Consider the following 56,748-nt stretch of genomic DNA (forward strand, 5'->3'; position numbering starts at 1 on the left):
CCGGTTGAGATCGGTGTTGTGCCAGAAACAACACAGCCCCACACACGAATCCTTTACGCTTCTTCCCGATTGGCTGTGGCGCCCGGTTGACCCCAACCTGAGAGCGACGCAGCAACCCGTCATGCCTGATGACCATAGCGAGTCGGTCCCACCCCTTCCCATCCCGAACAGGACCGTGAAACGACTCCACGCCGATGATAGTGCGGATTGCCCGTGTGAAAGTAGGTAATCGTCAGGCTCCCCCAAAGCCAGAAACCCCACCCCCAGCGGTGGGGTTTTTGCGTTTACGCGGCGAAATCACAAGCAAGGTCCTCGACCGAGGGCAAACAATCAGCGTGGCCGGACGCCGTTACCGGCCACTGACAAAAGTAGCCTGTTTATCGACGGCTCTATAACGTCGCCTATATAGACACGCCTGCGGCGCCAACGGCGCTCTTGTGTCTGACTGTCGAGTTTGAACACTTCCATGAGCGCCACTCGCAAATCCGCTGAACCGCTCCCCACATAAGTTCAGGCTGCCTTGCCGCGAGTTCATGGACGTACCGGTGTCGGCACGTCCTGAGTGACAGGGACAACTCCACCCATCTGCACGGGGTCGTCTACGGATCCCTTTTGCCCGACGTCGGCAAGCAATGCTTCGTCGCGCGCAATCACCTTCGGCAGATGCGAGCGCAAGAATTCGACCCACGTGCGCGTCTTTGCATCGATGAATTTGCGCGACGGATAGAGCGCGTAAACCGTTGTCTTTTGCAGCGTATATTCCGGCAACACGCGTACCAGCGTGCCATCGCGCAACCCTGAAATGGCCGCGTAGAGCGGCACCATACCGATGCCCATGCCTTCGCGGATCGCCACGATCAGTGATTCGGCGATGTTCACATGCACGGGTCCGTCGACTTCCATCAATTCACTACCGTTCGGGCCGTCGAGCGTCCATTCATGTGGCGGGAACGCTGGCGTATGAAGGATCAGACATTCGTGATGCGCAAGGTCACCCGGTTCTTGCGGCGCGCCGTGCGCGCGCACGTAAGCCGGCGATGCGCACAGGATGCTAAACGTCGTCCCCAGCGGAAATGATACGAGGTCCGAATTCGGCAGCATCGATGCGCCGATCACGGCCACGTCGGCGCTGCCCTCGAACAGATCGGGCATGCGCTGCGACAGCGTCAACTCGACGGTCACGTCAGGATAAAGCTCGCGATAACGCGAAATAGCCGGCAGGACGTAGTGCTGGCCGATGCTCGCAAAGCTATGCATGCGCAGCGCGCCGGTTGGTCGCTCGTGTGCGCAACTGGCTTCTTCTTCCGCAATATCGACATCTGCGAGAATCTGCTGCGACCGCTTCAGATAGCGCTCGCCGGCGGTGGTCAGCGCAAGCCGACGCGTTGATCGATTCAGCAGGCGCGTGCGCAGATGTGCTTCAAGTTCGGAGACGGCACGAGACATCGCGCCGGTCGTTGAGTTGAGCGACTGCGCGGCCGCGGTGAAGCTACCGGCTTCAACCACGCGCACGAACACTCGCATATTTTGTAGCGTGTCCATCAAACCTTCTGTTTCATGACCAGGATCATATTTTCCGTCAGTCCCAGAACACTATTGTTGTCCGTTCTGGAACAGATGTTCTGCACCCGTCGTCTTAATGCGTGCAACAGGGACTCCTACAATCGGCGCCTCGCCTATCGGTGTCAGCGATTCTGCCCGGAGGCTCTCTCAGCGACCACGTGGGGTGCACTGTTTTCAGATGAAACCCGATCATGCGATCGAAGCGTCGGCCGATTTCTTCGGTCCGCGCGGCGTGATGCGGCAACGACTCCGCCGAGCCAAACTCAATCGGGCCGTGCGCGACTGGGCCAGCAGCGACGGTCTGACCTGGCTTCATCTGCTGAAGACGGTCGCCGCCGGTCTGCTGGCGCTGGGCATCGCGATGCTGCTCGATCTGCCGCAGCCGCGCATTGCGATGACCACTGTCTTTGTGTTGATGCAACCGTTCAGCGGCATGGTGCTCGCGAAGAGCTTCTACCGGATTCTCGGAACGGCAGTAGGGACCGTGGCCGCGCTCGTGCTCGGCGGCCTGTTCGCTCAGCAGCCCGAACTGTACATGCTCGGCATGATCGCGTGGGTGAGCGCCTGTATTGCTGCGGCGGTCCGGTATCGGCATTTCAGATGGTACGGTTTTGTGCTCGCGGGTTACACCGCGGCGCTGATCGGTATTCCGAACGTGACGACTCCCGAGGGACTGTTCCTCGCCGCCCTCGCGCGTGCGGCGGAAGTGGCGGTTGGCATCGTGTGTTCGAGCGCGGTCAGCGCATTGCTTTTGCCACAGCGCTCGAGCCTTGCGCTGCGACGTAACCTTCAGGTCAGGTACGCGAATTTTACTGCCTTTGCTGTCGATGTGCTCGCACGCGGGCTCGAGCGCAATCAGTTCGAACGGCGTTTCGCGGATTTCGTCGATGAAATCGCTGGCTTCGAAGCAACCCGTACGTTCGTCGCCTTCGAAGATCCGGCGATGCGCTCGCGCAGTGCGCATCTGGCGCGTCTGAATAGCGAATTCATGGATGCATGCGCGCGTCTGCACGCGCTGAATCAGTTGCTCAAACGGTTGCGTGCGAGTGGCGCTGTGTCGATACTCGCGGCCGTCGGTCCGTACTTCGACCAACTGGGAGCCTTGTTGGAAGCTCGAGCTGAAGCGGGCGCCGAAGCCTCGCACGCAGCAGCCGACCTGCGCCTGTTTCGACAGAACCTGCCACGCCGGGTACGCGAATCGAGGCGGCCACTCGAAGCGGCGTCCGCGGAATCGCTCGCGGACTTCGACATGGCAGCCGAATTGCTGTATCGATTCGTCGGCGAATGGATGAATTATTCGCAAACGTATGCAAGCTTGTGGCGCAAATCGGAAAGCCGGCAGCAAAGGCTGCGACGCAGCTCAAGTCCACAAAAGAGCCTCTGCACGAGCAGACCTGTCAGCCGCACGAACCACTTCGCCGTATTGTTCACGTTTCTGCGCTCGGCTGTCGTCATCGGGATCGCCGGTGCGTTCTGGATCGCGACCAACTGGCCGAGCGGCGGCCTTGCCGTGATCGGCGCAACGCTGGTCTGTGCGTTGACGTCCACCGCGCCAAGCGCGACCAGAATGGCCATCCAGATGGCGATCGGGGCAGTGCTCGCGACGTTGGCCGGCTACGTGTTCATGTGCTACGTGTATCCGAACATCGATGGTTTTCCGCTGCTTTGCGCGGCACTCTCGCCGGTGCTCGCGCTCGGTGCATTCATCGCGACGCGTCGCGGCGCGGCGGGGTTCGGCATCGGTTTTTCGGTGTTCTTCTGTCTGCTGGCCGGGCCTGACAACGTCGTCAGCTACGCGCCCGATCTGCTGGTCAACAACGGCATCGCGCTGACCGCGTCGATGTTGCTCGCGGCTGTTGCATTCGCGGTGGTTTTTCCCGCCGATATGCGCTGGCTGATCGACCGGATCATGGGCGACCTGCGAGCGCAAACGGTGTCGGCATGCAAGGACGGCCTGCCGGGTCTGAACCGACGTTTCCAGGCGGGCACTCACGATCTGACTTCACAACTACGCGTGCTGTTGACGCACCGATCACGGCGACGGCGCGACGCACTTCGCTGGATGCTCGCGACGATAGAAATAGGTCACGCTGTCGTCGATCTGCGCAACGAAGCCGCACGCGCCGATTATGCCGACATCCTTCAGCCGCGCTGGCGAAGCGTGATCGAACACACCTGCGACGATCTCGCCCGGCTCTTCGAACGCCCCGGTCCGGGTTCGCTCGAACGCGCACTCGCCGCCGTGCGCTCGGCCACCTGGCTCGCACAAGACATGCTGCGGACAGTGCATGCCGAGCGCGACCGGCGTCACGATCTGCAGCGCATCTTGAGCTGCCTGCACTTCATTCGGAGCGCGTTGCTGGACAAGGACGCGCCGTTCAATCGTCGCTGAGCAAGGCTTCGTGGATCTTTCTGCCAAATGGAAAGATCTCTTCCGGCCGACCCCATTAATCCGCATTGATGACGGTCATATAGTGCCGTCACTGCCTCGCAGTAGTCGTAGTCCTGGAGAAAGAGATGAAAGTCTTGAAGTTGGTCCTGATCGCCTGTTCTTTGTCCACCGCTGCCGCCGCCTATGCACAGACGGCGCCGGCCGCGCCGGACCAGCAGGTTGCGCAGGCGGATAGCCAGCGCGCCGATAAGGGTGCCGCGCGCAAGCATGCGGAAGCGCCGAAAGCGAAAGCCGACGAATGCGTTGGCCCGATGAGCTTCTGCAACATCTTTTTCGGCAGCTGATTCCGGCTGCTTCACGCGCAACACCTGTCGCGGACCCTGTCACGCGACCCAACACCTGCTCGCGACGCCGTCCGACCGAGACGCCGCGGCGGGTGCGGCTACCGGCTATTGAGCGAAGCACACCGCAGACGTGCGCACCAGTAGACGGAGCTGGCGACTATGGAGAGACTCCCTTTCATGTACGAAGACCGAATTCGCTGCGCCGCGCTGCGCGGAAAAATCACCACGGCCGCCGACGCGGCACTCCTGATTCACGACGGCATGCGCGTTGGCGCAAGCGGTTTCACGCGCGCGGGCGACGCGAAGGCCGTGCCGGTCGCGCTTGCCGAGCGTGCACGCCAGCTGGGCGAGCCGCTGCGCATCACGCTGATGACGGGCGCCTCGCTCGGTCATGACGTCGACCGCATGCTGACCGAAGCGCACGTGCTCGCGCGCCGTCTGCCGTTTCAGGTAGACAAGACGCTGCGCGACGCAATCAATCGTGGCGAAGTGATGTTCGTCGATCAGCATCTGTCCGAGACCGTCGAGATGCTGCGGGCGAACCAGCTCGGCAAGCTCGATGTCGCGATCATCGAAGCCGCCGCGATCACGGAGAGCGGAGGTATCGTGCCGACAACTTCAGTCGGCAATTCGGCGAGCTTCGCGATTCTCGCGGACAAGGTCATCGTCGAGATCAATCTTGCGCAGCCGCTCGAACTCGAAGGCTTGCACGATATCTGGATTCCGGGGCGCCGGCCGCATCGCGAGCCGCTGCCGATCGTGCGCGCGCAGGATCGCGTCGGCACACCCGCGATCGAAATTCCGCCCGAGAAAATCGCGGCGATCGTGATCACGGACATGGCCGACAGCCCCTCCACGGTGCTGCCCGCGGATCGGGAAACCGCGTTGATCGCCGGCCACTTGATCGAATTTTTCCAGCACGAAGTCACGCGTGGCCGCATGCCGAAGCAGTTGCCGCCGCTGCAGGCGGGCATCGGTACGATCGCTAACGCGGTGCTGGCGGGCTTCGTCGATTCCCCTTTCGATGTGTTCGAAATCTATTCAGAAGTCTTGCAGGATTCGACGTTCGATTTGATGGACGCCGGCAAGGTTGCGTTCGCGTCCGGCGCGTCGATCACCTTGTCGGCCGCGCGGCAGACGCAGGTATTCGGCGATATCGAGCGTTATCGCGACCGGCTCGTGCTGCGTCCGCAGGAAGTCAGCAATCATCCCGAGGTGATTCGGCGGCTCGGTCTGATCGCGCTCAATACCGCGCTCGAATTCGATATCTACGGTAACGTCAATTCGACGCATGTCGGCGGCACGCACATGATGAACGGCATCGGCGGCTCGGGCGACTTTGCGCGCAATGCGTCGTGCGCGGTGTTCGCGACCAAGTCGACTGCGAAAGGCGACCGCATTTCGAGCATCGTGCCGATGGTGCCGCATTGCGATCACAACGAACACGACGTCGACGTCGTCGTCACCGAGCAAGGCCTCGCCGACCTGCGCGGGCTCGCACCGCGCGAACGTGCGACGCTGATCATCGAGCATTGCGTACACCCGCGGTATCGCGAACTGTTGCGCGACTACTATCGCGATGCGTTGCGTTGGGGAGGGCAGACGCCGCATTGCCTCGATCAGGCGTTTGCATGGCATACGCGGCTGCGCGATACGGGCTCGATGCTGCCGGCCTGATCCGCAACGGCCGCGGTGCACACCATCGCCGCGGTAAAAGCAGCAGAAACAGGCAACAAAAAAGCGCCAGCGGCACGAACCCGCTGGCGCTTGATGAAATTCGATGCTGTGCTCAGGAGCCTCGTCGCACGAGCCGGATAATAAACAGCAGAATGACCGCGCCGATCACCGCGGTGATGATGGAAGCGATCCAGCCGCTGCCGAGCGAGATATGCAGAACGCCGGCAAGCCAGCCGCCGATGAACGCCCCGATGATCCCGACGATGATGTCGACGATCAGGCCGAAGCCGCCACCCTTGACCAATACGCCCGCGAGCCAGCCAGCAATCGCGCCGATGATGAGCCATGCAATGATGCCGTGTTCCATATTCGAGACTCCCTGGTTGAGTGTGAATAAATCACGGTGACAGAGCTTAGTCGAAGGTTATGGGACGGTCCGCGTTCCGGACGCGGAATCAACACTATCTGAATCTGCTGCAAGCTAAGTGTAGACGATGCGCGGGAACAAAGGAGACTTGTGCGTAGCGCTTCATTCGGGTGTCGGCTCTGCTTCTCGCGCGGTCCAACTGACGCTGGACACGCTCTTTTCCATGCTCAGGCGGCTCGCCATCTGTTCGAGCTTCGATTGATCCTTCGGATGCATCTTCAGCGTCGCGGTCACGCGAATGCGCGCCGGCTCGTTCTCGACATCCTCGCTCGTCAGGCTCTGGAACGATAGCGGCGCCGAGTACATCGAGTTGGAAATCGCGGTGCGAATGTGGATCTCGTCGGCTTCGCGGCAGACGATCGTCAGCACGTACTCGCGCACGAGGTCGGCGTTTGAAACCGGCGTCGAGTTGATCATCCGGCTCACTTCACGCAATACGGTGTTGGCCAGCAGCACGACCGCGGTGCCGGCGAGCGCCGGTCCGTAATGTCCCGCGCCGCTCAATACGCCGACGGCCGCCGAGCACCACAGCGTCGCCGCGGTGTTGATCCCCTGGATCGAACCTTTATCGCGCATGATGACGCCGCCGCCGAGAAAGCCGACGCCGGACACCACATAGGCCGCAATCTGCGTAATGCCGCTGACGCCGTTGCCGGTCAGCACGCCGAGCGTGACGAACAGGCACGCGCCGCTCGCCACGAGCGTGATCGTGCGCAGGCCGGCTGTGCGCTGGCGCATCTGTCGTTCGAGGCCGATCGCGACGCCGCAAGCAAAAGCGGTCAGAAGCCGCAGGAAGAATTCGAGTGTCATCGTTCAGAAAGGTTGGCGTGCGCGCTGCAGCAGAGTGAAGCCTACGCGTGAGAACACGGCGCCGTCTACCTCGTGCACGGCTAGTGCATGCGGGCCGGACGAACTACGCGCGCGCACACGTGCAGCGGCCGGAGCGTGCGGTATCGGCATGGCACCGAGCCACGCGGTGTTTCACCGACAGTACGCGAATGACAATGAAATGAGAGCGACGTGCGCCATCGAGCCCGAAGGCAGGACGGCGACAGAAAAGACTGAAGTGGAAATCCTGCGGCTCAGGCGAGCGGGCGAATCGATACTCGGCTGGTACAACTGCTACTGTCCAAGATCGTGATTCCGGTTAGAAGAATTGCGCGAATTTTAGGGGGCTGCGCAAAGATCAGTCAAGCCGAGAGCGGCACGGAGTGTGCATTTAGGTTTGCTATAGCCGTAGTGCAGAAAGGCCGTAATTGATTCATCCGGACTGCCAATGTTGAGTTCAATCGGGTGCGCCCGGTACGAGTCTCAAGCGCGTGATCTCCGAAGGTGCGCCCAGTCGTTTCGGCGGTCCCCAATAGCCCGTGCCCCGACTCGTATAAACCCATAGTCCGTCCAGACGCGCGAGGCCCGCCGTGAACGGCTGTTGCAGCCGCACAAAGAAATTCCACGGGAAGAACTGACCGCCGTGCGTATGACCCGACAACTGCAGCGTGAAGCCAGCCGCCGCGGCCGCTTCGGCCGAGCGAGGCTGATGTGCGAGCAGCACCCGGATCAGCACGTCGCCCGGCGCGCCGGCGAGCGCCGCGACCGGGTCGCTACGGTGGGCGGGGTCGTGATGACCCGCCGAGTAATCGGTGACGCCGGCGATCACGGCGCGCGCGCCGTCATGATCGACGATCACGTGCTCGTTCAGCAGCACCCGCAAGCCGAGCCGGCGGAATTCGGCGATCCACGAGTTCGCGCCGGAGTAGTACTCGTGATTGCCGGTCACGAGAAACGCACCGTGCCGCGCTGCGAGCCGCGACAGCGGCTGCGTATGCCGGCTCAACTGCGGCACGCTGCCGTCGACGACGTCGCCCGTCACCGCGATCAGATCCGGCTCGAGCCGGTTCACCGCGTCGACGATCGCGTCGACATAGCGGCCCTTGATCGTCGGGCCGACGTGGATGTCGCTGATCTGCACGATCGTGAAGCCGTCGAGCTCGGCAGGCAGATCGTCGATCGGCACTTCGATCGTGACGACGCGCGCGCGACGGCGCGCGTTGACCAGGCCGATCAGCGTCGACAGCAGCGCGAGCAGCGGCACTGCCGCCGCGGAGCCGGTGCGCCAATGGGCGATCGTGAGCGTGTTCGGCCAGAGCGCGTCGATCGTCAGCAGCGACGCCAGCATCAGGTCACGCGCGAACGTCAGTACCAGCAGCGACGAGAAGAAGCCCATCGCGAGCAGGCCGACCCACGCGAGCCGGTCGCCGAGCGGCTGGCGCTTGAAGCCGCGCGCCATCATGCCGACCGGGATCAGGTAAATCGACAGCACGAGCCACAGCACGCACAGCCCGCGGCCGGCCGAGTCGATCGGCATGTCCGGAATCAGGCGCAAACCAACGTAGATATGCAGCAGGATGCCAATCAGGATGATGCGGACAAGAAACGATGAACGTCGCATAAAGAGGATCAGGACGGGAAGGGGGCCAACGGGCCGGCATCACAGCGACAGCGCGGCGGCGACCCGTTGGCGGGCAGTGCTTGTGTTCGCGAAGGTTAGCGAACGCGGCGAATCATTCTACCGGCATGTTAAGTCCCTTGCCGTGGCTGCAAAATTCATGCTCCCGCACCGCACGACACGCCCGCCGGAAGGCGCCGGAACGAGCCATGACAGGGCTTCGCCGGGGCAGGCGCGTTCCGTGCTCAGCACATACTTACAAGGCCGAGCGCCACGCATTTCAATGCCTATGCAAACGAATTAAATGGGCTTTGAATTGTATTCATGCGTGGAGTATGCTTGAAACCAAACAGCTTGTTGCCGGGGCAGCGTAGGGCGCTTCGGCCATGACTGGTTCTGTCGCCGGAAAAGAGATCGGCGGGGGGAGGCACACCATGAAGCTGCTCAAACCGGGCCACCTGTGGCATCACGCGGACGACGTGCATCATGTTCATCATCCGCATCATGTCGGATACGAGGGCAGCCATGTGATGCTGCCGCTCGTCGGCATCTCGCTGATGGCGATTGCGCTTTACATCGGCGTGCGCGGCTTCGATTTTTCCGAGCTTGGCAAAAGCGCGTTGTTCGACGTCGTGATGGTGTGTGTCGCGCTCGGCATCGCGGGCCTGTTCGGCGCGGTCGGCGCGTGGTTACGCTCGAATGGCGACGAAGCGGAAGAGGGCTTCTGCTTCATCGGCGCGTTGATCGGCACGGTGGTGTTTTATATCGCGCTGCTAACCTGACGCGATTCGATTCAATGCGTGGCGCGACACCCGCCGCGCCATCCATCATCAACGCGCTGTCACACTATCCGCGCCGCTTCGTCGAACGAAAAGCGCGGGCTGCGAGGAAACAGCTTCGACGGATCGCCATAGCCAAGATTGATCAGGAAGTTCGACTTCACCGTCGTACCCGCAAAGAACGCTTCGTCGACCTTGGCCTGATCGAAGCCCGACATCGGCCCGGTGTCGAGGCCGAGCGCACGTGCCGCGAGTATCAGATAGCCGCCTTGCAGCGTCGAATTGCGAAACGCCGTGTCCGCGATCAACCGCTCGTTGCCGACGAACCAGCTGCGCGCATCCGCATGCGGAAACAGCTTCGGCAGATGCTCGTAGAAGGCCATGTCCATGGCGACGATCACCGTGACCGGCGCGGCCATCGTTTTCTCGAGATTGCCAGCCGACAACGCCGGGCGCAGTTTCTCCTTGCCCTCCGGCGTCCTGACGAACACGAAGCGGCCCGGACTCGAATTGGCCGAGGTCGGGCCGAGCAGGACGAGCTCCATCAACTCGCGCAGCACGGCGTCGTCGATCGGTTCGTTCTGCCAGCCGTTGTGCGTACGCGCGTCGCGAAAGAGCTGCGCGAGCGCCTGATCGGAAAGTGTCATGGAAGTGATCCGTGCGAAAGAACAGAGGGAGCGCGCAGAGCCGCGTCGAATGAAAGAGCAAGGCGCGTGAATCAGCGCGTGAGCCGTCGTCGCCATAATAGCCAAGGTCTTTACTCGTCCGCTTGCATCCAGGCATTCCGATGAACACCGATCTTTTCAACGATCTGCCGACCCCCGACGTCGACTGGTATCCCGACTGGCTCGCAGCGGACGACGCCGAGCGTCTGCTCGTCCGCCTGATCGACGAAGTGCAATGGCGCCAGGACATGATGGGCACGCCTGGCGGCCGTGTTGCACTGCCGCGTCTGACCGCCTGGCAGGGCGAGCCGGATGCGGTGTATGTCTACTCGGGAATCCGCAACGTGCCGCAAGCGTGGACGCCCGCCGTCGCTGAACTGAAGGCCGCCGCCGAGGCGACCAGCGGCGCGCGTTTTAACAGCGTGCTGCTGAATCGCTACCGCAGTGGCGCCGATAGCATGGGCTGGCATGCGGACCGCGAGCCCGAACTCGGCAAGCAACCGGTGATCGCGTCGGTGAGTCTCGGCGTCGCGCGCAGGTTCGATTTGCAGCACAACCGCAGCGGCGTCGTGCAATCGTTCTCGCTGAAGGGCGGCAGCCTGCTCGTGATGAAGGGCGACACCCAGGCGCAGTGGCGTCATCGGGTGCCGAAGGAGCCGCGTGTGAGCGGCGAGCGCATCAATCTAACGTTTCGCTGGGTCACCCCGAGCGTCTCACCGACTTGAGTCAGCGGGCGGCAATGCTCTGATCGGCGCGCTATACCAAAATTGATATCGAGGGCGCGAATCATATGATTGGACGGTTAACGCGTCGCACAGTACGCTACATCACGATCCATGCGCCGTGAGGGGCCACGAGGGCCGGGCTGACCGCTGGGTCGTCTACACAACAACGATTGGAGACTGTCATGGCGAATTCACGACGTGCCGCGTGTCGCGCTCTGGGCGCGCTCGCGCTTTCCGCGAGTCTCGGAGTGCTAACGCTGGCCACGCCAGGCGCGCATGCCGAAGACAAGAAAATAACGCTCGGTTTTGCGCAGGTCGGTGCGGAAAGCGCATGGCGCACCGCGAATACCGAATCGGTGAAGTCCGCGGCGACGGAAGCCGGTATCAACCTCAAATTCTCCGACGGGCAGCAGAAGCAGGAAAACCAGATCAAGGCGATCCGCTCGTATATCGCTCAGAAGGTCGACGTAATCGCGTTCTCGCCGGTCGTCGAATCGGGCTGGGAACCGGTGCTGCTCGAAGCCAAGGCCGCGAAGATTCCGGTGATCCTGACCGACCGCAACATCGACGTGAAGGACCCGTCGCTGTACGTGACGATGATCGGCTCGGACTTCCTCGAAGAGGGACGACGCGGCGGCAAGTGGCTCGCGGAGAACTACAAGAACGATAAAGGCCCGATCAACATCGCCGAGCTGCAAGGCACGGTCGGCTCCGCGCCGGCCAACGACCGCCACGCGGGTCTGATCGAAGTGATCAAGAGCGATCCGAAGTTCAAGATCATCGCGTCGCAAAGCGGCGACTTCACGCTAGCCGGTGGCAAGCAGGTGATGGAAGCGTTCATCAAGACCTACGGCAACAAGATCAACGTTGTCTATGCTCATAACGACGACATGGCCCTCGGCGCGATCCAGGCGATGGAAGAAGCCGGCATGCATCCGGGCAAGGACGTCGTAGTGGTTTCGTTCGACGCAACCAAGGGCGGCTTCCAGGCGATGGCCGCCGGCAAGATCAACGTCGACGTCGAGTGCAGCCCGCTGCTCGGACCGCAGCTGATGACGGCGGTGAAAGACGTGGTGGCTGGCAAGCCGCTGCCGAAGCGCATCCTGACTCAGGAGACTGTCTTCCCGATGAGCGTCGCTGCGCAAACTTTGCCGTCGCGTAAGTACTGACGCGGCGCGCAACGTCGCCGCGGCATCGCTAGCGCGAGTGCCGCGGCGTGTGCGGTGTTCAGGCGCCTGGGCCAACGCGGCCCACGACGCGAAGGAGATGTGCAGTACGGACACATCGAACAGGTTTCTCCAGTGGTGCCTGACCGCCCGGGCTGCTTCCTTCTGCAGCGGGCGGTCTCTTTTCAGGAGCATGCGTCCGCGCAAGCATGCCGCTGGGGCCTGCCGAACCATGCATAGCCGATCGAGCGAGGTCCATGACCCAATCCGCTACCGAACCGACTCAGCCGGACCAGCCGCAGCGCGGCGCGTCACCGGGTGCGCGAAGCCAACAGAATGACATGAGCGCGCGCGAACCGATTCTGGCGACCTCCGGCGTCAGCAAGACATTTCCGGGCGTGAAGGCGCTGCAACGCGTCGACTTCCGCCTGTTTCCCGGCGAGGTCCATACGCTGATGGGCCAGAACGGCGCCGGCAAATCCACGTTGATCAACGTGCTCACCGGCGTGCTCGCACCCGATGCCGGCACGATCCGCCTCGGCGGCGAGGTGGTCGCGTTCGCGTCGCCGCAGGAAGCCGAGGCGGCCGGCGTGCGCACGCTGTATCAGGAAGTGAACCTGTGTCCGAATCTGTCGGTCGCGGAGAACATCTTCGCGGGCCGGCAGCCGCGCCGCTTCGGCGCGATCGACTGGCCCGACATCAAGCGGCGCGCGCAGGAAGCGCTCGCGCGCCTCGACGTGTCGCTCGACGTCACGCGCTCGCTCGACGCCTATCCGATCGCCGTGCAGCAGATGGTCGCGATCGCGCGAGCGTTGTCCGTCGATGCGCGCGTGCTGATTCTCGACGAGCCGACGTCGAGCCTTGACGACAGTGAAGTCGCGCAGCTTTTCAAAATCCTTCGCCATCTCAAGCGATCGGGCATCGCGATCCTGTTCGTCACGCATTTCATCGAGCAGACCTATGCGATCTCCGATCGCATCACGGTGATGCGCAACGGCGAGCGCGAAGGCGAATATCTGGCGCGCGATCTGTCCGCGGATCAGCTGGTCGCGAAGATGGTCGGCCACGAGCGGATGAGCGCGCGTCTGCGCGAAGCAGCCCACGAAGAGCAGGCCGCCGACGATCTACAGGAAGTCGCGCACGATCACCCGGAGGAAGCAACGGCCACGCAGCCGTTCATCGAACTGCGCGGCGTCGGCCGTCGCGGCACGCTACAGCCGGTCGATCTCGAAGTGCACGCCGGCCAGATACTCGGCCTCGCGGGACTGCTCGGCTCGGGGCGCACCGAAACCGCGCGTCTGCTGTTCGGCGCGGATCGCGCGGACAGCGGCACGATCCTCGTCGAAGGGCGTCCCGTGCGGCTGCGCACGCCGCACGACGCGGTGCGTCACGGCATCGGCTATTGCGCGGAAGACCGCAAGAAGGAAGGCATCGTCGCCGAGTTGTCGATCCGCGAAAACATCATGCTCGCGCTGCAGGCGCGGCGCGGCTGGTGGCGCAAGATCAGCCGGCAACGCGCGCGCGAACTCGCCGACATGTGGATCGAGCGGCTCGGCATCAAGGCGTCCGACGCCGAGCAGCCGATCGCGCTGCTGTCCGGGGGCAATCAGCAGAAGGCTCTGCTCGCGCGCTGGCTGGCAACCGATCCCAAACTGCTGATCCTCGACGAGCCGACCCGCGGCATCGACGTCGCCGCGAAGTTCGACATCATGGACCGGCTGCTCGCGCTGTGCGCGAACGGCCTGTCCATCCTGTTCATCTCGTCGGAGATCAGCGAGGTGCTGCGCGTCAGCCATCGCGTCGCGGTGCTGCGCGATCGCCGCAAGATCGCCGAGGTGGCCGGTAAGGCATCGAACGAAGACAACATCTACCGACTCATCGCAGGGAGCGGCGAATGAAGCTATCGAACTGGTTCGTGCGCGACGGCGTCGAACGTCCGCTGGTGTGGCCATGCGTGACGCTGGTGCTGCTGTGCGGACTGAACCTGCTGGTCAATCCGCATTTTCTTGCGCTGCGCACACTCGACGGCCACCTGTTCGGCGCACCGATCGACATCCTGAATCGCGCGGCGCCGCTCGTGCTGGTCGCGATCGGCATGACGCTCGTGATCGCGACGCGCGGCATCGACATCTCGGTCGGCGCGGTGGTCGCGATCGCCGGCGCCGCGGCCGCGACGATACTCTCGACCCAGGCCGTGCCGAGCGGTGCGCTGATCGTGCAGGCGCTGCTGGCCGCGCTCGTGGTCGGCATCTTGAGCGGCATGTGGAACGGGGTGCTCGTCGCGTTCGTCGGCATGCAGCCGATCATCGCGACGCTGATCCTGATGGTCGCCGGCCGCGGCATCGCGCAACTGCTGACCGCCGGGCAGATCATCCCGATCGGCGCGCCCGGCTATCTGTTCGTCGGCGGCGGCTACTGGCTCGGCGTGCCGTGCTCGGTATGGATCGCGACCGTCGCCGTGCTGGCGACCGCCGCTTTGGTGGAGGGCACGGCGCTCGGTCTGTTCATTCGCGCAATCGGCGTGAATCCGGTTGCGACACGGCTCGTCGGCTTGCGCTCGAAGGCGATCGTGTTCGCGGTGTACAGCTTCTCGGGCTTGACCGCGGCGCTGGCCGGCATCCTGATCAGCTCGAACGTGCGTAGCGCGGACGGCAACAACGCGGGCCTGCTGCTCGAACTCGACGCGATTCTCGCCGTGACGCTCGGCGGCACGTCGCTGCTCGGTGGCCGCTTCAGCTTCGCGGGCACGGTGCTCGGCGCGCTGATCATCCAGACGCTTACGTACACGACCTATTCGATCGGCGTGCCGCCGGAAGCGACGCTCGTCGTCAAGGCGGCCGTCGTGCTCGCGGTCAGCGTGATCCAGTCGCCGGTGGCGCGCTCGCTCGCGGTGTCGTTCGGCGCGTCGCTGGTCAAATCGCGCGGGGTGGCACGATGACGCGCTTTCTCGAAGCACTCGCCCGCGTGGTCGATCCGCGCACGCTGCCGATCGCGGTGACGGTCCTGCTGTTCTGCGCGCTATTCGGCTTTGGTTCGGTGATGTACACCGGTTTCTTCTCGTGGCAGGTGCTGCTCGATCTGCTCGTCGACAACGCGTTCCTGCTGATCGTCGCGATCGGCATGACGTTCGTGATCGTGTCGGGCGGCATCGATCTGTCGGTGGGCTCGATCGTCGCGCTGACGACGATCGTCGAAGCCGTGCTGTCCGAGCACATGCATGTGTCGGTGTGGCTGATCATTCCGATCGTGCTGTTGATGGGCACGGTGTTCGGCGCGGTGCAGGGCGCGCTGATTCACTACTTCCGCCTGCAGGCGTTCATCGTGACGCTGGCGGGGATGTTCTTCGCGCGTGGCCTGTGCTTTCTGATCACGACGCAGTCGATCACGATTACCGATCCGACGTTCAAGGCGATCTCCGCGTTTCGTCTCAGTGTCGGCGTCGGTTCGGTATCGGCGAACGTGCTGATCGCGCTCGTGACGCTCGCGGCCGCGATCTACGTCGCCCATTTCACGCGCTTCGGACGCAACGTGTATGCGGTTGGCGGCAATCCGCGCTCGGCGCTGCTGATGGGGCTGCCGGTCGCCCGTACACGCGTCGGCGTGTATGCGCTGAGCGGCTTCTGTTCGGCGCTCGGCGGCGCGGTGTTCACGTTCTACGTGCTGTCGGGCTATGGGCTGCAGGGGCAGGGCATGGAGCTCGATGCGATCGCGGCGACGGTGATCGGCGGCACGCTGCTGACCGGCGGCGTCGGTTACGTGGTCGGCTCGCTGTTCGGCGTCGGCATTCTCGGCACGATCCAGACGCTGATTACGTTCGACGGCACGCTCAGTTCGTGGTGGACGCGGATCGTGATCGGCGCGCTGCTGTGCGCGTTCTGCTTGCTGCAACGGTTGATCGAGCGGCACGCGAAGTCCGTGCGTCGGCCCGGCGGCACCAATGCGGTCACGACGACGGGACATGGGCACGGGCATGACGAGCCGTCGACGGCGGCGTCGTCGGATTCGCAGGTGTTGGGCAGGGCGCCGGGCTAGGGCGCGTCCTTCCAGCGCTTCAAACGGCGGCGCCCCGTTGTTCGGGGCGCCGCTTTCCCATTAGTCGACGCGCGATCCGCGCGATCCAGGCGCTGCCGGGCCATGCGCATCGGGGAACCGAGTCGATCGGCGCGACCCCTGAATAGACGGCGCGCTTGGCGACATTCCCGAAATTGCGCGTCGCCAGCACGTGCATGCAGCGTTTGAGCGCTGCGATCGAAAGCGCACTGAGCAGCAGTCCCGCAAACTCATCGGCGAGATAGTGACCGCCTTGCGTCGGCGTCGACAGGATCATCATCAGGTTGAGCGGAACCAAACACAGCAATAGCCGTGGCATGCGACGCAGCGCATAGATAAAGACAATACCGAGCGTCGTGTGAAATGACGTCATCGACATCATGCCTTGCGCCGGCACCAGTGGATAAAACTCCGAGACGGTAGCCGACGTGTTGGGGTCCGCAATGCCGAAGTGCAGAAGTGCGCTCGAGGCGGGAAGCGGCGTCGCAACCAGAACCAGCAGAATGCCCGACAGCATGAAGAGCAGCACGAACTCCGACAGTTCGTCGCGGCGGCCGCTCATCCATTTTTCGTTGGTCCGGTCCGCTAAAGGACAAGCACAGGTAATGCCTATCGTCTGGCGGCCTTGTCGCGACTGGGGCCGACGGGACCGGCAGGCTGTGATCGACCGGCTCGGAGGTCCGGAATGTTGCAGCATCAGGACGCATTTTTTCCGTCGCGACGCGGTTGGGCAGCGACGTTGCCGATGAGCACGTTTCCGTTTGTGTGACCTATTATCAGAAAGAGTTGTGACCAGTACGACCGCGGTTGCGCTGCAACTGATTGCAGATGTCGTGGGGAACAAGCGATGGTTCGCATGGAAATACTCAACGCGCTGCGGGCATACACCGATCCGTTCCGCGTCACCAGCGGCAAAGATTTCTTCCTGAAGAATTTCGATCCCGGCGAGACGCTGGGACTCAAAATGCATAAGGAAGAGGCGCAGCAACTGCTTCAGCGCGGTTCGAAATGGCTCGCGATGGAGCAGGAGATCCTCTATGCGCAGGATTCCTGGGCCGTGCTGCTGGTGTTCCAGGCCATGGACGCCGCGGGAAAGGATGGGACGATCAAGCACGTGATGTCGCGCGTCAATCCGCAGGGCTGCGATGTCATCTCGTTCAAGCAGCCGTCGGATGAGGAACTCTCGCACGATTTCCTTTGGCGCTATTCCAGGAAAGTGCCCGAGCGCGGGCACATCGGTATTTTCAACCGCTCGTACTATGAAGAGGCGCTGGTGGTGCGCGTGCATCGGCATCTGCTCCGTGCCCAGAAGATACCGCCGGGACGGGTCGGCAACAACATATGGGAAGAACGGCTCGCCGACATCGCGCGCTTCGAAGACTATCTGACGCGCCAGGGCGTGGTCATAGTCAAGTTCTATCTGAACCTGTCGTACGGAGAGCAGAAGAAGCGGTTCATGGAACGCCTCGACAATCCCGACAAGAACTGGAAGTTTTCGGCATCCGACGTTCGCGAGCGTCGCTACTGGAAGGACTATATGCACGCCTATGAAGAGGCCATCCGCGCGACGGCCTCCGAAGCGGCTCCGTGGTACGTCGTGCCCGCCGACAACAAGCCTTTCACGCGCCTCATCGTCGCGGCGGCGATCGTCGAGGCCGTCGAGAAGCTCGACCTCGAATATCCGAAAGCGACGCGAGAGCAGATGAAGGATCTCGCCGCCGCGAGGAAAGAGCTCGACGCTGAAGCGGTGGACGAGACGAGACCCGATCAACCCGGGGACGATTCCGATCATTGAGAGCGGCCCCCTGACCCGAAATCACTGGAACCGGGAGACACGAGGATGAGCTCAGTTGAGAGTGCGACGCCGTGGCATGCGATGCCGGCCGGTGACATCGAACGGCAGTTCAACGTCGATCCCGCGCAGGGCCTCGATGCCGCGGAAGCGACCGGGCGGCTGGCCACCTATGGGCCGAACCGCCTGCCGCAGGGCAAGAAGAGAGGGCCGGTCGCACGCTTCCTGATGCAGTTCCACAACATTCTGATCTACGTGCTGCTGGTGGCCGGTTTCATCAAGTTCATGATGGGCCTTTGGCTCGATGGCACGGTCATTCTGGCCGTCGTGATCCTCAACTCGCTGCTCGGCTTCATTCAGGAAGGACGCGCCGAAAAGGCGCTCGATTCGATTCGCAACATGCTGTCTGCCGAGGCGCGCGTCATGCGTGGCGGAACGGTTCGCTTGATCCCCGCCGATGAACTCGTTCCTGGCGACATCGTGCTACTCGAATCGGGCGACAAAATCCCGGCGGACATGCGTCTCGTCGACGCGAGGAATCTGCACACGGAAGAAGCGGCTCTGACGGGCGAATCCCTCCCGGCCGAGAAGAGCACCGCGCCGGTGCCCGCCAAAGCCACGGTCGGCGACCGCGAGAACATGGCGTTCTGCGGCACGATGGTCCTGTCGGGCCGGGCCACCGGCGTCGTGGTGACGACCGGCAGCCAGACGGAGCTCGGCCGGATCAACCAGATGCTCGCCGAGGTCAGCGCGCTCGAAACGCCGCTGCTGCGCCAGATCAAGAAATTCGGCTACGTGATCACGGCAGTGATCGGCGTTGTCAGCGTGCTGCTCTTCTCCTATGGGCACTGGCTCGGACACATGACGTTCGTCGAGCTGTTCCAGGCCATCGTGGGGATTGCCGTGTCGGTGATCCCGGAAGGCCTGCCGGCACTGATCACCATCACACTCGCCATCGGCGTGCAGCGCATGGCCCAGCGCAACGCCATTATTCGCCGTCTACCGGCGGTCGAGACGCTGGGCGCCGTCTCGCGCATCTGCTCGGATAAAACGGGCACGCTGACCCTGATGGAGATGATGGTCACCTCCGCCGTGACGGCGGAAGCGGGTTATTCCGTTACGGGCGACGGCTACGCCAGCGAAGGACAGGTGAGCGCCGATGGCAAGCCGCTCGTCGCTGCGCCGGACGTGCTGAAGCTGATGGGCCGCGTGTCGCTGTTGTGCAACGACGCGGAGCTCTTCGAAGAAGAAGGAAAGTGGAAGGTGGAGGGTGACCCGACCGAGGGCGCGCTCTACCCGTTCGCTTCCAAACTGGGCATGGACCGTGCCGCCGAGACGGCCGCCGCGCCGAGGGTCAACGTGATCCCCTTCGAGTCCGAGCACAAGTTCATGGCGACGCTGAACCGCTCGGCGGACGGCGAGATGCTGCTGGTCAAAGGCGCGCCAGAAGTGATCATCGATCATTGTGACCGGCAGCAGACGGCGCAAGGCCCGGTGCCGCTCGATCGCGAGCATTTCGCAAGGGAGGGCGACCGGCTCGCCGCGCAAGGTGAGCGCGTGCTCGGGCTCGCGTGGCTGCCGGACCCGGGCCTGCGTACCGGGACGCTCGGGCCGCAGGATCTGCCGCGCACCCTCGTATTGCTCGGCCTCGTGGGCCTGATGGACCCGCCGCGCAAGGAGGCGATCGAGGCCGTGCGCGAATGCCATGGCGGGGGCATCCGCGTGACGATGATCACGGGCGACCACAAGATCACCGCGGCGGCAATCGCAAGAATGCTGGGTATCGGCGACGGCAAGACGGCCGTGTCCGGCGCCGAGATCGAGGCGATGAACGATGCGGCTTTGCAGGAATGCGTGCGCAGCGTCGACGTGTTCGCGCGCGCGAGTCCCGAGCATAAGCTGCGGCTCGTCAAGGCGATTCAGGCGAATCGGCAGATCGTCGCGATGACGGGCGACGGCGTCAACGATGCGCCCGCGCTGAAGAAGGCCGACATCGGCGTCGCGATGGGGATCAAGGGCACCGAGGTGACGAAGGAGGCGGCGGGGATGATCCTCGCCGACGACAATTTCGCATCGATCTCCGCGGCGGTGAAGGAAGGGCGCACGGTCTACAACAACATCGAGAAGGCGATGCTGTTCATGCTGCCGACCAATATCGCGCAAGGCGCGGTAATCGCGGTGGCGATCCTGTTCGCCTTCACGCTGCCGATCACGGCGCCGCAGATCCTGTGGGTCAATATGGTGACTTCGGTCGCGCTCGGCCTGACCATTTCGTTCGAGCCGCACGAGGCGGACGTGATGCGCCGCTCGCCACGCGCAATCGACCGGCCGATCGTCACGCGCTTCGGCATCTGGCGCATCCTGTTCGTCGGCGCGGCGCTGGTGCTCTATACGCTATCGACCTTCTTCTGGATGAAGTCGCACGGGGCGTCGGATGATCTGGCGCGCACTGCCGCGGTCAACGCCATTACGCTGGGCCAGGTGTTCTATCTGCTCAACATCCGCTATCTGCTCGATTCGTCACTGACCGTGCGTGCCCATATGGGCAATCGCCATCTGTGGTACGGGATAGCCGGGGTCGTGGTGTTGCAGCTTCTGTTCACCTATACGTTCCCGTTCCAGGCCGTTTTCCACACCGAGGCGCTGCCCTTGTCGGCGTGGGGGTGGCTCTTTGCTGGTGGCGTCGTGTTCTTCCTCGTGGTGGAACTCGAGAAGCTCGTCTTCCGACTCACCCCCGCATTGAGAGGATTCGTGACTTCGCAACAGGAGGGCGGCGCGGCCTTGCGCAATGATCCGGCGGGGTAGGCCGCCTTGGCGGCCTCCTACATCTCATGAACGCGGCGGAGGATGAAAAACAGATTCGCCGACACTGCATTGACGATCGGTATCCGCTCGAAAGGGCGGTTCAGCTTCATGCCGATATTGGCCAGTGCATTGAGCGCTCCGCCGCCCTTTATGCCTTTTGCGAACGTCGGAAAGACCTGATGATAGCCACATTCTTCCAACACGAATCCCGACCGGAGAAACAGGCGCTTCGCGTCGCTGAGGCTGTACAGCCGATTATGGCCCGTGTACTTCTTCATCACTCTGCATGCGTTTTCAGTTGCCGATAAGCGGTTAGGTAGAAATGTGATTATCAGCAAACCGTTGTCTTTCAGCACGCGCCATAGCTCATCGATGCTCTTTTGTTCGCGAGCCACGTGCTCGAGTACACCGCTTCCAATCACCACATCGAATTGATTGTCTTCGTACGGCAGCAGAAATTCATGATCGAGCGCTGCGAAAGATAACCCGGCGTACTGATGAAATTCCGCGAATTGGCCATCTTTGCATATGTCGCAGCCATATATGTCGATGTCTCGGTAGAGCGTGCGAAGCATGCACGAATCTGGGGCGTGACGGCATCCCCAGTCGAGCACTTTCATTCCAGGCTTGATATACGGTGCATAGATTTCGAACGCGCGCACGTGCCGATCGAGACTGGCGTCGTTGGCAATGACCGATTGCACATAGTCGCGGTATTCACCATCGGTGCGATGTGCAAGGTAGTCCTCGCAAAGCTTGGCATAAGTCGTCCTGACCTGCTGCAATTCATTGCTCGGGATCGTTTCAGTGTCGATGGGTCTATGCATATCTCCCTCATATTGGTGCGAAGGCTGAGTTCTGCGCAACTCGTGTCCAGAATGCCGGCTTTTGCTACATGTGTGGCGTCAGCGAGAAATTCGCGGTAAGTTGATCACTCTGAATTTGAATCCTGATGGACCGCGTTTGGCGAAATCTGCTGCCTCGACTGCGTTGCGGTTCAGGCTTTGTGCAAAGCCTTGTGTAGCCACACTATTGCTCGAGGGCGGTGCACGCGATATGTGTCGCAGGCAAACCGGCAATGGAACCACAGAGAAAAAAATGCCGCGATAGTGCAGGACAACACATGGATCCCTCTTTCCGAGTGCGCGCGCATGCGAGTGCGCTCGAGAACGAGTCGACTTGTTTCAAGGATAGCAGTTGGACATTCCGCAATTGGCCAGGAATCTCCACGTTTTGCGCCTTATTGTGATGGTTTTGCGCCCTCGACCATAATTGACGCGGCCGACGGCCGTTCTGCCGGTCGAAGTGGGCGCCGCAACGTATGCGAATGAGATATCCGGGCGGGGACATCGATTCAAGGTGTGGCAGGGTTGCGTTCGGGCAAACACCTTGGCGAACCTTGTGTTGTTCGGCGGCCGACACATCCAGGATCAACCGGAAGGTGTCGTCCCCGCCGCATTAGCCACGCTCGAGGCGCCTGCGCAGTGTCCCAACCAGCCTGTCGAACGGCAACGCACTGGCTGCCAGCGCGCTAGTCTCCGAAAAATACTCCCTCACGATGTCCGTCAACACTTGCCCCGGAGGCGCCTCGACCAGCACGTGCGCGCCCATTTCCTGCATCACGGTGAGCGCATCGAACCAGCGCACGGTGTAGCGCATGTTCGTAGCAAGATCTTCGCGGATCGCGTCGGCCGTATATAACGGCCGTCCACCGCGATTGCCGATATAGATGCCGCGCGGTGTTTCAAAACACAACTCGCGCGAGTACGCGAGCAGTTCGTCGCTCGCATGCGCGAGCAACTCGCAATGCGAGGGCACGCTGACCGCGAGCCGGGTGGCCTTGCGCGCGCCGGCCGCGAGTGCGCGTTCGATGAACACGTCGAGCGCATCGTCCGCGCCGGCCATCACGATCTGGCGCGGCGCATTGACGTTGCCGATATACACGCGTTGCCGTTGCTGTTCCGCCTGCTGCGCGACGAGCGTTTCCACCTGCTGCTCGCTCAGGCCGGATACGGCCGCGAGACCATAGCCGGACGGATAAGCGGTCTCCATCAGTTCGGCGCGCCGTCGCACCATCTTCAACGCATCGCGAAACGCCACCGCGCCGCTACTGACCGCTGCCGGATATGCGCCGACCGACAGCCCCGCGCTGATTTCCGCCACCAAGCCTTCATCGGCGAGCGCGCGTGTGATCGCGACGCCCGCGATCGTCAGTCCCAGTTGCACGGCGACGGTTGAATCCAAAGCATCGGGTGAGTCGAGCGTCAGCACGTTCATGCCGAGCGTGTCCGCTGCTTCAGCGAACGTGTCCTGTACCGCGCGATGCCGCGGCAGCCGATTCAGAAAGCCTTCGCTTTGCGCACCTTGACCGGGGAACAGAAGCGCGAGCATCAGGCGGTGCCATCCTGAGCAACATCGGCCCACGGATCGGCGATCATGCGGGGGCCGCTCGCGTGCCGGGCCAGCACGCGCGCCTTGCCCGCGGCCCACTCGGCGAGCGCAACGCCGCCCGCGGGCGTTTCGAGTTGTGCATCGATGCGCACACCGACACGCGCGGAGAGCGTTTGCAGTTGCTCGACCAAAGCACCTGCGACATTCAACCCCAGCGGTTCGGGCACGCGGATCAACAGATCGAGATCGCTGGCTTCGTTGACAGTTGGCGCATACGTCGCCAGTTCAAATCCCGTGCTACCGGTAGGTCCCCAAACGAATCCAGAAAGCGGACCGCTCCGGTCGGATTGCAACGAAAGCAGCGCAACGAAAGAAGGCAATGCATCACGTTCGGGATCGGGTCGCGCCCGGGCCAGGGACTCCGGCGATACGATGCCGACGATATCGTCCGCCTGCGCCCACGTGCCGTAACGTTGCTGTCGCTCCGCGCCGCGCACGCCGATCGCGACGAAGCCTTCAGCGACGAACGCGCGTCGGACGACCGCATACGGTGCGCGTTCGAACGCATCGCGAACCCATGCCGGTTCGTCATCGAGCGAATCGAGCCGTCGCAAGCGCAGCAGATCGTGCGGCCGCCAGCGCGCGTCGCAGAACGTGGCGCAAGCAGTCGGGAACTGCGCAGCCGCACACACGCCCATCACGCGGCATTCCACTGTTCGGCAAGACGCCGCCGAACCTCGATCGACGCCGCGCGAGTCTGCCGCGCCGCCGTCGATTCCAGCCGCCGCGCGAGCGTCCGATTCCCCTCGCGCGCGCTGCGAATCTGTTCGACCAGCACCGTGCGCACGCGCTCGATCTGCGCCGCGTCAGGCGCATCCGCATCGACGCCGTCGATCAGCTGATCGAGCAGCCCCAGCTTCGCGAACGACGCCATCGAATACGACATCGGCACGATCGTCTCGCCGAGTTCGTCGAGTTCTTCGACCGTGCGGCGCGTGACCCGCGCGGCCGCTTCCTTGCCCATCGCGTGGACCATCGTGCCGGGCACGTCGAGCGCGACGATGCGGTTCGCCTGATAGCCGTGCGCGAGGAACGCGCCGGACATCGCCGGACCGACGATCAGCGCGATCACCGGGTGCCCGGCGTCGCGCGCGCTCGCGTAGGCGTCGACGGCGGCTGCGCAGGCGAGGTGGATGCCGAGCATTTCCTCGCGATAGCCATACGCCTGGCTCTTCACGTCGACGATCGCGACGATCGGGCGGCGCGTGCCGGCGCCTCGATCCGCTTCCATGACTTCGCGCACCGCGCGCGCGAGTTGCCAGCCTTGTTCGAGCCCGACCACGTTGCTGGTCGCGCGCGGAAAGCGGTTCGCGGCATCGGGCACGACCGAGATGAAGCGAGCGGTGTCGCCGCCGAGCGGCGCATCGCCGCTCCAGACGGGTGCCGCGCTCGACGATTCGCCGGCCAGTGCGGTGAACCAGCGCGCGCCGCGGGTGAGTGTCGTGTCGCTCATGCCTGCTCCTTGTTCGATAGACCGCCCGCTTGCGGGTTGTACACATCACGCAGCGACTCGGGCGTGACGCTTGCCGGATCGATCCGCGCGAGGCGCTGCAGGAACCTGTCGACCTGCTCGCTGCGATGCTGGGCCGGCACGCCCCGCGCGAACGCAGCGAGCACGGCGGCGCGCACCGCGTCGGCATCGTCGTCGACGAGCGTGTCGGCGAGCGCGCTCGCGACGCGCTGCTCGCCGCCGATCAGTTGCCACACGCGGCGGCGATCGCTCGCATCGAGTTCTTCGATGCCGGCTTCCTGCTCGATCACTTCGGGTCCGTTCATGCCGAGCCGTCCCTGCTTGGTCACGATCAGATACGAGCACAGCGCGGCCGCGAGCGACATGCCTCCGAAGCAGCCGACCATGCCCGCGATCACGCCGACCACCGGCACGTGCCGGCGCAGCGCGACGATCGCCGCCTGAATCTCGGCAATGACCGCAAGCCCGAGGTTCGCTTCCTGCAGCCGCACGCCGCCGGTCTCGAACAGCACGACGGGGCGCACGAGCTTGCCGCGCTTGCAGTCGCGCAGCGCCATCTCGAGCGCCGCGGCGATCTTGCTGCCCGACACTTCGCCGATGCTGCCGCCCTGGAACGCCGATTCGATCGCGGCGACCACGGCCGGTTCGCCGTCGATCGTGCCGCGCGCGATCACGCAGCCGTCGTCGGCCTGGCAGACGATGCCCTGCATGGGCAGCCACGGCGAAGCGATGCGGTCGAACGGTCCGAGCAGTTCGCGGAAGCTGCCCGCGTCGAGCAGCGAGCGGGCGCGCTCGCGCGCGGGTAGTTCGATGAAGCTCTCGTGCAGCAGCGGTGCGCGGTGAACGCTGGCGCTCGTGCTCATACGCTGCCTCCTTCCTCGGCCGCTTCGACCGCTTCCGCGAGCCGTAGCGCGACCACGCCCGGCGTCGCGCCGAAGTCGTTGATCTCGATGTTCGCCGCGCCGTCGTAGCGCGTGAAGAAGCGGTCGAGCACGCTCTTCCAGATGTGGCTATAGCCGTCGACGCTGGTGCGCACGACCACGTGCGCAGCAAGCGCCGAGCCGCCTGCATCGGCGGCGGGCGACAGCAGCACTTCCAGATCGCCCGAGCCGACTACGCCGACGTGCGCGCGGGTCGTGACGGCGCGTTGCGCCGGATAATCGAAAGTCAGATGTTCCATGAGGCTCAGCTCCGGCTGGCGTCGCGATGCGCCAGCATGTCGAGAAAGAGGGTGGCGGCAAGCAGATCGGCCGAGCCGCCAGGCGATGCGTTCAGCGCTAGCAGTTCGCGTTCGAGCGCGTCGAGCGCGACGCGGCCCGCGGGTGTCGAACTGCCGCCCGCGTCGAGCACGCGTCGTGCGCCGCGCTGCCCCGCATGCAAGCCGGCGAGGCCAGCGCGATGCAGCAGGCAGGTGTCGTCGAGTGTGCTCATGATCGCGAGCAATGCGTCGATGCGCGCGGTGTTTTCGTCAAGACCGCGTGCGCGCGCCGCGTGTAACGCAGGCAAGCCGACGTCGAGCGCGTGCGGAAAGCCGTCCTGCGCTTCGCGCCTTGCGCCGCCCACCTGATAGCGTCGACGCGCGCGTTCGCCGTGGCTATCGGATGAAGCGGCGAAGCGGTCCGGAAAGCAGGCAATCTGCGCGGCCACAGTGCAGACGCGCGAGATATCCGGATGGTTCGGCGCGCCCGGTCCGTGCATACGCATCGAGGCACTCGAAGACGTTTCGAGCGCCGCGCCCGCAACGAGCAAGCCGATGATCCAGATCGCGCCGCGATGCGCATTGCTGCCGCCCGTCGCATGCATCATGTCCTGTTCGCCCGCGCGGCCGATCTGCGCGAGTTCGGTGCGCAGCAGCGCCGACGGTTCGCCGCGGCGGCGCGCGGTGCGCGCGAGCGCGGCGAAAGTAGGTTCGAGCGCGTGCGCGGAGCGCCGCATGATCGCGAGATCGAGATCGCGATGCGCGCCGCTGCCGCGCCGGTCGACGAGCGCGGGCTTCGGCGTGAGTTCGGCCTCGTCGATCAGCGCGGTGACCGCGTCGCGCGCGAGTTGCGCGTCGGAAAACGGCGCGGCCGGCGGCGGCGCAAGCGAAGAGGTGTCGCACGCATCATTGCGCAGCAGCGAAGCAGGCGGCGCGTCCAACCGTTCGAGAACAGCAGCAGCGGACGCCATCGTCACCAGCTCCGGAAGCGCGCGGGCGGCGCGTACAGTCCGCCCGACCACGTGACCAGATCGTCGATGCTGCGCGCCGCGAGCAGCGAACGCTTCGCATCGCCGCGCCGGATGCCGAGATCTTCCGGATACGCGACGATGCCGCGCCGGCGCAATTCCGCGGTTTTCTCGGGCTTCGCGCGCAGACCGATCGGCGTGACACCGGCCACTGCCGCGATCGCCGCGCGCCGCTCGTCGATGCCTTCGGCCTTGTGCAGATGCGCGATGCCTTCCTCGGTGACCACATGGCTCACGTCGTCGCCGTAGATCATCACCGGCGCGATCGGCATGCCGTTTTTCGCGCCGACCGCGATCGCGTCGAGTTCATCGACGAAGGTGGGCTCGCCGCCTTTCTTGTACGTTTCCGCGAGTTGCACGACGAGCTTCTGGCCGCGCGATACCGCGCCGTCGCCCTTCAACAGCTTCAGCCACGCCTCGCTCGCATGACGCCGGCCGCGCGGATCGTGGCCCATGTTCGGCGCGCCGCCAAAACCGGCGAGCCGTCCGCGCGTGACCGTCGACGAATTCGCGTCCGCGTCGATCTGCAGCGTCGACCCGATGAACAGATCGACGCCGTATTGGCCGGCCAACTGACACAGCACGCGGTTCGAACGCAGGCTGCCGTCGTTGCCGGTGAAGAACACGTCGGGGCGCGCCTCGATATACGCCTCCATGCCGACCTCGCTGCCGAAGCAATGGATGCTGTCGACCCAGCCCGATTCGATCGCGGGGATCATCGTCGGGTGCGGATTGAGCGTCCAGTTGCGGCAGATCTTGCCCTTGAGGCCGAGCGATTCGCCGTAGGTGGGCAGCAGCAGTTCGATCGCCGCGGTATCGAAACCGATGCCGTGATTGAGCGACGTAACGCCATACGGCTCGTAGATGCCGCGTATCACCATCATCGCGGTCAGCACCTGCAAGTCGCCGATATGACGCGGATCGCGCGTGAACAGCGGCTCGACCGCGAACGGCCGGTCCGCCTGCACGATCACGTCGACCCAGGAACCCGGAATGTCGACGCGCGGCAACTCATCGACGATCTCGTTGACCTGCACGATCACGATGCCGTGACGGAACGCGGCGGCCTCGGCGATGGTCGGCGTGTCCTCGGTATTCGGGCCGGTGTACAGATTGCCGTGACGGTCGGCCTTGTCCGCGCACAGCAGCGCGACGTGCGGCGTCAGGTCGACGAACATGCGCGCGTACAGCTCGACATACGTATAAATCGCGCCGATTTCGAGCTGGCCGTCCTCGAGCAGTTGGGCGACGCGCAGACTCTGCGGCCCCGCGAACGAGAAATCGACCTTGTGCGCGATGCCGCGCTCGAACAACGTCAGGTGCTCAGGACGGCTGATGCTCGAAATCAGCAGATGCACGTCGTGCAGCTTCTGCGGATCGACCTTCGCGAGCGAGCGCGACAGGAAATCGGCCTGTTTCTGATTGTCGCCTTCGAGCGCGACGCGCTCACCGGGCTGGATCAGCGTTTCGAGCGCATCGACGATGCGGTGTGTGGGCAGCACGCCGTCTTCGAGCCACGGCGCGATGGCCGCGAGGCGGCGGTTCTTTTCGTCGCGTCGGGTCGTCCATGAGCGGGCAGTGGACCGCGACGAGGCGGCTTCGGCGGGGTGGTTCATCGGCTCGGTCATCGGCTCATTCATCGGTTCAGTCAGCTCCCGGTGTGGACGCGCGGGCGTCGGCCGCGCGGCTTCGGTTGATGCGCCAGCGCTTCTTCGCGCGCGCGCTCGGTCAGGAAACGATGCAGAAGCTCGCCGGTGCCGAGCAGATGCGCGACCACCAGCGACTGCGCGGTCGCGATATCGCGGCGCTCGACGGCTTCGAGCAGCGCGGCGTGCTCACTGTCGGACTCGCCCTTGTACGACGGCAAGCCGAACTTCAACCGCAGATAGCGTTCGCCGCGCCGGTGCAGCAAGCCGATCATGTCCTCGAGCTGCGGCCGGCCGGCGGGCGCGTAGAGACACATATGGAACGCGGCATTGCGCGTCACGTATAGCGACGGGTCCTCTTCGCGCTCGGCGGCGCGGCACAACTCCGCGGCTTCGCGCAGCGTCGCGGCGGTGTGATTCGGAATCGCGAGGCCGAGCGCGAGACTTTCTAGCGCCGAGCGGATCTCGTAGATTTCGCGCGCTTCGTTGGCGGACAGCGGCGCGACGGTCGCGCCTTTGTGGACCGCCGCGCGCGCCCAGCCCTCGCTTTCGAGCTGGCGCAGCGCCTCGCGCACCGGAATCGCGCTGACGGAGAAATGCCGGGCGATCGCGTCCTGGCGCAATGGTGCGCCGGGCGCGAGCGTACCGTCGACGATCGCCGCTCGCAGCGCCTCCGCGATCATGTGCGAGGTGCTTTCGCGAGGTGCCGCGGCCGGAAGAAACGAGCCGGTCACGGGCGCGTCCAGGGGAAAACCTTCAGTTGCGTCGGTCATAGTATCAAATATTATATATGAAAAGACGCGTATTTCAGCGCGGGCAAACCCGGAAGCGTCTTCACCCACAATCCCGGCAATGTCCCCGCGCCGTCCTCTGAACTAGTTGTACGAGGACATCGGCGATCAATCAACGTCGTCGACCCAACCCAAGCGCGCCCGTCGTTTTTCGTTACGTTCAACCATCGTAGGCTGGAGGAGCAAGATGAATACACTGACCGACCGACGAGCGGTCGCGCGTCAGCGCACACCACTCAATCGTTCGCAGATCGCAGGGTTTTGGGGCGCGTGGGCCGGCTGGACGCTCGACGGCATGGACTCGTTTATCTACGCGCTGGTGCTCACGCCCGCGCTGACCGAGCTGCTGCCGCGTTCGGGCTTCGCGGCGACGCCGTCGAACGTCGGTCTCGCGGGATCGATCCTGTTTGCGCTGTTTCTGGTCGGTTGGGGGCTGTCGTTCATCTGGGGACCGCTCGCCGATCGCTTCGGCCGTACCAAGGTGCTTGCCGCCACGATCTTCACGTTCGCGATTTTCACCGGGCTTGCCGCGACCTCGACCAATGTGTGGCAGCTCGGTGTTTATCGCTTCATCGCGGGCGTTGGCATCGGCGGGGAGTGGGCGCTGGCGGGCACCTACGTGGCCGAGGCCTGGCCCGAGGATCGCCGCAAGATGGGCGCCGGTTATCTGCAGACCGGCTACTACGCGGGCTTCTTTCTCGCGGCCGCGCTCAATTACACGATCGGCGTGCATTTCGGCTGGCGCGCGATGTTCCTGACCGGCGCCGTGCCGGTCGTCGTCGCGATTCTGATTCTGCTGCGCGTGAAGGAGCCGGAGAAGTGGCAGAAGGCCGACGCCAAGACGGTGCGCGTGAAGCCGCTGCGCGAGATCATGGGGCCGGCTTACCGGCGTCGCACATGGGTCGCGTGCATTCTGCTGACCATCGCGATCATCGGGCTGTGGGCGGGTGCCGTCTACGAGCCGTCCGCGGTGATCCAGCTCGCGGCGCGCGCCGGAATGTCGAAGGGCGATTCGATGCGCATGGCGTCGCTGGCGACTGGCTTGCTGTCGATCGGCACGATCCTCGGCTGTCTCGCGCTGCCGCCGCTGGCCGAGCGCATCGGCCGCAAGATGACGTTGGCGGTGTACTTCGCGGGGATGGCGGTGGCGATCGCGGCGAGCTTCGGCTGGGCGTTCTATCTGCCGAACGGGCTCGCGCCGTTTATCGCGTGGCTGTTCGTGCTGGGCTTTTTCGGCGGCAATTTCGCGTTGTTCAGCCTGTGGCTGCCCGAGCAGTTCGAAACCCGCGTACGCGCGACCGCGTTTGCGTTCTGCACGTCGTTTGGACGCTTCGTCGGCGCGGGCGTCAACTTTTTGCTCGGCGCCGCGGTGCTGCATATGCAGACGCTCGGCGTGCCGGTCGCGTTGACGGCGCTGGCCTTCGTGCTCGGCCTGTTCGTGATTCCGTTCGCGCCGGAGACCAAGGGCGAGACGCTGCCGCAGTAAGAACCGGGCGGGCGGCGCGCGTTACTTCGCGTGACTGCGCGCCCGCCCGGCCGGATGCAGCAGCGTCAGCAACGGCCAGCCGAGATTGACGCCGAGACTGGCGGCGACGATCAGCGCCATACCCGCCAGTTGCGACGGCGACAGCGCACGGCCATACACGAGCGCGTCGACGACGATCGCGGTCAGTGGATAAACGAACAGCAGCACCGCGATCACCGGCGTGCTGAGCTTCGGCAGCGCGCCGTAAATCAGCACGTACGACAATCCCGTGTGCAGCACGCCCATGCCGATCAGCCAGAACCACTGCATCGGCCCGATATGCGTGAGCGTCAATGGCGCGATGAGCGGCGCGATCAGCGGCAGGCAGATCACGCCGACCGCGCATTGCGTGAGCGTCAGCAGATGCGGGCGCATGTCGCCGAGGCTTTTCGCGATCAGCGTGACGCTCGCATACAGCAGCGAGCCGAGCAGCGCTTCGCTCAAGCCGATCAGATAGCTGGTGTGGCCCTGCAGATTGCCGGCCGCGATGACCCCCGACGCGAGCACGAGCCCGACGAACGCCGTCGCGATCCAGCCTAACCGATCCGTGCCGAGCCGTTCGTTAAAGAGCGCCGCGCCGATCAGCACGACCCAAAACGGCTGCACATGAAACACGACGGTCGCGACCGCGATGCCGGTGCGATGAATCGCGTCGAAAAAGCCGACCCACTGCGTGACCATCAGCACGCCGGAAACTACCGCGAGCACGATGGTGCGGCGCGTGAACTGCGCGCGCGTGAAGAAGCCCTTCCACGCGCAATAGGCGGCGAGCGACAGAAAGCCGAACAGGCAGCGGAAGAACACGAGCGTCAGCGCATCGAGCCGCGCCTCCTCGACGAAAACGCCGATCGTGCCCATCAGCAGCCCGCCGCTCGCCAGCGTGATCGCGCCTTGTTGACGTGAGGTGAGGGACATGCGCAACGACTCCTTGAGGTGATGCCTGCGAGTATTGCGCCGCTTGCGGGCTTATCACAAACGAATTAAATTGAGCAATTCCATAAGCCCGGTTGATAAATCGTGAACCCTGAATTCGACGTCGATCTGTTGCGCAGCTTCGTCGCGGTCGTGGAGGCGGGCAGCTTCACGAAGGCGGCGGCGAGCGTGCATCGCTCGCAGGCGGCGGTCAGCATGCAGATCAAGCGGCTCGAAACGATGCTCGGCACCACGCTGTTCGCGCGCAACACGCGCAACCTGTCGCTGACGCGGCCCGGCAATACGCTGCTCGAATACGCGCGGCGCGCGCTCGCGTTGCAGGAGGAGGCGTGGTCGGCGATCGTGCGGCCCGAGGTGACCGGCCGCGTGGTGCTCGGCGCTCCGGACGACTATGTTTCGTCGCTGCTGTCGCCGGTGTTGCGGCGTTTCGCGACGCTGTATCCGCGCGTCGAGATCGAGATCGTCTGTGCGCAGAGCACGGCGCTCGCGCCGATGCTCGCCGACAACAAGATCGACCTCGCGTTCGTCACGCGCGACCACAAGCTGCGCGGCGAATTCGTGCGCAGCGAGCCGATGGTGTGGGTGGGGGCGTCGGTCGATACGCCGGTGTTGAAGGCGTCGCCGTTGCCGGTGGGGTTGTACGAGCCCGGCTGCGTCGCGCGTCAGCATACGCTCGCCGCACTGGATGGCGCGCGCATCCGCTATCGCGCGGCATTCAGCAGCGCGAGCCTGATGGGACTCGTCGCGACCGTGGATGCCGGTTTGTCGGTGATTGCGCTGACGCGTTGCAGCGTGCCGCCGCGGCTCGCGATTCTCGGCGACGCGCAAGGCCTGCCGAAAATCGCGCCGCTCGAAATCGTGGTCGCGCGCAGCGCGAAATCGGATCGGCCGACCTGCGATTATCTGGCGCAGCAGATGGTGCAGGATCTGTCGTTGCGGTAGCCCGAGCGGGCCAGCCTTAGCCCTTCAAGCCCGCGCATAGGCGGTCACTTCACGCTCGACCGCGAGCCGCACGCGCTCGCCCGCACGCGGGCACAGATAACCGGAAGTGCGGGTCCGGTTGCGTGGGGTTGCATGTGCTTGCGCGGATGAAAAGCGAGCCGCGCGGCATCAGAAGTTGATATTGGTCCGCACGCCGACGACGAACGTATTGCGCAGCGGCTGCGTCGGGTCGTTCGGGTTCTGGCCCGCACCGGCGTTGAACGTGTATTGCGCGTCGGCCTGCACCTGCCACCACGGATTGATCTGGTACTGGTAGGTCGCCTCGAGCGCGGTTTCACTGGTGCGCACGCCGTACGGGCTACCGTTGAATGCCAGGAAGTCCTTGTCGAGTCCGTTCACGTGACTGCCGACCTTGATATAGGTCAGCGCGAGGCCGGCGCTGTCGTTGTCACGGCCCTTGAACGGCGCCTTCAGCACGACGCCGAGGTTGGCCGCGACTTGCACGAGATTGCGGTCGCCCGGCGCGCCCATCACGCGTGCGAACACGCCGAGGCTGCGTGGTTCGTCGGGGTCGGGGCGCCACACCATCTGGTCGGCGACCGCATAGAAGCTGTAGTTGCCGCTGTGATTCGCGGGAATGCCTGTCGACGCAGGATTCGCGAGCGACAGCCCGATGTTGTCGAAACGCTGATCGGCGAATTTGTTGGTGTTGTACCAGACGCCGATCTTGTAGGTCCCCGGCAGACCGCCGCCGCCCGTGCCGACCATCTCGCCGTCGGACGGCTGGTTGATCGCGTACTGCAGTTCGCCGATCCACAACGCGCCGTTATGCAGGTTGAAGTTCGTGCCGCTCATGTTGTTCGGGTTGTTGCCGAGCGGGTCGCCCGAATACACGCCGGCCAGCGCGGTCAACGAAGGGGTGATCTGGCCGCGCACGCGCACGCCGAGACCCGCGAGCGGATAGGCGGGACCGCCCGACGGCAGGTCGTACGAGGGCAGCGCGGGCCAGCCGAACATCGTGTTGAGGAACAGCGCCGCATACGAGCTGGTGATGAATTCCTGGTCGAGACTCTGCTGACCGATTTTCACGTCGACGCGCTTGTTCAGGAACGACTGCTGATACCAGAGTTCCCACAGACGTGTCGCGTTGTCAGCCTCGATACCGCTCGCCGTATTCAACGTGCCGAGCTTGTTCGCGCTCAGGTTCGAACCGTGAATCTGCAGCGCGCTGACGTTGAAGAGGCCGCCTGGCAGGCCGAACGCCTTTTGCGTATCCATCTGCAACGTGGCGGTGGTCAGGCCGTCGTAGTCGGCGCCACGGGCGAGACCGCCGCGCAGATTGGCCAGCACTTCGCTGGTTTCGGTCAGCGTGAAGGTCACGCCGTACTTGCCGAGCCACGGACGCAGGCCGCCCATGTCGCCGAGCATCTGCTGACGATCCCAGAAGCCGGTCGACTCCTTGGTCTGCGTCGCCTCAATGCTCAGGTCGGCTTCGGGCGCTTCCGGGTTCGCATCGGGATTGGCTTCGGCCAGCGCCGCGTGGCCGGTCAACGAAGCAGACGCGAAGACCGTACACAGTGCAACGCGCCGCATCGAAGGCAAAAGCGTACGATGAATTGCAGCGGTACGTGCTGAAGGGTCGCAAGACGGACGCGCGCCGGCGCGCAGTCCCTTGAGTGGGGCGAACTTCATCGAAATCCTTATTAGTGTTGTTCCGTCCGATGCCGGAGCAGGTAATGGCGTGATCGTACGCAGGCGATCTGCGAGAGTCAAACAAATGAGAACGATTCGCATCGATATCGGGGGCGCGTCATCCCTGTGCTCACGAAAACGTAACGAAACCGAATTGACGTAGCCAGACCGAACGCGACAACGGGTGAGTTGTCGAAGCGCTCGAAGTAACCCTGAAAGTCAATGTAAGGAGTTGAAATGAGCAAGCGCATTCTTCTGGTTTCGTTGCTGGCGAGTGGCGGTCTGTTGTTGGGCGGCGCCGCGCACGCGCAGTTGAATCTGAAGCAGTTCGGTATCGGCGGGGGCGGTGATAGCTCGGCGGGTGCCGGAACGTCGTCGGGCGGCGTGTCGCAACTGCTGCAGAGCTATGTGGGCGCGAACCAGCAGGTGCTGAGCGGGCAGTCGAGCCTTGCGTCGGCGATGGGCATGACGAGTGCGGCCGGCCAGGCGCAGCAGGCGGCGGGGCTGCTCAGCGGCGGCACGCCGTCGGTCAGTCAGTTGACGCAGGTCGGCAGCACACAGCAGTCGCTGTCGCAGAAGCTCACCGATGCGTTCGCAAATCATGCAAGTGGCGGCGCGTCGGCGACGCCGGTCAACAAGGAAGCGTTCACCCAGGGGCTGTCGTCGCTCGGCAAGGGGGTCAGCCAGTATTCGAGCTTGCAGTCGGGGCTTGGCAGCCTCGGTCAGATGAGCCCGTCGTCGCTGCTGCAATCGGGCCTCAATCCGCAGACCGCGCAAAGCGCGTCGTATATCGCGCAGTCGGCGCCGGGGCAATTGCAGTCGCTGATGTCGACGCTGAGTTCGGCCGTGCAGTTCGCGTCGAGCCACGGCATTACGGTGCCGTCGATCGCGACGTCGGCGTTGAAGGGAATGTAGGCGCGTTTCGCTTCGCCCAGCGCGGTCGATTCAGCGCCGAAAGCCGCTATGATCGCGTCGAACCCGCAACTCAACTGGAATTCCGCCGATGTCCCACTCCGTCAATCTGGAAAACTACTTCGCCCGCATCGGCTATCAGGGCCCGCGCGCCGCCACGCTCGACGTGCTGCGGGCGATTCACCGGCTCCATCCCGCCGCGATCCCGTTCGAGAACCTGAACCCGCTGATGCGCCAGCCCGTCAGGCTCGAGATCGAAGCCATCGAACGCAAGCTCGTGACCCAAAAGCGCGGTGGCTACTGCTTCGAGCAGAACATTCTGTTCGCGAACGTGCTGATGCAACTCGGCTTCAGGATCACGCCGATGCTCGCGCGCGTCGTATGGGGCCGTGAGCCCGGCACGATCTCGCCGCGTACCCATATGGTGCTGCGTGTGGATCTCGACGGCGACGAATGGATCGCCGATGTCGGCTTCGGCGGCGTCACGCTGACCGCGCCGCTGCGCCTGACCGCCGGCCTCGCGCAGCCGATTCCGCTCGGCACGTTCCGTCTCGCCGACGCGGGGCACGACACCGTGTATCTCGAGGTGCTGGCGCCGGACGAGAGCTGGACGCGCGTCTATCACGTCGACCTGCGCGCAGTCGAGTGGGTCGACTATGAAATCTCGAACTGGTACACGTCGACGTCACCTGATTCGAAGTTTGTGAATAACCTGCTGGCGTGCCGCGTGCTACCCGAACTGCGCCTCGCGCTATTGAACGATCAGTTCAACGAGCGTGACGCGCAAGGACAGATCGTTAACGAACGGCGCCTCGCGAGTGCCGCCGAACTCGCCGACTGTCTGCGTGAGCGCTTCGGCTTGAACCTGGAGGACATCGATATCGCCGACGTGTTCGAGCGCGTGCGCACGCGCGATGCGGCCGCATAAGCCGAGCAGGTCAGGGAGCCGCGATGGTCGCACGTCTGATCCTGCAATCGCTGGCGTGGCTGGCGTTCATGGGCGTGCTGCTGTTCGGCGCGGCCGGCACGCTCGCGTGGCCGGCCGCGTGGTGGTATCTGCTGGAACTGGCGGCATTGAGCCTGTGGCTCGGCTTGTGGCTCGCGCGTCATGATCCCGCGCTGCTCGCGGAGCGGCTCGCGCCATTCGTGCAGGCGCAGCAGAGCCGCTGGGATCGTGTGTTCATGGTCGCGATCGGGGCCGCGTGGTGCGGCTGGCTGATCCTGATGGGCTTCGACGCGATGCGGTTTCGCTGGTCCGGGCCGCTGCCGTTGTGGCTGATGGGCTTCGGCGCGCTATGCGTGTTCCTGTGCATCTTCATGTGCCGCTTCGTGTTTCGCGCGAACAGCTATGCCGCGCCGGTGGTCAAGGTTCAGGCGAACCGCGGGCACAAGGTCGCCGACACCGGTCCCTACGCGTACGTCCGTCATCCGATGTACACGGCCGCGCTGGTGTTCTTCATCGGCACGCCGCTGATGCTCGGCTCGTGGTGGGGGCTCGTGGCGCTGCCCGTGATGGCGTACGGCATGGGCTGGCGCGCGGTGCGCGAGGAGCGGCTGCTCGCCGATCAGCTCGCCGGCTACACGGTGTACATGGCTCGTGTGCGTTACCGTTTCGTGCCGTTTATCTGGTAGCGCGTCCGACTGGTCTCGCCGCCGTTGAAGCGGGTAAGATTGCTCCCGGCCGCCGGAGAACCGGCCACGGTGTACCTGATGTAACACCGGCGAACCACCGATGAGGTTTGGAGTGAAAACAACTACACAGGCGCGCATCGCGCCCGCCGCACAGGCCGAGCAGCAACAGGACGCCGCCGATCGCGACCGCGACCCGCCGGTCAAGGCGATGCCCGCCTACGAGCAGATCAAACGCTACGTGCTCAAACGCATCAGCGAAGGCGCATGGAAGCCGGGCGGACTGATTCCTTCCGAAACGGAGCTGGTCAAGGAGTTCGGCGTCGCGCGCATGACGGTGTCGCGCGCGCTGCGCGAACTGACCGCCGAGCGCGTGCTCACGCGTGTGCAAGGCTCGGGCACTTTCGTCGCGCCGCAGCGGTATGAATCGACGGTGCTGGAGATCCGCAATATCGCCGATGAAATCGCAGCGCGCGGTCATCGTCATGCGGCGCGCGTGTTGACGCTCGAACCGAGCGACGACGCCGATGCGCTCGAAGCGCTCGGTCTCGCGAGCGGTCCCGCGTTTCATTCGTGCATCGTGCACAGCGAGGAAGGCGAACCGATCCAGTACGAAGACCGCTTCGTCAATCCCAAGGTGTTCCCTGAATATCTGCAGCAGGACTTTTCGGTCGAAACGCCGAATCACTACATGGTGCGGCTCGCGCCCGTGCAGCGCGCCGAGTTTCGCATCTATGCGCAAAAGCCCGACGCCTTTGTGCGGCGTCATCTGATGATGGAGATCGGCGAGCCGTGTCTGCTGCTGTGGCGGCGCACGTGGGTGGGCGAAAACGTCGCGACGTCGGTGCGGCTATGGCATCCGGCGTCGCGTTTTCATCTGGCGGGGACCGTGTAGCCCGGTTTCTGAAGCGCGCTTCAGGCCTGGCGCTGTGACGTATTCGGTGAGAAGCGGCAGCCGAGCCGGTAGCGCGAACCCGGATGCACGAAACGCGCGAACGTCACCGCGACGCCGCTCGTCCACGTGCGGCGCGTCAGCGTCAGGCAGGGTTCCTCCGCGTGAATTTCGAGCAGCTCGGCTTCGGCGGGCGTCGGCAGCGCCGCGTCCACCACGTGTTCGAGATCGTGCATCGGCACGGCCGTCAGCAGATACTCGGACGGCTTCAGCGCCGAAAAATCGTGCTGCAGAAAATCCGGCGCGACGGCCGGATTCACATAGCGGTCTTCGAGCTGCACCGGCAGGCCATTCTCGCGATGCACGCAGATCACATGAAACACCGAAGCGCCCGGCGCCAGCCCCAATGCGTTCGACACCGTGACCGACGCGGTTTCGCGCTGCAACAGCACCATGTCGCAACGATATGCGTGGCCGCGCGAGCGGATCTCGTCGCCGATATGGGCGATCATCAATAGCGTCGATTGCGGCTTGTTCGGCGCGACGAAAGTGCCGACGCCCGATACGCGCGTGACGAGCCCCGCGTCGGCGAGCTCGCGCAGCGCGCGGTTGACCGTCATTCGCGATACGCCGAGCGTCCCGACGAGATCGAGTTCGGAAGGCAGACGATCGCCTGCCTGGCGTTCGCCCGAGTCGATGATCTGGCGGATGTGCTGTTTGACCTGCTCGTAGCGCGCGGCGGGCGCCTCGTCGCCGCCGTGCGCGGTTCTGGCCGCGGCGCTGGCCGCGCTGGCGGAGAATTTGCCGTGAGGCTTGTTGCGAGCGGTGGTGCTCATAGCGGCTGGGTGTCGTCGGGGCCACGCGTCCAGAACGCATTGCGGTCGAAATAGTTTTGCAGAAACTGCCGCAGACGTGGCTGCGCGGCATCGTGAAACACGTCGCGCGGCTTGCCCTGCACGGCGATGCGGCCTTGATCGATGAACACGACCTTGTCGGCCACCTGCGCGGCGAAGCCCATTTCATGCGTGACCACGGCCATCGTCATGCCGTCGCGCGCGAGCTGTTTCATCACTTGCAGCACTTCGCCGACGAGCTCCGGATCGAGCGCCGACGTGGGTTCGTCGAACAGCATGATGTGCGGCTCCATGGCGAGCGCGCGCGCAATCGCGACGCGCTGCTGCTGACCGCCCGACAGCTTCGCCGGATACGCGTCGCCTTTGTGCGCGAGGCCGACCGTCTCCAGCATCGCGTTCGCGCGGCGGCGCGCTTCGTCGCTCGACAGGTGCCGCACGCGCAGCAGCGCTTCCATCACGTTGCCGAGCGCGGTCATGTGCGGCCACAGGTTGAACTGCTGGAACACCATGCCGACGTTGCGGCGCACGCGGTTGATCTCGCCGTGCGACGCGCGCACGCGTTTGCCGTTGCGCTCGGTATAGCCGAGCAGTTCGCCTTCGATGCGCACGTCGCCGTGATCGTGGGTTTCGAGCGCGGCGAGGCAGCGCAGCAGCGTGCTCTTGCCCGAGCCCGACGGTCCGATGATGCAGACCACTTCGGAACGCGCGATCTCGAGATCGATGCCGCGCAGCACCTCGACATCGCCGAAGCGTTTGCGCAGATCGCGCACTTCGATCAGCGGCGCGGCATTCGATGCGTTCGCCGTTGCGCTGGCGGACGGCGCGGAAGTTTGCGCGGGGGAGTGCATGTCGGCGATGGCGTTCATAGGTGTTCCGGAATCATGCCATGAAGCGTGCGAGGCGGGCTTCGGCCCACATGCCCGCGCGCGAGGTCAGCTCGACCAGCGCGAGATAGCACACGCACAGCACCAGCAGCGTTTCGACGAAAGCGAAGGTGGCCGAGCCGATACCGGTCAGCACGAACGTCAGTTCCGGCACGGTGACGATCGACAGCACGGCCGTTTCCTTGCTCAGCACGATGATCAGATTGGTCAGCGCGGGCACGATCAGCACCAGCATCTGCGGCGCCTGGATGCGCACGATGGCCTGCCAGCGCGTGAGCCCGAGACACGACGCCGCTTCGAGGTGGCCTTTGGGCACCGACTGGAAGCCGGAGCGGAACGCTTCGGCGAAATACGCGCTGCCGTAGAGACCGAGGCCGACGATGCCGGCCGTCATCGGTTCGAGCGTGAGGCCGATCGACGGGCCGCCGTAGTACAGCAGAAACAGCTGCACCAGAAACGGCGTGCCGCGCAACAGTTCGATATAGACGCGCAGCGCGGCGCGCAGCCAGCGTCCGCAGAACAGTTGCAGCACCGCGATCAGGAAGCCGATCAAGAGACCGATCGCGACACCCGCGGCCCAGCTGCCGAGCGTCGTCGCGAGACCGGCGGCGATCGGCTGCAGGTTGTGCGTGATGACGGTCGGATCGAACGATTGCATGGCGAGGTTCGCTTAAACGTGAGTCGATTCAGGCGTGCTGCAAACGGTGTTCGGCCGCATGCGCGACGAGCGCGAGCGAACCGCAGATCACGAAGTAGATGAGCCCGGCCGCGACATACGCTTCGAGCGGCCGGTAAGTGCTCGCGGCGATGTTCTGCGCGGTGCGGGTCAACTCGGCGACGCCGACCACCGAGATCAGCGAAGAAGCCTTGATCAGCAGCACCATTTCGTTGACGAGCGACGGCAGCGTCAAACGGAACGCTTGCGGCACCAGAATGCGCCGCAGCGTATCGAGCGGGGACAGCCCGAGCATGCGCGCGGCTTCGAGATGTCCGGGCGGAATGCTCAGAAACCCGCCGCGCAGAATCTCGGCGATATACGAAGCCGAGCACAGCGACACCGCGCTGATCGCGGCGACGATCGGCGACACGTTGATACCGGCGAATGGCAACAGGTAGTAGACGAGCAGCAGCTGAACGAGCATCGGCACGCCACGAAAGAAGAATACGTAGGCGCCGCCCGCGAGCCGCGCGGCGCGATGCTGCGACAGCCGCGCGGAGCACACGCCGATGCCGACGAAGAAGCCGATCACGAGCCCCGTCAGCGAAATGCCGACGGTGGCGAACGCCGCATGCAGCAGCAGCGGCAGGCCCTGAACGAAGACGGTCGTGTTGAACATGGATCGCGGCCGGTGGAACGGGAAGGGCGACGCGTGTCGCCCACGCAAAGGACGCTCAGTAATTCGGCGTGGGCATCGTGGAAGGCATCTCCATCGCGACACCGAACCACTTCTTCTGCAACGCGGCGAGGCGGCCATCCTTCTGCATCTTCACGAGTGCGGCGTTGAACGCGTCGGCGAGCGGCTTGCTGTCGGCGTCCTTACGCAATGCGTATGCGAAGTACACCTTGGCGCCGAACGGCGGCTGCACGACCGCGAACGACTCGGGGCGCTGTTTCGCGACATACGCAATATTGGTCATCGAGTTCGCGACAGCGACGATGCGGCCCGCAGCGAGGTCGGCGTAGGCCTGATTGTTGTCGACGTACTCGCGGATATCGGGCTGCTTCGGCAGCGTGGCCGCGTAGCTCTTCAACTGGTCGAGCTGTGCGGAGCCCTTGCCCGCGCCGACCGTCTTGCCTGCGATATCCGACGATTGCTTGAGCGACGCATCGTTCGCGCGCTTGAGCAGCGCGTCGGTCGCATCGGCGACGGGCAGCGTGTACGTGTAGCGTTCCATGCGCGCCTTCGTGACCGTCAACGGGCCGCCGACCATATCGAACTTGCCCGCTTCGAGACCGGGCAGCACGCTCGGCCACGGCAGATCGATGAAACGCACCTTGACGCCGATTTCCTTGCCGATCTCCGCGAACAGGTCTTTGTTGAAGCCGGCCTGCTGGCCGTTCTCGAGAAAGTCGAATGGCGCGAATTGCATTTCGGTGCCGACCACCAGTTCGCCGGCTTTCTTCACTTTGGCGAGCTGGTCTTCGGCGTGCGCTGCGACGCTTGCCGCGCACAGCGCCAGCATGACCAGACCACATTTCCAGCCTGCAAGGATACGCATGGAGTTCTCCGGGGGCGAATTGGTGTTGGGTGGCCGGCGTGTCGAAGTCTTCGTTGTGGACCCGCCGCGCCGGCGCCAATTGCGGGCCCTGCTGGGCAGTATATACTGCGTTTCCAGCGAAAAATAAATGCTCGCGTGAGTAGAGAAAAGCCCTGATACCAAGGTGCGCTAAGCAACTTGCAGCAGTGCTTTTGGCGGTATATACCACTGCAATACCGATCCTCGAAGGAGCAGCGCGATGCCCGCGACCCGCATTCCGATCATCGATGTCGCCGGCGTGCGCGCGGGCGATCAGCAGGCGCTCCGACGCGTCGCGAAGGAAATTCATGAAGCGTGTACGACGATCGGTTTTTTCTACATTGTCAATCACGGCGTGCCGCAAGCGACGATCGACTCCGCCGCGCAAGCCGCGCGCACGTTCTTCGCGTTTCCGGTCGACACGAAGCGCCGCGCGGCGGTCAATCATCGGCATCGCGGCTTCAATGCGCTCGGCGACGCGACGATGTACCAGGCAAAGCGGCCCGATTACAAGGAGTTCTTCAGCATCGGGCTCGAACTGCCGGAAGACGATCCCGACGTGCTGGCGGGGCAGGCACTACGCGGGCCGAACAACTGGCCGGACTTCATGCCCGGGTTGCGGCCGGTGCTGTATGACTATTACGAGGCGGTCGGCGCGTGCGGCGCCGATCTGTTGCGCGCGGTCGCGGTGAGCCTTGGCATCGAAGAAAATTTCTTCGCGCCGCGCTACACGAAGCGTATGCAGCGCACACAAATGGTCTACTACCCGCCGCAGCCGCCGCAATCGGATGAAGATCAGTTCGGCGTCGCGCCGCATACCGACTACGGCTGCATCACCTTGCTATGGCAGGATCAGGTCGGCGGCCTGCAGGTGCGCGAAATCGCCAACGATACGTGGGTCGAGGCGCCGCCCGTCGAAGGCAGCTTCGTCGTGAATGTCGGCGACCTGCTCGCACGCTGGACCAACGACCGCTTTCGCTCGACGCTGCATCGCGTGATCAATGCGTCGGGGCGCGAGCGCTATTCGATCGCGACGTTCTACGATCCGACCTATGGCGCGCTCGTCGATCCGCGCGAGCTCGGTGCGAGCGATGCGCAAAGCAAATATCAGCCGGTCGCCGCGGGCGACTATATTCTCGGCCGGATCAACGATTCGATGGGCTACCGCAAGAAACTCGCCGCTACGGCACAGTAAGGAACTTCTGCATGACAGAGCAGAGCATCACTGACGACAAGAAGCCTCAGACCGCAACCGCGACCGCGCCGCTCGCGAAGACACTCGAAGCATTGCGCGCCGCGCTCGGCGCCGATGCGGTGCGCGTCGGCGAACAGATCGGCGAACACGCGATGACCGACTGGACACGCCACGAGCCAACGCGTCCGGCGGCGCTGCTGCTGCCGCGTACGACCGACGAGGTATCGCGCGCACTCTCGATCTGCCACGCCGCGCATCAACCGGTGGTGCCACAAGGCGGCATGACCGGGCTCGCGGGCGGCGCGATCGCGCGCGCCAACGATATCGCGTTGTCGCTGGAACGCTTGAGCGGCGTCGAAGAACTCGACGCGGCATCGGCCACACTGACCGTGCGTGCCGGCACCACGTTGCAGGCCGCGCAGGAAGCGGCCGAAGCAGCGGGCTTCGAACTCGCGCTCGATCTCGGCGCGCGCGGCTCATGCCAGATCGGCGGCAATCTCGCGACCAACGCGGGCGGCAATCGCGTGATCCAGTCCGGCACCGCGCGCGACCAGGTGCTCGGTCTCGAAGTGGTGCTCGCGAATGGCGACGTGCTCAGTTCGCTCGGCAAGATGGTCAAGAACAACACCGGCTATGACCTGAAGCACTGGTTCATCGGCTCGGAGGGCACGCTCGGGGTGATCACTCGCGCGGTGTTGCGGCTGCATCCACGACGCGCGGCGCGTCATACGGCGCTCGTCGGGCTCGACGATTACGATGCCGCGGTGAGCCTGCTGCGCCGTCTGGCGATGCGCTTCGGCAACGACATCGGCGCGTTCGAGATCATGTGGCCGGACTTCTACGATTTCGGCGTGAAGCTGACCGGCGCGCGCTCGCCGTTCGACGCCGCGCATCCGCTCTATGCGTTGATCGAGCACGCGGGCTTCGATGCCGACGACGCTGGCGAACGCTTTGCGCAAGCGCTGACCGATGCGCTACAGGCGGGCGCGCTGCGCGACGCGGTGATCGCGCAGTCGGTTGCCGATGCGCGCGCGCTATGGGCGATCCGCGAGTGCACCGCGGAGTTTCCGATCAAGCTCGATCCGATCAACTTCGACGTGAGTCTGCCGATCGGCGAGATCGGCAGGTTCGTCGACCGTTGCCGCGCGGCGCTCGATCAGCGCTGGCCAGGCAACCAAGCGTATTTCTTCGGGCATATCGGCGATTCGAATCTGCATCTGACCGTCGATGGCCATTCGATCCCCGGCGTCGATCATCACGCGGTGTATGCGTTCGTCTATCAGATGCTGGGGCCGTTGCGCGGGTCGGTGTCGGCCGAGCATGGCATCGGTTCACTCAAGCGCGAGTTCCTGCCGATTTCACGCTCGCCCGCCGAGCTTGCGGCGATGGTCGCGATCAAGCATGCGCTCGATCCGCGCGGCATTCTGAATCCGGGCAAGCTGTTCTGATAGCGACGAGCACCCGCCACGCGCGGATCACGCGTGGCGCATCGGCGATGCCGCGCCGTCAGTGCGCGTTCAGATAGCTGACGATCAGCGGATAGACATCCACCGCAGCGTTCTTGCCGAAGATGCAGTCGATATGCCCATAGCCCGGAATCAGATGGCGCTCGTACGGCTGCTCGGGGAAGCGTTCGCGCAGCAGGTCGTAAGTGTGCGCCGTGCTGACCGGCAGATAGGTTTCGTTCTTCTCGCCGTGAATGAAGCCGATCGGCAGACGCATGCCTTCGAGTCCTTTCATGCCGTTTGCACCGCTCAGATACACGTCGTCGCCGCGCGCATCGACGACATGGCCCGCGCGCACCATCGTGGCCAGATGCTGGAACACGGCCATGTCGTGAATGCCGAACAGCTCCTGCAGGTTCGCATGCAGCATCTCGTTCAGCTTGTCGTGCTCATAGAGCAGGCCATACAGGAACGTCGCGCGATGACAGATCGGATTGCCGCAGCCCTCGTCGTGATCGACCGGATAGAGACGCAGCGCTTCGTCGAACAGGTTTGCGGGCCACGAATCTTCCTGCGTGTAGGCAGTCAGGTCGCGGACGCGCAGATGCTGCATCAGGTCGGGAATATGCAAGCCGGCCTTGATCCGTTGCAGCGTGCCCGGCACCGGATGCGCGGACACCTGCGAAATCACCGCCGAGCGCACGCCCTCGAGTCCGTATAGCAGCGACATGCTGAGCGCGAGGCCGCCCAGGCAGTGACCGAGTACCTGGATGTTCGGCGCGCCGGTCACTTCGCGAATCTTCGCGACCGCGGCGGGAATGTCCTCGCGCGCGACCATGTCGACGTTGGCCGGCACGAGCACGCTCGGCAGTTCGATGCTGACGCGCAAATCGACGAGCCATACGTCGTAGCCCGACGCGCATAGATATTCGACGAGGTTGGTCGATATCAGATCGGTCGAGAAGATGCGGCTCGAGACGCCCGAGCCGTGGATCAGCAGGATCGGCTTCGACTCTTTGTCCGCGGCTGGATCGAAGTAGCGCGTGAGCTTGAGCCGCGTGCGGTCCGGTGTGTCGAAGTAGGTGACCTGCGGCGCCGGCGCGCGCAGCGTGCGCTTGGCGCGCGGCGGCGTGTGGGGATCGTAGAACTGCAGCGGCGCGGCCACGCCGCCGTATTCGGTGAACAGCACGCCCGCGAAGAACTTGCCGAACTTGAGCGTCCATTCGAGGCGCGTCTTCAGGTCGGGCGCGTGCGTGACTTCGAGCGTGCGCTGCTGCTTCAGGAAGTTTTCCGGCGTGATGATCAGCGTGGCGGTGCCGACGACGGGCGCATCGTCCTTATCCGACGCGCGTATCTCCGCATACAGCGTGTTGGTCTGCTCCCACAGGTTGATCGGCGACGTGCGCGTGATGATCTTCTTGCCGCTCAGATACCAGGTGTTGCCTTCGGCCGCGTCGAGCGTCATCCGGTAGTTCATGTTGCGCTCGTCGACATCGGACTCGTCGACGACGAACAGGTTGAACGTGCCGTCGCTGATCGTCAGCGGTTGCGCGGACAGCGCGGGGCAGGTCAGCGTGCCGGCGGTGCGCGCGAGGTGATTCGGGTTGGCCAGCATGTCGGCGAGATCGTCGGACTCGACCGTCAGCGTGAATTCGATCGGGCTCGTGGCGGCTTCGCCCGCCACCTTGGGCGTGTAGGTGCCCACCATCGTCTCGGTGAAGCGCAGGCCGATCTTCTGCGCGGGCGGCACGGCGGCGGTGCCTTTCGACGCGTAATCGATCGACCAGTCGTGCGCTTTGGCCAGCAGCGCGCAGTTGCGTTCGGCGAGCGCGGAGATGGTCAAGAGCGGATTGACGCCGAGCGACATCGGCATCACCGCGCCGTCCATCACGTAAAGGCCGTCGTGCACCGCGGCGCCGTCCGCGCCGCTGAACACGCGGCCCAGATGATCGACCACGCCATGCGCGGCGTCCTCGCCCATGCCGCAGCCGCCGAGCGGATGCACGGTCACGGTTCGCCGGCCGGCGATCTTCGTCGAAATCGGGTTGCGCAGATATTTGCCGCCGAGCGGCCTGGTCGCGTCGATCAGCACGTCCTCGACGGTCTGGAAGACCGGCTGGCGTCCGGCGTTTTTCCATTCGATGCGCGCACGGCCTTTATCACCGATCTTGATGCGGCCGCTTTCGTCGTCGTGCGCCATCACGAGGTAGCTTTGCGTGTGATTGAGCGCGCCGTGGTATGGGCCGCGGATCAGGCTCTCGATCGCGCGCGCGTCGTAGGCCACGCGCTCGAGCAGCGACGGGGCGCCGGCCGCATCCACGCCTTCGAGCGGCGCGACCGCGCCGAGCATGCCGACGAGCGCTTCGCCGACCGGGCCGGCCAGCGAGCCTTCCTCGATCACGTAGCCATCCCTGACGTTTTTCTCGGCGGCGCGATTGTCGATCAGGCCGGTGATGGTCGGCCCGACCGGCGGAATCTGCCCTGGCTTGTGCTCGCCCCAGCCGACGCCGTTGATCGTGTCCTTCGTGTTGTACGCGAAGGCGAGCACGTCGCCGTTGCCGGTGAAATGCTGACCGAGCATCTCCGACGTGCTCAAGCCGGCGGCGCGCGAGCGCAGCAGCAGCGCGGTCGAGCCGATCGTGCCAGCCGCGACGATGACGATATCGGCCAGCACGAACAGATCGGGCGCGTCATAGCTTTCGCGGCCGAGCTTGACGAGCTGGAAGTTGACCTTCCATTGCTGCGTGTCGGGATCGCGCAGCACCGAGTGCACGGCTGTGCCGGTGAAAATCTGCGCGCCGTGAGCGACCGCGTCGGGCAGATAGTTCATATGGGTCGAGTTCTTCGCGTCGTAGTTGCAACCCGAGTTGCAATCGCCGCAACCGACGCAGCGCTGCTGCTCGACGCCCGCCGCGTTCGGGCCGCTCTCGAACGTGACCGTGATCGGCGGACGGCTGAAGCGGTCCGCCATGCCGAGCGCCTGCGCCGATTTTTCGAGCGCCTGCAGCTTCGGCAGCGGCGGGAAATCATCCGGCACCGGCGACGGTGACAGCATTTTCCGCGCGAGCCCATAGCCGTCGTCGCGTCCGGCTTTGTCGGCGCGCAGCGCGGCCGGCCAGCGCGGGTCGTCCCACAGGCGCGGATCGGCCTCCAGCGCGACGTTCGCATTGATCAGCGACGTGCCGCCGAGCCCGCAGCCCACCACTGCGTTGACGTCCTCGTTCACGTGCACTTCGAGCAGCGCGAGCGGCGAACCGATCTGCGCCTCGGCCGTGTTGTACTGGATATTCTCGACGCCTTGCACAGGTGTGCGCGGATACTCGCCGGCCATGAATTCGCGGCCGCGCTCGAGCACGCAGACGCGCCGGCCCGCACGCGCCATCCGGCTCGCGGCGATCGCGCCGCCGTAGCCCGAGCCAATCACCACCACTTCGTAATGCCGTTGCAGCGCCGTCGGCGCGCTCGATAAGCGGTTCATCAGGACCACCTCGTCTGGAATCGGATGCGGGGAAAGGAAGCGCGGCTTCGGAACAAAGACGGCGTGCTGCGGCAGCTTTTTTATCGTAGGCGGAATATCGCTGCAAAAAAAGCAGATGCGAAAAAAGCGCGCGCCATGGAGAGGGCGCGCCGAAGTCGTAGCGTGCGACGTTCAGGACGGCATGACCGGCCGGCCGTTGCCGGGTGTACCCCGGCCGTACAGGCATGCGCTCTTATCGCTTCTTATGTGGCCTGTTTGTTCTCCAAACTATTACGCGGCCACTTCATCGAATTCGCTATCGCTCGATTCCGCGGCGAGCAGATTCAGCGCAACCAGAATCGCGGCGCGATTGTCGACGTCGATCTCGATGCCAAGCGCGTCGGTGAGCCAGCGGCCGATCTTGGTGTTGGAAAATTCCACGGCGCCGGCCGTCTTTTTCATCGTGACGCCGAGTTTGACGGCGCGATAGTGATAAGAGGGCACCCGATGCTGAGCCGCGACCGCCGAAAGCCCGCCTTTGCCTTCCGAGCACCAGCCGAGGCTGCCGGCCAGCACGATCCGCTCGGGTTCGTCGAGCCCTTCGATGAACTCGCGCGCCGCGCGCCGCACGCTCTGTTCGTCGAGGCCATATTGCAGCAGCACGCTTTCCACCGGGTCTTCGAGCGCGTGCGCGCGCAGATCGATTTCCTGCGCGATGCCCTCGCTCTCCATCGACACGTTGCGCTGATGGCACGCGCTGCGCAGGCAGTCGATCAGATAGCGGCGGAAATACGCGCACACCGCGTAGCTATTGGACGGCGCGCTGTCGGCGCACGCGTTCGTTTCGGTGTGGCCGGGCGCGAGGCGCAACACCTTCGCGTAGATGAACTGGGCGACCAGTTCTTCCTTGTCCTCGCCGAGCGCCTGCAATTCGAGCGGGTGGTAGGTCCGCAACGCGCGCTTGACCAGTTCGACCATCGACACCATTTCGTCCGCGGAGAGCCGGGTGCGTCTGCGCCACAGGTCGGGCAGGATCGCGTCGTCGAGTTGGCGGGCGAACTCGTAGCTCGGGACTGCGCCCATGGAAACCTCCGTCACGGTTGGCGAGGAGCGCGGTGAGCCGCGGCGCGTGGGCCGCGAAGCGGGGGGAAGTTGCCTGTCATGCCGCGCTGAAACGTGAATGCAGTATGGTTCGCGGCAAGGCCTTCGCCTATATGGAAGAAGTGTTAGCTGATGGGTAAACTGCCGGGTAAACCTTCTGACGGATTGCTGACGATTAGTCTGACGAGTGGGCATTCGCCGTAGAATAAAACCGCGCGGGCGGCGCGTTTGGTCGCCCGGTTCGACTGGCGGCTTTCCCGGAGCGCCGCCGCCTGCTCAGTGCTTCGTCGCAACGAAGTTGCCATGCTCCCGCGATCAAACTGCGTGGGATCGGATCGAGCGCTCGAGCGCTAACGCCGATCGACAGAGGAGACCGCCCCATGCGGGCCGACCCGATCCAGCGTGCCATCGACGAAGACCTCGTGCGCGTGCTCTACGCGCAGGACCCGATCGCGTTCTTTTCGCACTGGTTTTCGATCGCGGTGCTGGTAGCGATCTACTGGCCCCATGTGCCGGCGTTGCCGCTGTTTATCGCGTGTTTCGTTTTTTATGCGCTCGCCAATTGCGCGGGCCTCGCGCTGTGGATCTGCAATCGCCGCTATCCGCAGATGGTGTCGCCGCGCGACTGGATCTATCTGCACGCGCTGCGCGGCGTGCTCCTGTATAGCGGGCCGGGCTTCGCAGTATGGTTCGCGTTCCAGAGTCCGCAAACCGATCTGCCGCTATTGCACACCGTGCTGCTGGTGACGCTCGCGGCCGGCGTGTTCATGTCGAACGGGTTCGACCTCCTCAATTTTTCGACCTCGATTCCGTTTCTGCTGCTGCCGTCGATCGTGCTGCATTTCGGCTCGCATACGTTCGATCGCACGATTCTCGCGATCGTGCTCGCGTTCTTCTTCTGCGCGATCAACGTCTATGCGATGAGCTATCGCAAGCTGTTTCGCCAGGTCGTGCAGGCGCGCGTCGATCAGCAGTACCTCGCGGAATCGCTGGCCGCGCAAAAGCGCGTCGCCGAAGAAGCGAGCCTCGCGAAGACGCGCTTTTTCGCGGCGGCAAGCCACGATCTGCGTCAGCCGCTGCATGCGATCGGGCTGCTCGCGGCGTCGCTGAATGACCCGGCGGCGACGCCCGCGCAGCACGCGAAGACGGCCGGACACATCGTCTATAACGTCGAGGCGCTCAATCAGCTGTTCAACCAGGTGCTGGATCTGGCGCGGCTCGAAAGCGGCGTGACCCAGGTGATCCGGTTGCACTTCCGGCTCTCCGAACTGTTCGAGCGGGTCGGCAGTCAGTATCGACCGCAGGCCGCGGCGAAGGGGCTCGCGCTGCGCATCGCGCCGACTTCGATGGTGCTGTACGACGATCCCGTGCTGCTCGAACGGGTGTTGAGCAATCTGCTGTCGAACGCGGTGCGTTATACCGAGCAAGGCGCGATCTGGCTCGGCTTCCGGCGCGCGGGGCGGCAAAAGGGCGGCTATATCGAGGTGCGCGATTCGGGCGTCGGCATTGCGCCGGAGGAGCACGAGCGCATTTTCGAGGAGTTTTACCAGGTCGAGAATCCGCAGCGCGACGCGCGTCAGGGGCACGGACTCGGGTTGCCGACCGTCAGGCGGCTCGTCGGCCTGCTCGGCGGCGAGTTGCAGCTGCGCTCGGCGCCGGGGCGCGGCTCGGTGTTCCGCTTCGCGGTGCAGGCGGGCGACGCGAGCGGCATCGTCGCGAGTCTGAACGATTCGGTCGCGGGCGGCCCGGCTTCGCTGGGGCGGCGCGTGCTGTGCATCGACGACGAGCCGTCGATACTCGAAGGCATCGCGAGCCTGCTCGAGCGCTGGGGCTGCGAGGTGCGCGGCGCGCGCGACGAAGCCGGTGCGCTCGCCGCGCTCGCGGACGGCTTCGTGCCCGACGCGATTCTGTGCGACTACCAGCTCGCCCATCACCGCACCGGCGCGCAGGCGCTGAGCGCGATGCGCGGCGCGCTGGCGCGCGACGGGCACGGCAATGTGGTCACGCTGCTGATCACCGGCGATATGGCGTCGGCGGAGCTGGCGGCGCTCGCGTTGCAGGGCATTCCCGTGCTGCACAAGCCGGTGACGCCGGCGCGGTTGCGGCGCACGCTGGAAATGCTGTGGCAGCAGGCGGAACTCGACCAAGGGCGTGCGGCGGGCGTGGTCGTGTTGGGAGACGGGGCGGGAGAAGCTGGTGCAGCGCAGTCGCCCGCAGGGGATGGTTCGCCGCAAACTGAAGCGGGCTCCGGGGCGCACAGCGAAACGCAGCCTTAGAGACGGAAAATCAGAGACGGTTAGCGCTGCGGCGCAGCGCTACAGCGTCTTCCCCGCCTCCAGCCATCCATTGATTACAGCGATCGCCGTCGAGCGGTTATGCACGCCGAGCGCGCGGAAGATCACCGACAGATGCACCTTCACCGTACCCTCCGCGACGCCGAGATCGCGCGCGATCATCTTGTTGGTCCAGCCGCGATGCACGAGCCGCATGATGTCCTGCTGACGTGGTGACAGATTCTCCAGCAAATGCTGCTGATGCGGCTGCAGCGACGGCATCTGCCTGAGAGGTTCGGTCTGCGCGGCGGCGCTCGGGGGCGGCACTGCTGACGATGCATCCGCTTCTGCGCCCGCACAGCCGGCCCCCTGCGTCTCGCGCGTGCCGAGCAGACTCAGCGCTTCCATCGGCACATAAGCGCCGCCGGACAGCACCAGTTCGATTGCCTTCAGCATCACGCTGGCGGGCTGGCGCTTCGGCACGAAGCCGAGCGCGCCGGCCGCGAGCACCGCGCGCATCTCGTCGGGCGATTCCTCCGCGGACAGCACCACGACCGGCAGCGCCGGATTCGCCTTTAGCAGCGATTCGAGCGACGCCGCGCCGCTCATGCCCGGCATATGCAGATCGACGATCGCCAGATCGTGATTGGCGTCGGGGCGCGCGGCGGTCGCAAGGGTTTCCCAGCTGTCGGCTTCGTCGAACTGGGCGTCGGGATCGAAGCCGCGCAGCATGCCTTTGACGCCTTGCCGGATCAGTTCATGGTCGTCGGCTACAAGAAACTTCATGATGTCTCCGCGAGTCGAGCCTGTCCGTTGAGGGCTGCCGCCGATGCACATTCCGCCGTTGCGGGCTGCGCACTTGCAGCGTAAATAACTGCGGTACTCATGACACGCATCATGGCCGGTCTTCCGCGCTTCTTGGTCGATCCCAGGGACCCGGACGAGCCGATCCGATTGCCGTTCTCTCATGTTGCGATTCGCATTCGGCATCGTTTCAACTCGCCAGGGTCCCGCTCCCTTGCCGTGCCGCGCGCCGCTTGGCTGGGCTGCGACGCGCGTGGCCGGCTGCCGGCCTCGTTCGATGCGCTTCGTGATGTTAAGGCAGGTCTCCCGCGCATAGGTTCCGGCTTGCTACGTAGACGAGCCGTGCGCAGCGTTTTTGAAGCGCTGGCGCGCGATCCGGCAGGTTATGCCCACCGGATCGACACGGGTTCGCGCGCCGCTATCTGACCGCAAACAGCGTCGCTTTCATCAGAAGCTTGAAGGCGAAACCGAGCGACATCGCCGCGGCCACGCCGAAGCACCAGAGCGCGATGAACCAGAGCCAGCCGGGCAGTTTGCGGCCGGGCATTGCCGCAGCGGCAGCGGGAGCCGATGCGCGGACACCCCGCTTTTCAGTGATAGTGATGTTGGTCGCCATGACGCACCTTGCCTCGAAAGACCCAGTAACCCATCGTCGTATAGGCGACGATGATCGGCAGGATCACCGCCGCGCCGGCCAGCGTGAACGTCTGGCTCGTGCGTGGCGCGGCGGCTTCCCATAGCGTGAGGCTCGACGGAATCGCGTACGGCCACAGGCTCACGAGCAGCCCGAGATAGCCGAGCAGCACGAGCGCCAGCGCGAGCACGAACGGCGTGTTGTGATGGCGCGCTCGCACCGCGCGATGCATGAAGAACGCGCAGATCGCGACGAGGAACGGCACCGGCAGCAGACGATAGAAAATCCCGTCATGGAACCAGCGTTGCGCGATGCCCGCATCCATCAGCGGCGTCCACAGGCTCACGAGCGCGATGAAGCCGAGCAGCACCAGCGTCAGCGGCCAGACCACACGATGCAGCCGGCGCTGCAGGTCGCCTTCGGTCTTCGCGACGAGCCAGCAGCAGCCGAGCAGCGCGTAGGTCGCGACGAGCCCGAGGCCCGTCAGCAGGCTGAACGGCGTGAGCCAGCCGAACGCGTCGCCGGCATAGGCGCCGTCGACGACCGGAATGCCTTGCAGGAAAGCGCCGAGCACGATGCCCTGGAAGAACGTCGCGCCCGCCGAGCCGCCGATGAACGCGAGGTCCCACAGATGCCTGGTGCGACGCGACTTCGCGCGAATCTCGAACGACACGCCGCGAAAGATCAGGCACACCAGCATGAACACGAGCGGCAAATAGAGCGCCGACAGCACGGTCGAGTAGACGACCGGAAACACCGCGAACAGCGCCGCGCCGCCGAGCACGAGCCAGGTTTCGTTGCCGTCCCACACTGGCGCGACCGTGTTCATCATCAGGTCGCGTTCCTTGTCATCGGGGAAGAACGGAAAGACGATGCCGATGCCGAGGTCGAAGCCGTCCAGCACGACGTACATGAAAAGGCCCAGCGCAATGATCGCGGCCCATACGACGGTTACGTCCATATTCTTTCTCTTGAAGCGTGGGTTAGACGGCGTCGATCATCTGATCGGCGGCGGACAGCGGGCGGCGCGCGGTCTGCGAGGGCGTCGGCTGCGGCAGGTCATGGTGCGCGTCGTGCGGTGTGTCATGCGGCTTGCCGCCAGGCAGCGCGGGACCCGAGCGCATCAGTTTCAACATGTAGTAGATGCCGGTGCCGAACACGAGGAAGTAGACGGCCACGAACGTCATCAGCGACAGACCGACCTGCTGCGTGGTCAGCGGCGACACCGCCTGCGACGTGCGCATCACGCCGTACACGACCCACGGCTGACGGCCCGCTTCGGTGGTGACCCAGCCGGCCAGCAGCGTGATGAAGCCGCTCGGCCCCATCGCGATGCACAACCGCTGGAACCACTTCGCTTCGAACAGGCGTCCACGGCGATGCAGCACCCAGGCCGCGATCGACATCGCGATCATCAGCACGCCGAGCCCGGCCATGATGCGGAAGCTCCAGAACACCACGGCCGAATCCGGCCGGTCTTGCGGCGGGAATTCCTTCAGCCCGCGGATTTCGCCGTCCCAGCTATGCGTGAGAATCAGGCTGCCCAGGTGCGGGATCGACACCGCGTAGTGAGTGGTTTCGGCCTTCATGTCGGGGATGCCGAACAGGTTCAGCGCGGTGCCGCCTTTTTCGGTGTCCCAGATGCCTTCGATCGCCGCGATCTTCGCCGGCTGGTATTCGCGTGTGTTCAGGCCGTGCTGATCGCCGATGAATGCCTGGATCGGCGTCAGAATCAGCAGCAGCCACAGCGCCATCGAGAACATCTTCTTGACGGCGGGATCGCGTCGGCCGCGCAGCAGATGCCACGCGCCGACCGCCGCGACCACCAGCCCCGCGACGATGAACGCCGCCAGCGCCATATGCGCGAGCCGGTACGGGAACGACGGATTGAAGATGATCTTGAACCAGTCGAGCGGCACGACATGGCCGTCGACGACCTCGAAGCCCTGCGGCGTCTGCATCCAGCTATTGGACGCGAGAATCCAGAAGGTCGAGATCAGCGTGCCGATCGCGACCATCAGCGTCGCGCCGAAGTGCGCGCGCGGACTCACGCGCTGCCAGCCGAACAGCATGATGCCGAGGAAGCCCGCTTCGAGAAAGAATGCGGTCATCACCTCGTACATCAGCAGCGGACCGGTGATGGGCCCGGCGAAACTCGAGAATCCGGACCAGTTGGTGCCGAACTGATAGGCCATCACGACACCGGAGACGACGCCCATGCCGAAGGCCACTGCGAAGATCTTCGACCAGAACAGACAAAGATCTTTGTAGTAGGCCTTGCCGGTTTTCAGCCAACGCCATTCGAGAACGGCGATGAAACTGGCGAGACCGATGCTCAGCGCGGGGAAGACGATGTGAAAAGAAACCGTGAACGCGAATTGAATGCGCGCGAGATCGAATGCCGATAGTGCCGAGTTCATGATCCTGTTGTGCGTGATGGCCGCGTGAGCGGAATTACGCGCGTCGACCGATGTCGGTGCGCACTGCGCTGGGCAGATGGCGCAAGAGTAGGGGATCGAAACAAAATGTGTTGCAATGCGATGTGCGTCAAAAAACCGCCTTGTTTTATGCGAAATGCGCTTATCGATCGGGCAAGCCGTTGATGGGTCTCAAGTTTCTTTAAGCGGCCGATGCGTGGCCGTGTGTGCGTCGTTGTATGTGCTGCGTCAATCGACCGCGCTGCAGCAACGCTTGCCGCGCAGCCTTGCGCGGCAAGGTCGCGAGCGGTGCCCCGTCGTCAGCCGACAATCGATCCATCCAAACCGACTTCGTCGGTTCGGTTGCTAGTCAGGCGATTTTTTTATCTCTACGATGCGGCCGTTTCCGTAGTTGCCGTTATTCATTGCCGGATTCGCACGGCGTTCTGTCATGCGTCGCGCGCATGCTTCATGAGCAGCTTCCGCTTCATCCACCTGCCGGCGACGGCAGACTTCAACGACAAGGAGTCAGCAGATGAGCACGATCAGGACGAAAGACGGTACCTCGATTTTCTACAAGGACTGGGGCAAGGGTCGCCCGGTCGTGTTTTCGCACGGCTGGCCGCTGACCGCCGATGCGTGGGATGCGCAGATGCTGTTTCTGGGCAACAAGGGCTTTCGCGTGATCGCGCACGACCGGCGCGGCCACGGCCGCTCGGAGCAGCCGTGGGACGGCAACGAGATGGACACCTACGCCGACGACCTCGCCGCACTGATCGAACATCTCGACTTGCAGGACGCGACGCTGGTCGGCCACTCGACGGGCGGCGGCGAAGTCGCGCATTACATCGGCCGGCACGGCACGGGGCGTGTCGCGAAGGCCGTGCTGATCGGCGCGGTGCCGCCGCTGATGCTGAAGACCGCCGATAATCCGCTCGGCCTGCCGATCGATGTATTCGACGGCATTCGCAAGGGCGTCCTCGACGATCGTTCGCAGTTCTTCAAGGATCTGGCCGTGCCGTTCTATGGCTATAACCGCGAGGGCGCGAAGGTGTCACAGGGCGTGATCGATTCGTTCTGGCGCCAGGGCATGGCCGGCTCGATCAAGGGGCTATACGACTGCATCAAGCAGTTCTCCGAAGTCGACTACACCGAGGATCTGAAGAAGATCGACGTGCCGACCCTGGTGCTGCACGGCGACGACGACCAGATCGTGCCGATCGACGCAGCTGGCCGACGCACCGCGGAGATCGTCAAGAACGCGACGCTGAAGGTCTATGCGGGCGGCCAGCACGGCATGTGCACAGTGGAGGCCGACAAGGTCAATGCCGACCTGCTCGAATTCATTGGCGCTTGAGGTAATTCGGTGACCGCGCGGGCGGCGTACAGACGCCGCTCGCGCCGGATGCCAGGCGACCGCGGGCATCAGGCAAATCCACTCCTGGAACGGAAATCCGCTCAAAGTTATACGATGTCATATTAATATGACCCGCGTATGTTCTTGT

Annotated in this window: 50 protein-coding genes and 1 rRNA gene; 23 read left to right on the forward strand and 28 right to left on the reverse strand. The window is 64.3% G+C overall.

What is annotated here, in order from left to right; translation table 11 throughout:
- Positions 1-124 precede the first annotated feature (124 nt).
- A 5S ribosomal RNA gene (gene rrf / locus GCT19_RS28600) occupies positions 125-238 on the forward strand.
- Between the two features lie 293 nt (positions 239-531).
- Here rrf and GCT19_RS28605 read toward each other — a convergent pair.
- Positions 532-1,542: a LysR family transcriptional regulator gene (locus GCT19_RS28605; protein WP_152853805.1), complete on the reverse strand. Its 1,011-nt coding sequence runs from the start codon at positions 1,540-1,542 to the stop codon at positions 532-534.
- Positions 1,543-1,741: 199 nt separating this feature from the next.
- Between GCT19_RS28605 and GCT19_RS28610 the strand changes: the two genes are divergently transcribed.
- The 3 genes from GCT19_RS28610 to GCT19_RS28620 all read left to right on the forward strand — a co-directional run bounded on the left by GCT19_RS28610 (position 1,742) and on the right by GCT19_RS28620 (position 5,976).
- A complete protein-coding gene (locus GCT19_RS28610; RefSeq protein WP_152853806.1) occupies positions 1,742-3,955 on the forward strand; it encodes an FUSC family protein in 2,214 nt (737 codons plus the stop codon).
- A 125-nt stretch (positions 3,956-4,080) separates the two neighbouring features.
- Entirely contained in the window at positions 4,081-4,299 is a 219-nt protein-coding gene (locus tag GCT19_RS28615) for a hypothetical protein (RefSeq protein WP_152853807.1), read from the forward strand.
- Between the two features lie 177 nt (positions 4,300-4,476).
- Positions 4,477-5,976, forward strand: coding sequence for an acetyl-CoA hydrolase/transferase family protein (locus tag GCT19_RS28620; protein WP_184132892.1), 1,500 nt, complete (start codon positions 4,477-4,479; stop codon positions 5,974-5,976).
- A gap of 112 nt (positions 5,977-6,088) precedes the next feature.
- On the opposite strand, the gene GCT19_RS28625 is transcribed toward GCT19_RS28620, so the two are convergent.
- The 3 genes from GCT19_RS28625 to GCT19_RS28635 form a co-directional block, all read right to left on the reverse strand.
- A complete protein-coding gene (locus GCT19_RS28625; RefSeq protein WP_013091463.1) occupies positions 6,089-6,343 on the reverse strand; it encodes a GlsB/YeaQ/YmgE family stress response membrane protein in 255 nt (84 codons plus the stop codon).
- 162 nt (positions 6,344-6,505) lie between these two features.
- On the reverse strand, positions 6,506-7,213 hold the full coding sequence (locus tag GCT19_RS28630) for an MgtC/SapB family protein (RefSeq protein WP_018433063.1): 708 nt from the start codon (positions 7,211-7,213) through the stop codon (positions 6,506-6,508).
- Between the two features lie 475 nt (positions 7,214-7,688).
- Complete coding sequence (locus GCT19_RS28635; protein ID WP_013091464.1) at positions 7,689-8,852, reverse strand: metallophosphoesterase; 1,164 nt, start codon at positions 8,850-8,852, stop codon at positions 7,689-7,691.
- Between the two features lie 431 nt (positions 8,853-9,283).
- Between GCT19_RS28635 and GCT19_RS28640 the strand changes: the two genes are divergently transcribed.
- Positions 9,284-9,631: a hypothetical protein gene (locus GCT19_RS28640; RefSeq protein WP_018433064.1), complete on the forward strand. Its 348-nt coding sequence runs from the start codon at positions 9,284-9,286 to the stop codon at positions 9,629-9,631.
- 59 nt (positions 9,632-9,690) lie between these two features.
- Here GCT19_RS28640 and GCT19_RS28645 read toward each other — a convergent pair whose 3' ends face one another.
- A complete protein-coding gene (locus tag GCT19_RS28645) occupies positions 9,691-10,275 on the reverse strand; it encodes a malonic semialdehyde reductase (RefSeq protein WP_152853809.1) in 585 nt (194 codons plus the stop codon).
- 140 nt (positions 10,276-10,415) lie between these two features.
- Between GCT19_RS28645 and GCT19_RS28650 the strand changes: the two genes are divergently transcribed.
- The 5 genes from GCT19_RS28650 to yjfF all read left to right on the forward strand — a co-directional run bounded on the left by GCT19_RS28650 (position 10,416) and on the right by yjfF (position 16,216).
- A complete protein-coding gene (locus tag GCT19_RS28650) occupies positions 10,416-11,018 on the forward strand; it encodes an alpha-ketoglutarate-dependent dioxygenase AlkB family protein (RefSeq protein ID WP_152853810.1) in 603 nt (200 codons plus the stop codon).
- 182 nt (positions 11,019-11,200) lie between these two features.
- Positions 11,201-12,187 carry an ABC transporter substrate-binding protein gene (locus tag GCT19_RS28655; RefSeq protein WP_018433067.1) on the forward strand — a complete coding sequence of 329 codons (987 nt, stop codon included), beginning with the start codon at positions 11,201-11,203 and terminating at the stop codon, positions 12,185-12,187.
- Positions 12,188-12,441: 254 nt separating this feature from the next.
- The gene (locus GCT19_RS28660) at positions 12,442-14,082 is read left to right on the forward strand and encodes a sugar ABC transporter ATP-binding protein (RefSeq protein WP_018433068.1); all 1,641 of its coding nucleotides are present in this window, start codon (positions 12,442-12,444) and stop codon (positions 14,080-14,082) included.
- The gene (locus GCT19_RS28665) at positions 14,079-15,122 is read left to right on the forward strand and encodes an ABC transporter permease (protein ID WP_152853811.1); all 1,044 of its coding nucleotides are present in this window, start codon (positions 14,079-14,081) and stop codon (positions 15,120-15,122) included. The genes GCT19_RS28660 and GCT19_RS28665 overlap by 4 nt, the downstream gene beginning before the upstream one ends.
- On the forward strand, positions 15,119-16,216 hold the full coding sequence (gene yjfF / locus GCT19_RS28670; RefSeq protein ID WP_013091471.1) for a galactofuranose ABC transporter, permease protein YjfF: 1,098 nt from the start codon (positions 15,119-15,121) through the stop codon (positions 16,214-16,216). The genes GCT19_RS28665 and yjfF overlap by 4 nt, the downstream gene beginning before the upstream one ends.
- Before the next feature lie 19 nt (positions 16,217-16,235).
- Here yjfF and GCT19_RS28675 read toward each other — a convergent pair whose 3' ends face one another.
- Positions 16,236-16,931 (reverse strand): phosphatase PAP2 family protein, encoded by a 696-nt coding sequence (locus tag GCT19_RS28675; protein ID WP_152853812.1) that lies wholly within the window; start codon positions 16,929-16,931, stop codon positions 16,236-16,238.
- Between the two features lie 150 nt (positions 16,932-17,081).
- Between GCT19_RS28675 and GCT19_RS28680 the strand changes: the two genes are divergently transcribed.
- Together GCT19_RS28680 and GCT19_RS28685 are read left to right on the forward strand one after the other, a co-directional pair.
- Positions 17,082-18,029: a polyphosphate kinase 2 family protein gene (locus GCT19_RS28680; RefSeq protein WP_152853813.1), complete on the forward strand. Its 948-nt coding sequence runs from the start codon at positions 17,082-17,084 to the stop codon at positions 18,027-18,029.
- A 45-nt stretch (positions 18,030-18,074) separates the two neighbouring features.
- Positions 18,075-20,831 carry an HAD-IC family P-type ATPase gene (locus tag GCT19_RS28685; protein ID WP_018433072.1) on the forward strand — a complete coding sequence of 919 codons (2,757 nt, stop codon included), beginning with the start codon at positions 18,075-18,077 and terminating at the stop codon, positions 20,829-20,831.
- 17 nt (positions 20,832-20,848) lie between these two features.
- Here the strand turns inward: GCT19_RS28685 and GCT19_RS28690 are convergent, their stop codons facing one another.
- From GCT19_RS28690 to GCT19_RS28730, 9 genes are all read right to left on the reverse strand, one after another.
- Positions 20,849-21,658: a class I SAM-dependent methyltransferase gene (locus GCT19_RS28690; RefSeq protein ID WP_013091474.1), complete on the reverse strand. Its 810-nt coding sequence runs from the start codon at positions 21,656-21,658 to the stop codon at positions 20,849-20,851.
- Between the two features lie 631 nt (positions 21,659-22,289).
- Complete coding sequence (gene mdcH, locus GCT19_RS28695) at positions 22,290-23,222, reverse strand: malonate decarboxylase subunit epsilon (RefSeq protein WP_152853814.1); 933 nt, start codon at positions 23,220-23,222, stop codon at positions 22,290-22,292.
- Entirely contained in the window at positions 23,222-23,920 is a 699-nt protein-coding gene (locus GCT19_RS28700) for a malonate decarboxylase holo-ACP synthase (RefSeq protein ID WP_152853860.1), read from the reverse strand. The genes mdcH and GCT19_RS28700 overlap by 1 nt, the downstream gene beginning before the upstream one ends.
- On the reverse strand, positions 23,920-24,735 hold the full coding sequence (mdcE, locus tag GCT19_RS28705) for a biotin-independent malonate decarboxylase subunit gamma (RefSeq protein ID WP_152853815.1): 816 nt from the start codon (positions 24,733-24,735) through the stop codon (positions 23,920-23,922). The genes GCT19_RS28700 and mdcE overlap by 1 nt, the downstream gene beginning before the upstream one ends.
- Positions 24,732-25,616, reverse strand: coding sequence for a biotin-independent malonate decarboxylase subunit beta (locus tag GCT19_RS28710; protein ID WP_152853816.1), 885 nt, complete (start codon positions 25,614-25,616; stop codon positions 24,732-24,734). The genes mdcE and GCT19_RS28710 overlap by 4 nt, the downstream gene beginning before the upstream one ends.
- On the reverse strand, positions 25,613-25,933 hold the full coding sequence (locus GCT19_RS28715; protein WP_013091479.1) for a malonate decarboxylase subunit delta: 321 nt from the start codon (positions 25,931-25,933) through the stop codon (positions 25,613-25,615). The genes GCT19_RS28710 and GCT19_RS28715 overlap by 4 nt, the downstream gene beginning before the upstream one ends.
- Positions 25,934-25,938: 5 nt before the next feature.
- On the reverse strand, positions 25,939-26,922 hold the full coding sequence (locus GCT19_RS28720) for a triphosphoribosyl-dephospho-CoA synthase (protein ID WP_152853817.1): 984 nt from the start codon (positions 26,920-26,922) through the stop codon (positions 25,939-25,941).
- Between the two features lie 2 nt (positions 26,923-26,924).
- A complete protein-coding gene (gene mdcA / locus GCT19_RS28725; protein WP_026228218.1) occupies positions 26,925-28,595 on the reverse strand; it encodes a malonate decarboxylase subunit alpha in 1,671 nt (556 codons plus the stop codon).
- A 32-nt stretch (positions 28,596-28,627) separates the two neighbouring features.
- Positions 28,628-29,398 carry a GntR family transcriptional regulator gene (locus GCT19_RS28730; protein WP_152853818.1) on the reverse strand — a complete coding sequence of 257 codons (771 nt, stop codon included), beginning with the start codon at positions 29,396-29,398 and terminating at the stop codon, positions 28,628-28,630.
- Positions 29,399-29,603: 205 nt separating this feature from the next.
- Between GCT19_RS28730 and GCT19_RS28735 the strand changes: the two genes are divergently transcribed.
- Positions 29,604-30,902, forward strand: coding sequence for an MFS transporter (locus GCT19_RS28735; protein WP_152853819.1), 1,299 nt, complete (start codon positions 29,604-29,606; stop codon positions 30,900-30,902).
- A gap of 21 nt (positions 30,903-30,923) precedes the next feature.
- Here the strand turns inward: GCT19_RS28735 and GCT19_RS28740 are convergent, their stop codons facing one another.
- Complete coding sequence (locus GCT19_RS28740; RefSeq protein WP_152853820.1) at positions 30,924-31,856, reverse strand: DMT family transporter; 933 nt, start codon at positions 31,854-31,856, stop codon at positions 30,924-30,926.
- A gap of 102 nt (positions 31,857-31,958) precedes the next feature.
- On the opposite strand from GCT19_RS28740, the gene GCT19_RS28745 reads away from it, so the two are divergent.
- Positions 31,959-32,816, forward strand: coding sequence for a LysR family transcriptional regulator (locus tag GCT19_RS28745; RefSeq protein WP_018433082.1), 858 nt, complete (start codon positions 31,959-31,961; stop codon positions 32,814-32,816).
- Positions 32,817-32,984: 168 nt separating this feature from the next.
- Here GCT19_RS28745 and GCT19_RS28750 read toward each other — a convergent pair whose 3' ends face one another.
- The gene (locus tag GCT19_RS28750) at positions 32,985-34,508 is read right to left on the reverse strand and encodes a carbohydrate porin (RefSeq protein ID WP_152853821.1); all 1,524 of its coding nucleotides are present in this window, start codon (positions 34,506-34,508) and stop codon (positions 32,985-32,987) included.
- A gap of 237 nt (positions 34,509-34,745) precedes the next feature.
- Between GCT19_RS28750 and GCT19_RS28755 the strand changes: the two genes are divergently transcribed.
- From GCT19_RS28755 to hutC (GCT19_RS28770), 4 genes are all read left to right on the forward strand, one after another.
- Complete coding sequence (locus GCT19_RS28755) at positions 34,746-35,423, forward strand: hypothetical protein (RefSeq protein WP_152853822.1); 678 nt, start codon at positions 34,746-34,748, stop codon at positions 35,421-35,423.
- Positions 35,424-35,511: 88 nt separating this feature from the next.
- Complete coding sequence (locus tag GCT19_RS28760; RefSeq protein WP_152853823.1) at positions 35,512-36,348, forward strand: arylamine N-acetyltransferase family protein; 837 nt, start codon at positions 35,512-35,514, stop codon at positions 36,346-36,348.
- A gap of 23 nt (positions 36,349-36,371) precedes the next feature.
- Complete coding sequence (locus tag GCT19_RS28765) at positions 36,372-37,052, forward strand: methyltransferase family protein (RefSeq protein ID WP_018433086.1); 681 nt, start codon at positions 36,372-36,374, stop codon at positions 37,050-37,052.
- A 112-nt stretch (positions 37,053-37,164) separates the two neighbouring features.
- On the forward strand, positions 37,165-37,944 hold the full coding sequence (hutC, locus tag GCT19_RS28770) for a histidine utilization repressor (RefSeq protein ID WP_321576888.1): 780 nt from the start codon (positions 37,165-37,167) through the stop codon (positions 37,942-37,944).
- 20 nt (positions 37,945-37,964) lie between these two features.
- Here the strand turns inward: hutC (GCT19_RS28770) and hutC (GCT19_RS28775) are convergent, their stop codons facing one another.
- Genes hutC (GCT19_RS28775) through GCT19_RS28795 form a run of 5 tightly spaced genes read right to left on the reverse strand, consistent with a single transcriptional unit; the run spans position 37,965 to position 41,899 of the window.
- A complete protein-coding gene (gene hutC, locus GCT19_RS28775; RefSeq protein ID WP_152853825.1) occupies positions 37,965-38,777 on the reverse strand; it encodes a histidine utilization repressor in 813 nt (270 codons plus the stop codon).
- On the reverse strand, positions 38,774-39,661 hold the full coding sequence (locus GCT19_RS28780) for an amino acid ABC transporter ATP-binding protein (RefSeq protein WP_018433088.1): 888 nt from the start codon (positions 39,659-39,661) through the stop codon (positions 38,774-38,776). Before GCT19_RS28780 ends, hutC (GCT19_RS28775) begins: the two co-directional genes overlap by 4 nt.
- Positions 39,662-39,674: 13 nt before the next feature.
- Positions 39,675-40,337 carry an amino acid ABC transporter permease gene (locus tag GCT19_RS28785; protein WP_018433089.1) on the reverse strand — a complete coding sequence of 221 codons (663 nt, stop codon included), beginning with the start codon at positions 40,335-40,337 and terminating at the stop codon, positions 39,675-39,677.
- 28 nt (positions 40,338-40,365) lie between these two features.
- Positions 40,366-41,016: an amino acid ABC transporter permease gene (locus tag GCT19_RS28790; RefSeq protein ID WP_013091495.1), complete on the reverse strand. Its 651-nt coding sequence runs from the start codon at positions 41,014-41,016 to the stop codon at positions 40,366-40,368.
- A gap of 55 nt (positions 41,017-41,071) precedes the next feature.
- Positions 41,072-41,899, reverse strand: a complete 828-nt coding sequence (locus GCT19_RS28795) for a transporter substrate-binding domain-containing protein (protein WP_013091496.1) — start codon at positions 41,897-41,899, stop codon at positions 41,072-41,074.
- 238 nt (positions 41,900-42,137) lie between these two features.
- Here GCT19_RS28795 and GCT19_RS28800 point away from each other — a divergent pair, with 238 nt between their 5' ends.
- A complete protein-coding gene (locus tag GCT19_RS28800; protein WP_152853826.1) occupies positions 42,138-43,112 on the forward strand; it encodes an isopenicillin N synthase family dioxygenase in 975 nt (324 codons plus the stop codon).
- 11 nt (positions 43,113-43,123) lie between these two features.
- The gene (locus GCT19_RS28805; RefSeq protein WP_152853827.1) at positions 43,124-44,560 is read left to right on the forward strand and encodes an FAD-binding oxidoreductase; all 1,437 of its coding nucleotides are present in this window, start codon (positions 43,124-43,126) and stop codon (positions 44,558-44,560) included.
- 58 nt (positions 44,561-44,618) lie between these two features.
- On the opposite strand, the gene GCT19_RS28810 is transcribed toward GCT19_RS28805, so the two are convergent.
- Together GCT19_RS28810 and GCT19_RS28815 are read right to left on the reverse strand one after the other, a co-directional pair.
- Positions 44,619-48,035, reverse strand: a complete 3,417-nt coding sequence (locus tag GCT19_RS28810) for an alpha/beta fold hydrolase (protein ID WP_152853828.1) — start codon at positions 48,033-48,035, stop codon at positions 44,619-44,621.
- A gap of 270 nt (positions 48,036-48,305) precedes the next feature.
- Complete coding sequence (locus tag GCT19_RS28815) at positions 48,306-49,097, reverse strand: hypothetical protein (RefSeq protein WP_013091500.1); 792 nt, start codon at positions 49,095-49,097, stop codon at positions 48,306-48,308.
- A gap of 398 nt (positions 49,098-49,495) precedes the next feature.
- Here GCT19_RS28815 and GCT19_RS28820 point away from each other — a divergent pair, with 398 nt between their 5' ends.
- Positions 49,496-51,391, forward strand: a complete 1,896-nt coding sequence (locus tag GCT19_RS28820) for a hybrid sensor histidine kinase/response regulator (RefSeq protein WP_152853829.1) — start codon at positions 49,496-49,498, stop codon at positions 51,389-51,391.
- Positions 51,392-51,430: 39 nt separating this feature from the next.
- On the opposite strand, the gene GCT19_RS28825 is transcribed toward GCT19_RS28820, so the two are convergent.
- Positions 51,431-52,174 carry a response regulator transcription factor gene (locus GCT19_RS28825; RefSeq protein ID WP_152853830.1) on the reverse strand — a complete coding sequence of 248 codons (744 nt, stop codon included), beginning with the start codon at positions 52,172-52,174 and terminating at the stop codon, positions 51,431-51,433.
- 99 nt (positions 52,175-52,273) lie between these two features.
- Here GCT19_RS28825 and GCT19_RS28830 point away from each other — a divergent pair, with 99 nt between their 5' ends.
- A complete protein-coding gene (locus tag GCT19_RS28830) occupies positions 52,274-52,618 on the forward strand; it encodes a hypothetical protein (protein ID WP_152853831.1) in 345 nt (114 codons plus the stop codon).
- Here the strand turns inward: GCT19_RS28830 and GCT19_RS28835 are convergent.
- The 3 genes from GCT19_RS28835 to GCT19_RS28845 are packed head-to-tail and all read right to left on the reverse strand — an operon-like array spanning position 52,611 to position 55,246.
- Complete coding sequence (locus tag GCT19_RS28835) at positions 52,611-52,808, reverse strand: hypothetical protein (protein WP_152853832.1); 198 nt, start codon at positions 52,806-52,808, stop codon at positions 52,611-52,613. The genes GCT19_RS28830 and GCT19_RS28835 overlap by 8 nt on opposite strands.
- Entirely contained in the window at positions 52,783-53,787 is a 1,005-nt protein-coding gene (gene cydB / locus GCT19_RS28840) for a cytochrome d ubiquinol oxidase subunit II (protein ID WP_152853833.1), read from the reverse strand. Before cydB ends, GCT19_RS28835 begins: the two co-directional genes overlap by 26 nt.
- A 22-nt stretch (positions 53,788-53,809) precedes the next feature.
- Positions 53,810-55,246, reverse strand: a complete 1,437-nt coding sequence (locus tag GCT19_RS28845) for a cytochrome ubiquinol oxidase subunit I (RefSeq protein ID WP_152853834.1) — start codon at positions 55,244-55,246, stop codon at positions 53,810-53,812.
- 532 nt (positions 55,247-55,778) lie between these two features.
- On the opposite strand from GCT19_RS28845, the gene GCT19_RS28850 reads away from it, so the two are divergent.
- Positions 55,779-56,600: an alpha/beta fold hydrolase gene (locus GCT19_RS28850; RefSeq protein ID WP_152853835.1), complete on the forward strand. Its 822-nt coding sequence runs from the start codon at positions 55,779-55,781 to the stop codon at positions 56,598-56,600.
- Positions 56,601-56,748 lie beyond the last annotated feature (148 nt).

It is taken from the genome of Paraburkholderia atlantica (assembly GCF_009362785.1).
Lineage (GTDB): Bacteria > Pseudomonadota > Gammaproteobacteria > Burkholderiales > Burkholderiaceae > Paraburkholderia > Paraburkholderia atlantica.

Bases quoted from the DNA above. Each gene is read 5' to 3' on its own strand.
- GCT19_RS28605 (WP_152853805.1), bottom strand. From the start codon at position 1,542: ATGGACACGCTACAAAATATGCGAGTGTTCGTGCGCGTGGTTGAAGCC.
- GCT19_RS28610 (WP_152853806.1), top strand. From the start codon at position 1,742: ATGAAACCCGATCATGCGATCGAAGCGTCGGCCGATTTCTTCGGTCCG.
- GCT19_RS28615 (WP_152853807.1), top strand. From the start codon at position 4,081: ATGAAAGTCTTGAAGTTGGTCCTGATCGCCTGTTCTTTGTCCACCGCT.
- GCT19_RS28620 (WP_184132892.1), top strand. From the start codon at position 4,477: ATGTACGAAGACCGAATTCGCTGCGCCGCGCTGCGCGGAAAAATCACC.
- GCT19_RS28625 (WP_013091463.1), bottom strand. From the start codon at position 6,343: ATGGAACACGGCATCATTGCATGGCTCATCATCGGCGCGATTGCTGGC.
- GCT19_RS28630 (WP_018433063.1), bottom strand. From the start codon at position 7,213: ATGACACTCGAATTCTTCCTGCGGCTTCTGACCGCTTTTGCTTGCGGC.
- GCT19_RS28635 (WP_013091464.1), bottom strand. From the start codon at position 8,852: ATGCGACGTTCATCGTTTCTTGTCCGCATCATCCTGATTGGCATCCTG.
- GCT19_RS28640 (WP_018433064.1), top strand. From the start codon at position 9,284: ATGAAGCTGCTCAAACCGGGCCACCTGTGGCATCACGCGGACGACGTG.
- GCT19_RS28645 (WP_152853809.1), bottom strand. From the start codon at position 10,275: ATGACACTTTCCGATCAGGCGCTCGCGCAGCTCTTTCGCGACGCGCGT.
- GCT19_RS28650 (WP_152853810.1), top strand. From the start codon at position 10,416: ATGAACACCGATCTTTTCAACGATCTGCCGACCCCCGACGTCGACTGG.
- GCT19_RS28655 (WP_018433067.1), top strand. From the start codon at position 11,201: ATGGCGAATTCACGACGTGCCGCGTGTCGCGCTCTGGGCGCGCTCGCG.
- GCT19_RS28660 (WP_018433068.1), top strand. From the start codon at position 12,442: ATGACCCAATCCGCTACCGAACCGACTCAGCCGGACCAGCCGCAGCGC.
- GCT19_RS28665 (WP_152853811.1), top strand. From the start codon at position 14,079: ATGAAGCTATCGAACTGGTTCGTGCGCGACGGCGTCGAACGTCCGCTG.
- yjfF (WP_013091471.1), top strand. From the start codon at position 15,119: ATGACGCGCTTTCTCGAAGCACTCGCCCGCGTGGTCGATCCGCGCACG.
- GCT19_RS28675 (WP_152853812.1), bottom strand. From the start codon at position 16,931: ATGCTGCAACATTCCGGACCTCCGAGCCGGTCGATCACAGCCTGCCGG.
- GCT19_RS28680 (WP_152853813.1), top strand. From the start codon at position 17,082: ATGGTTCGCATGGAAATACTCAACGCGCTGCGGGCATACACCGATCCG.
- GCT19_RS28685 (WP_018433072.1), top strand. From the start codon at position 18,075: ATGAGCTCAGTTGAGAGTGCGACGCCGTGGCATGCGATGCCGGCCGGT.
- GCT19_RS28690 (WP_013091474.1), bottom strand. From the start codon at position 21,658: ATGCATAGACCCATCGACACTGAAACGATCCCGAGCAATGAATTGCAG.
- mdcH (WP_152853814.1), bottom strand. From the start codon at position 23,222: ATGCTCGCGCTTCTGTTCCCCGGTCAAGGTGCGCAAAGCGAAGGCTTT.
- GCT19_RS28700 (WP_152853860.1), bottom strand. From the start codon at position 23,920: ATGGGCGTGTGTGCGGCTGCGCAGTTCCCGACTGCTTGCGCCACGTTC.
- mdcE (WP_152853815.1), bottom strand. From the start codon at position 24,735: ATGAGCGACACGACACTCACCCGCGGCGCGCGCTGGTTCACCGCACTG.
- GCT19_RS28710 (WP_152853816.1), bottom strand. From the start codon at position 25,616: ATGAGCACGAGCGCCAGCGTTCACCGCGCACCGCTGCTGCACGAGAGC.
- GCT19_RS28715 (WP_013091479.1), bottom strand. From the start codon at position 25,933: ATGGAACATCTGACTTTCGATTATCCGGCGCAACGCGCCGTCACGACC.
- GCT19_RS28720 (WP_152853817.1), bottom strand. From the start codon at position 26,922: ATGGCGTCCGCTGCTGCTGTTCTCGAACGGTTGGACGCGCCGCCTGCT.
- mdcA (WP_026228218.1), bottom strand. From the start codon at position 28,595: ATGAACCACCCCGCCGAAGCCGCCTCGTCGCGGTCCACTGCCCGCTCA.
- GCT19_RS28730 (WP_152853818.1), bottom strand. From the start codon at position 29,398: ATGACCGACGCAACTGAAGGTTTTCCCCTGGACGCGCCCGTGACCGGC.
- GCT19_RS28735 (WP_152853819.1), top strand. From the start codon at position 29,604: ATGAATACACTGACCGACCGACGAGCGGTCGCGCGTCAGCGCACACCA.
- GCT19_RS28740 (WP_152853820.1), bottom strand. From the start codon at position 31,856: ATGTCCCTCACCTCACGTCAACAAGGCGCGATCACGCTGGCGAGCGGC.
- GCT19_RS28750 (WP_152853821.1), bottom strand. From the start codon at position 34,508: ATGAAGTTCGCCCCACTCAAGGGACTGCGCGCCGGCGCGCGTCCGTCT.
- GCT19_RS28755 (WP_152853822.1), top strand. From the start codon at position 34,746: ATGAGCAAGCGCATTCTTCTGGTTTCGTTGCTGGCGAGTGGCGGTCTG.
- GCT19_RS28760 (WP_152853823.1), top strand. From the start codon at position 35,512: ATGTCCCACTCCGTCAATCTGGAAAACTACTTCGCCCGCATCGGCTAT.
- GCT19_RS28765 (WP_018433086.1), top strand. From the start codon at position 36,372: ATGGTCGCACGTCTGATCCTGCAATCGCTGGCGTGGCTGGCGTTCATG.
- hutC (WP_152853825.1), bottom strand. From the start codon at position 38,777: ATGAGCACCACCGCTCGCAACAAGCCTCACGGCAAATTCTCCGCCAGC.
- GCT19_RS28780 (WP_018433088.1), bottom strand. From the start codon at position 39,661: ATGAACGCCATCGCCGACATGCACTCCCCCGCGCAAACTTCCGCGCCG.
- GCT19_RS28785 (WP_018433089.1), bottom strand. From the start codon at position 40,337: ATGCAATCGTTCGATCCGACCGTCATCACGCACAACCTGCAGCCGATC.
- GCT19_RS28790 (WP_013091495.1), bottom strand. From the start codon at position 41,016: ATGTTCAACACGACCGTCTTCGTTCAGGGCCTGCCGCTGCTGCTGCAT.
- GCT19_RS28795 (WP_013091496.1), bottom strand. From the start codon at position 41,899: ATGCGTATCCTTGCAGGCTGGAAATGTGGTCTGGTCATGCTGGCGCTG.
- GCT19_RS28800 (WP_152853826.1), top strand. From the start codon at position 42,138: ATGCCCGCGACCCGCATTCCGATCATCGATGTCGCCGGCGTGCGCGCG.
- GCT19_RS28805 (WP_152853827.1), top strand. From the start codon at position 43,124: ATGACAGAGCAGAGCATCACTGACGACAAGAAGCCTCAGACCGCAACC.
- GCT19_RS28810 (WP_152853828.1), bottom strand. From the start codon at position 48,035: ATGAACCGCTTATCGAGCGCGCCGACGGCGCTGCAACGGCATTACGAA.
- GCT19_RS28815 (WP_013091500.1), bottom strand. From the start codon at position 49,097: ATGGGCGCAGTCCCGAGCTACGAGTTCGCCCGCCAACTCGACGACGCG.
- GCT19_RS28820 (WP_152853829.1), top strand. From the start codon at position 49,496: ATGCGGGCCGACCCGATCCAGCGTGCCATCGACGAAGACCTCGTGCGC.
- GCT19_RS28825 (WP_152853830.1), bottom strand. From the start codon at position 52,174: ATGAAGTTTCTTGTAGCCGACGACCATGAACTGATCCGGCAAGGCGTC.
- GCT19_RS28830 (WP_152853831.1), top strand. From the start codon at position 52,274: ATGACACGCATCATGGCCGGTCTTCCGCGCTTCTTGGTCGATCCCAGG.
- GCT19_RS28835 (WP_152853832.1), bottom strand. From the start codon at position 52,808: ATGGCGACCAACATCACTATCACTGAAAAGCGGGGTGTCCGCGCATCG.
- cydB (WP_152853833.1), bottom strand. From the start codon at position 53,787: ATGGACGTAACCGTCGTATGGGCCGCGATCATTGCGCTGGGCCTTTTC.
- GCT19_RS28845 (WP_152853834.1), bottom strand. From the start codon at position 55,246: ATGAACTCGGCACTATCGGCATTCGATCTCGCGCGCATTCAATTCGCG.
- GCT19_RS28850 (WP_152853835.1), top strand. From the start codon at position 55,779: ATGAGCACGATCAGGACGAAAGACGGTACCTCGATTTTCTACAAGGAC.